This is a genomic window from Kitasatospora sp. YST-16, from assembly GCF_026802215.1.
Taxonomy (GTDB): domain Bacteria; phylum Actinomycetota; class Actinomycetes; order Streptomycetales; family Streptomycetaceae; genus Kitasatospora; species Kitasatospora cineracea.
This window is the reverse complement of sequence record NZ_CP113837.1, coordinates 906,315-963,219: the sequence shown is the minus strand read 5'-3', so window position 1 is coordinate 963,219 and position 56,905 is coordinate 906,315. Positions and strand designations below refer to the sequence as shown.

The window sequence follows — 56,905 nt, the reverse complement described above, 5'->3', positions numbered from 1 at the left end:
AGGCGGTCCAGGCCGGCCTTGAGCGCGTTGGCCTTCTTGTCCAGGTGGTCCTTGGGGACGGCCTTGGGGACGACGGCGGCGACCGGGCTGCCGCCGACCAGGTCCCCCCAGCGGGCGCGCTGCTGCATGACGCTGGCGACCACGGTGCGCTTGGCCAGGTACCAGCCGAGGACCGGGCCGAGCATCACCACCCGGAAGTAGAGGCCGAGCGGGCCGCCGAAGGGCGGGCGGATCAGCAGCAGGAGGGTCAGGCCGAGGGCGAGCAGCAGGGCCAGGGTGCCGATGAAGCCGTCCTTGGCGGCGGACTTCTTGCTGCCGAGCCAGGCGCGGGCCTGGTAGGCGGCCAGCCAGACCAGGGTGCCGGGCAGGAAGAGCAGGCCGAAGAGCAGGCTGAGGCCGGCCAGCTTGCGGTCCCGGGCCTCGCGGAGGTCCTCGGCGGCGAGGCAGTGCTCGACGACCATCCGGACGTCGGTGCCGTGCGAGGGGACCAGCGGTTTGCGGCCGCCGCCGAGGGTGCGGTCGATCAGGGCGCGGCTGAAGGCCTCGCCGGCGCTGGGGCGGAAGAGCGCGAACTTGCCCTTCTTGACCGTGACTCCGGTGAGGACTTCCAGTTCGGTGTAGTCGCCGTTGCGGTAGGCGGCGGAGGAGAACGCCTGGGTGACCGCGGTCTGGTTGCCGACGTCCGTCCGTGGTACCTGCGCGCCCGGCGTCATGTCGAGCTGAGTCACCTGTGCAGCTCCTTCTCCCCTGATCGATCTGCGGCAGGTTACCGTGCGGGGGCCGGGCCGTGCGGATCATCGGCTGATCCTGGGTCACATATCGGCCGCGCGCGGCGTTTCCGGGGTGATGCTGCCCCGTGCGGGCGGGTTCGACGCCCCCGGTTTGTCGGCCGGTGCCGCGGGGGTGGAGGATCTCGGGCATGACGAGTGCGTACGCACCGGGGCCGGTGCTGGTTTTCGACGGTGATTGCGCGTTCTGTTCCAGCTGCGTGCGGTGGGCGGAGCGCTACCCGCGGCAGAGCCTGTCCTCGGCGGGGTGGGACGCGGTGGCGTGGCAGTTCGCGGACATGGCGGCGCTGGCGGAGTTCACCGGCGGGGAGGTGTCGGCGGAGCGGGCCTCGCGGGAGGTGCTGTGGGTGACGCCGGACCGCCGGGTGTACGGCGGGGCGCAGGCGCTGGCGCGGCTGCTGATGCGGTCGGGCGGGCTGTGGGCGTGGGCCGGCGGGGCGCTGGCGCTGGCGCCGGTTCGGCCGGTGGCGGACGTGGTCTACCGCTGGGTGGCGAAGAACCGGGACCGGATGCCGGGCGGTACTCCGGCGTGCGCGCTGCCGCGGCGTTCCTGACGGCGGGTCAGCCGTCGGTGTGCCGGGCGGCGAGGTGGGCGGGCATCGGGGCGTGCCGCAGGTAGCTGCGGGTGAACTGGCCGGTTCCGTGCGACAGCGAGCGCAGGTCGAGCGGGTAGCGGGTGAGTTCGAGCTCGGGGACCTCGGCGCGGACCAGGCTGAGGCCGGGTCCGCCGACCTCGGTGCCCAGGACGTGTCCGCGCCGGGCGGAGAGGTCGGTGAGGACGGCGCCCTGGTACTCGTCGGGGAGCAGCACGCGCACTTCGTCGACGGGTTCCAGGACGGCGACGGCGGTGTGGTCGGCGGCTTCCTTGAGGGCGAGGGCGGCGGCGGTCTGGAAGGCGGCGTCGGAGGAGTCGACGGAGTGCGCCTTGCCGTCGGTGAGGGTGACCCGGACGTCGGTCATCGGGTGGCCGTGCAGGCCTTGGGCGAGCTGGGCGCGGACGCCCTTCTCGACGGAGGGCACGAAGTGGCGGGGGACGGCGCCGCCGACGACGCGGTCGACGAATTCGAAGCCGCCGCCGGGCAGTGGTTCGACGGTGAGGTCGCAGACGGCGTACTGGCCGTGGCCGCCGGACTGCTTGACGTGCCGGCCGTGGCCGTCGGCGGGGGCGGCGAAGGTCTCGCGCAGGGCGACCCGGTAGTCGACGGTGTCGATGTGGACGCCGTGGCGGGTGGTGAGGCGGTCGAAGGTGACGGCGAGGTGGGCCTCGCCGGTGCACCACAGGACGAGCTGGTGGGTGTCGGGGTTCTGTTCGACGCGCAGGGCCGGGTCCTGGGCGGCGAGCTTGCCGAGGGCCTGGGAGAGCCTGTCCTCGTCGGCCTTGGAGTGGGCCCGGACGGCGGTGGGGAGCAGGGCTTCGGGCAGTGGCCAGGGCGGTAGGACGGTGCGGTCGGTGGTGAGGGTGTCGCCGGTGCGGGCGGCGGTGAGCTTGGTGACGGTGGCGAGGTCGCCGGCGACGGCCTGCGGGACGGGGCGCAGCTGGTGGCCGAGGGGGCTGTGCAGGGCGGTGAGGCGTTCCTCGGTGCCGTCGGGGAGGTGGGCGGCGGTGTCGGGGCGCAGGGTGCCGGTGAAGACCTTGAGCAGGCTGAGGCGGCCGAGGTAGGGGTCCTCGCCGGTGTGCACGACCTGGGCGGTGAGCGGGGCGTCCGGGTCCGGTGCGGGGAGGGCGTCGGTGCGGTCGGCGGGGGAGGGGAAGGCGTCGGCGAGCAGGTCGAGCAGGGCGTCGCAGCCGGTGCCGTCGGGGGCGGTGGCCAGGACGGGGTGCAGGGTGCCGGCCAGCAGTTCGCGGCGCAGGCCGGCGGTGAGGGCGGCGGTCTCCAGGGGCTCGCCGTCGAGGTAGCGGGCCATCAGGGTGTCGTCCTCGCCGGCCAGGGCCTCGACCAGGCGGGCGCGTTCGGCGGCCAGGTCGGGGGTGTCGCCGGGGGCGCCGTAGGTGCGGCCGGTGAGCAGGTCGGTGCTGCCGTACAGGTGGCCGTCGCGCAGGTCGGCGTGGTGCAGGGGGCGGACGGTGTCGGGGGTGCCGAGGGTGTCCTGGAGCATCCGCAGGACGTCGTCGAGGCGGACCCGGGCGGTGTTCAGGTGGGTGAGGACGATCGCGCGGGGGAGGCGGGCGTCCTCGCACTGCTGCCACAGGGCGCGGACCGGGCGCGGGACCTCGGGGTCGGCGGCGGAGTGGACGAACAGGGCGGCTTCGGCGGCGCGCAGGGCGGCCTGGAGTTCGCCGGCGAAGTCGGCGTAGCCGGGGGCGTCGATCAGGTTGACCTTGAGGTCGCGCCAGGGGAGCGGGAGGAGGGCGAGCTGGACGGAGCGCTGCTGCTGGTGCTCGATGTCCTCCCAGTCGGCGGTGGTGGTGCCGTCGGGGACGGTGCCGGGTCTGGTCAGGACGCCGGCGGTGTGGGCGAGCGCTTCGGCGAGGGTGGTCTTCCCGGCTCCGCCGGCCCCGACCAGGGCCACGTTGCGGAGCCGGTCGGGTCGGTCGGCGGGCGGTGCGGGGGTGTGGGCCGTCCGGTCCGGCATGGCTGGCCTCCTGCCGCTCGATCAGCGTGGATACCATTGTCCGGCCGGGCGGGTCCATTCGCGCGGCCGCCCGGCGGGCAAGGTCCTGTCCGGTCGATCCTGTCGGACCAGCGCGCGGCGTTGGGCGCCCGGCTGGGCGTGCGCCCGAGCCGCCCTCGTACTGGATGTACTTGGGTGGTTCGGACGTGCGGCCAGGCGGGATGCCCGGCGTCGTGCGCCCGGCAGGATCGACCGGACAGGGCCTGGCTGCTCGCGGGTGCCAATCCGAGGAGCGGAGCGGACCGGAAGGCCATGCTCAACAAGTACGCGCGTGCCTTCTTCACACGTGTCCTCACCCCGTTCGCCGCGATGCTGCTGCGGTGGGGTGTCAGTCCGGACGCGGTCACGCTGATCGGTACGGCCGGGTCGGTGGCTGGCGCGCTGGTGTTCTTCCCGCGCGGGGAGTTCTTCTGGGGCGTGATCACCGTCACGCTGTTCATCTTCTCCGACCTGGTGGACGGCAACATGGCCCGCCAGGCGGGCCGCTCCAGCAAGTGGGGCGCGTTCCTGGACTCGACGCTGGACCGGGTCGCCGACGCGGCGATCTTCGGCGGTCTGGCGATGTGGTACGCCGGGGGCGGGAACAACGACCTGCTGTGCGCGGTGTCGATCTTCTGCCTGGCCAGCGGCCAGGTGGTGTCGTACACCAAGGCGCGCGGCGAGTCGCTGGGCTTCCCGGTGAACGTCTCGGGCCTGGTGGAACGGGCCGAGCGGCTGGTGATCAGCCTGACCGCGGCCGGGTTCGCGGGCCTGCACAAGTTCGGGGTGCCGTATATCGAGTGGCTGCTGCCGGTCGCCCTGTGGGCGGTCGCGGCGGGCAGCCTGGTGACGGTGGCGCAGCGGATGCTGACGGTGCGCCGGGAGTCGGCGGAGCTGGAGGCGGCGGCCGCCGCCGAGGGGGTCAAGTGAGGGAACGGTTGGTCGACGCCGCGTACGCGGCCGGGTGGGCGGGGCTCAAGCACCTGCCCGAGCCGGTGGCCCGCGGCCTGTTCGACACCATCGCCGACGTGGCGTGGCGGCGGCAGGGCAAGGGGGTGCGGCAGCTGGAGGCCAACCTGTCGCGGGTCCACCCGGACGCGGACGCGGTGCGGCTGCGGGAGCTGTCCCGGGCCGGGATGCGCTCGTACCTGCGGTACTGGCGGGAGTCGTTCCGGCTGCCGACCTGGAGCCGGGAGCGGATCGCCGGTGCCATAACGGTGAAGAACCTGGAGCAGCTGAACGAGGCGATGGCGGCCGGGCGGGGCGCGGTGCTGGCGCTGCCGCACATGGCGAACTGGGACCTGGCGGGGGCGTGGATCGCCTCGGCGGGCGGGTTCCCGTTCACCACGGTCGCGGAGCGGCTGAAGCCGGAGTCGCTGTTCGACCGGTTCGTGGCCTACCGGGAGAGCCTGGGGATGGAGGTGCTGGCGCTGACCGGCTCCCAGGTCTCGGTGGTGGGGACGCTGGCGCGGCGGCTGCGCGAGGGCAAGCTGGTGTGCCTGGTGGGCGACCGGGACCTCTCGGAGGCCGGGATCCAGGTGGACTTCTTCGGCGAGCCGACCCGGATGCCGGCCGGTCCGGCGGCGCTGGCCCAGCGGACGGGGGCGGCGCTGTTCCCGGTGTCGCTCTGGTACGACGGGGCGATGCTGCGGGCCGAGGTGCACCCCGAGGTGGTGCCGTCCGGCGAGGGCACCCGGCAGGAGCAGGCCGCGGCGATGACCCAGGCGATGGCCGACGTGTGGGCGGAGGCGATCCGCGAGCACTCGGTGGACTGGCACATGCTGCAGAAGCTGTGGCTGGCCGACCTGACGCCCCGTCGGGAGGCGTCGTGAGGATCGGCGTGGTGTGCCCGTACGACTGGGACGTGCCCGGCGGGGTGCAGTTCCACATCCGGGACCTGGCGGAGCACCTGATCCGGCTGGGGCACGAGGTGTCGGTGCTGGCCCCGGCGGAGGACGAGGAGGCGCTGCCGCCGTACGTGGTCTCGGCGGGGCGGGCGGTGGCGGTGCCGTACAACGGGTCGGTGGCGCGGCTGAGCTTCGGCATCCTGTCGGCGGCCCGGGTGCGGCGCTGGCTGCGCGAGGGCCGGTTCGACGTGCTGCACGTGCACGAGCCGAACTCGCCGTCGCTGTCGATGCTGGCGGCCTGGGCGGCGACCGGGCCGATGGTGGGGACGTTCCACACCTCCAACCCGCGCTCGCGGGCGATGATCGCGGCCTCGCCGATCCTGCAGCCGGGCCTGGAGAAGATGTCGGGCCGGATCGCGGTGTCCGAGTACGCCCGGCGCACCCTGGTCGAGCACCTGGGCGGGGACGCGGTGGTGATCCCGAACGGCGTGGACGTGCGGTTCTTCGCGGACGCCGAGCCGGAGCCGAAGTGGCAGGGCGGCGCGGCCGAGGGCGGCCCGGGGACGATCGGCTTCATCGGGCGGATCAACGAGCCGCGCAAGGGCCTGCCGACGCTGCTGGCCGCGCTGCCGCGGATCCTGGCCGAGCGCCCGGGCGTGCGGCTGCTGGTCGCGGGCAAGGGCGACGAGGAGGAGGCGGTGGCGGGCCTGGCGCCCGAGGTGCGGGCCCGGGTCGAGTTCCTCGGCATGGTCTCGGACCGGGACAAGGCCCGGCTGCTGCGCAGCGTGGACCTGTACGTGGCGCCGAACACCGGCGGCGAGTCCTTCGGCATCATCCTGGTCGAGGCGATGTCGGCGGGCGCCCCGGTGCTGGCCAGCGACCTGGACGCGTTCCGCCAGGTGCTGGACGGCGGCGCGGCCGGCGAGCTGTTCCCGGTGGAGGACGCGGACGCGCTGGCCGCCTCGGCGGTCAAGCTGCTGGGCAGCCCGGAGCGGCTGCTGGCGCTGCGCGAGGCGGCCTCCCGGCACGTGCGGCGCTTCGACTGGGAGACGGTCGGCGCCGAGGTGCTGTCGGTGTACGAGACGGTCACCCACGGGCGGCCCCCGGTGGCCGAGCTGGAACCGTCCGACCGGCGTCCGCGCCAGAGCCGATGACCCCGCACCGCCCCGAGAGGTAGCCCCGCATGCCGTTGATCACCGTCGACTACACCGACCGGCTCGCCGGTTCCTTCGACCGGCGCGGCTTCGGCCTGGCCCTGAACCGGCTGGCGGTGAAGCTGCTGGACGCCAAGCCGGAGAAGTGCAAGACCAGGTTCCGGCGCACCGAGGAGAACGTGGTCGGGGCGGACGCCGAGACCTTCGCGCTGGTCGCGGTCCGGGTCGAGGTCTTCCCGGGGCGCAGCGCGGAGGCCAAGGCGGCGCTGGCCGGGGCGGTGGTGGAGGCGCTGCCCGAGTACCTGGGGGCGGACGCCGGAGCGGTGCAGGTCGCCGTCCAGGTCGAGGAGTTGGACCACCTCGCCTACCGCTCGGCGGTCCTCGGGGGCTGAGCCGGTACCGTAGCGCCCCGTGGCTACCTGGATCTGGGCCGTTGCGGCCGTCGTACTGTTCGCCGTCTACCTGAGCTGGACGGCGGGCAGGCTCGACCGGCTGCACGCCCGGATCGACGCCGCCCGGGCCTCGCTGGACGCCCAGCTGCTGCGCCGCTCCTCGGTCGCGGTGGAGCTGGCCACCTCCTCGCTGCTGGACCCGGCCGCGTCGATCCTGCTGCTGGAGGCCGCGCACGCGGCCCGGCAGGCCGAGGACGAGCAGCGCGAGGTCGCGGAGAGCGAGCTGAGCCTGGCGCTGCGGGCGGTGCTGGACGAGCCGGCGCAGGTCGGCGCCCTGCGGGCGGCGCCGGGCGGCGAGGAGGCGGTGCGCGACCTGGTCGAGGCGGTGCGCCGGGTGCCGATGGCGCGGCGCTTCCACAACGACGCGGTGCGGGCGGCCCGGGCGGTGCGCGAGCACCGGCTGGTGCGCTACTTCCGCCTCGCGGGGCGGGCGCCGTTCCCGATGGCCTTCGAGATGGACGACGAGCCCCCGGTGGCCCTCACGCCCGAGGGCGCGCCCGCGTAGGCTGACAGCGTTTCCTGCCGAAACCGGGCCGCTGGCCTGATTGTCGTATGCCGGGGACGGCCCTGGACCATGTGGCGCATGGGTCGTGGGGTCGCCGGGCCTACGATGGATCGATAGCACCGGTTCATCCCTGAGTGAGGTCTTACGTGTCCACCACCCCCACTTCCGCTGAGCAGCCCCAGGTCGGCACCGCCCGGGTCAAGCGCGGCATGGCCGAGCAGCTCAAGGGCGGCGTGATCATGGACGTGGTCAACGCCGAGCAGGCGAAGATCGCCGAGGACGCCGGTGCGGTCGCGGTCATGGCGCTGGAGCGCGTTCCGGCCGACATCCGCAAGGACGGCGGCGTGGCCCGGATGTCCGACCCGAACATGATCGAGGAGATCATCGCCGCGGTCTCCATCCCGGTGATGGCCAAGTCCCGGATCGGCCACTTCGTCGAGGCCCAGGTGCTGCAGTCGCTCGGCGTCGACTACATCGACGAGTCCGAGGTGCTCACCCCGGCCGACGAGGTCAACCACTCCGACAAGTGGGCGTTCACCACCCCCTTCGTCTGCGGCGCCACCAACCTGGGCGAGGCGCTGCGCCGGATCGCCGAGGGCGCGGCCATGATCCGCTCCAAGGGCGAGGCCGGCACCGGCAACGTGGTGGAGGCCGTCCGCCACCTGCGCCAGATCAAGAACGAGATCGCCAAGCTGCGCGGCTTCGACAACAACGAGCTGTACGCGGCCGCCAAGGAGCTGCGCGCCCCGTACGAGCTGGTCCGCGAGGTCGCCGAGCTCGGCAAGCTGCCGGTCGTGCTGTTCTCGGCCGGCGGCGTGGCCACCCCGGCCGACGCCGCGCTGATGCGCCAGCTCGGCGCCGAGGGCGTGTTCGTCGGCTCCGGCATCTTCAAGTCGGGCGACCCGGCCAAGCGCGCCGCCGCCATCGTGAAGGCCACCACCTTCTTCGACGACCCGAAGATCATCGCGGACGCCTCCCGCAACCTGGGCGAGGCCATGGTCGGCATCAACTGCGACACCCTGCCGGAGACCGAGCGCTACGCCAACCGCGGCTGGTAAGTACCCACGCGTCCGGCCCGCCGTGCGAGTTCCCGGTACGGCGGGCCGCTGCGTGGCTCCCGGGCCCTGTAGTTCGAGAACGAAGAGGTAGTGAGACCGTGAGCACCCCCACCATCGGCGTCCTGGCCCTGCAGGGCGACGTCCGCGAGCACCTGGTGGCGCTGGCCGCCGCCGACGCGCTGGCCCGGCCGGTGCGCCGCCCCGAGGAGCTGGCCGAGGTCGACGCGCTGGTGATGCCCGGCGGCGAGTCCACCACCATCTCCAAGCTGGCGGTGCTGTTCGGCCTGATGGACCCGCTGCGCGAGCGGGTCGCGGCCGGCATGCCGGTGTACGGCACCTGCGCGGGCATGATCCTGCTGGCCGACAAGATCCTGGACGGCCGGGACGACCAGGAGGGCGTCGGCGGCATCGACATGACGGTGCGCCGCAACGCCTTCGGCCGGCAGAACGAGTCCTTCGAGACCGCGATCCCGTTCGCCGGCCTGGCCGGTGACCCGGTCACCGGCGTGTTCATCCGCGCCCCCTGGGTCGAGGCGGTCGGTGCGGGCGTCGAGGTGCTGGCCGAGGTGCCGGCCGCGGACGGCCCGGAGGCCCGGATCGTCGCGGTCCGCCAGGGCAACCTGCTGGCCACCTCCTTCCACCCGGAGCTGACCGGCGACCACCGCGTCCACGAGTACTTCGTCCGGATGGTCGAGGCCGCCGGGCGCTGAGCGCCCGGTGCGGCGCAGTGACCGTGTGCCACCTGACGGTGCGGCACCGGTAGGATCTCCCCTGTTCATTTCCCATTGGCGACGAAAAGGAGCTGGCGATGTCCGGCCACTCTAAGTGGGCTACCACCAAGCACAAGAAGGCCGCGATCGACGCCAAGCGCGGCAAGCTCTTCGCCAAGATGATCAAGAACATCGAGGTGGCGGCCCGCACCGGCGGCGGCGACCCCGCGGGCAACCCGACGCTCTACGACGCCATCCAGAAGGCCAAGAAGAGCTCCGTCCCGATCGACAACATCAACCGGGCCGTCAAGCGCGGCTCCGGTGCGGAGGCCGGCGGCGCCGACTACTCGACGATCATGTACGAGGGCTACGGCCCCAACGGCGTGGCCGTCCTGATCGAGTGCCTCACCGACAACCGCAACCGCGCCGCCTCCGACGTGCGCGTGGCGATGACCCGCAACGGCGGCAACATGGCCGACCCGGGCTCGGTGTCCTACCTGTTCAACCGCAAGGGCGTCGTGATCGTCCCCAAGGCCGACGGCGTGGACGAGGACAAGATCCTGGACGTCGTGCTGGACGCCGGCGCCGAGGAGGTCAACGACCTGGGCGAGGCCTTCGAGGTGATGTCCGAGGCCACCGACATGGTCGCGGTCCGCACCGCGCTGGTCGACGCGGGCATCGACTACGACTCCGCCGACGCCAACTTCGTCCCCAGCATGCAGGTCGAGCTGGACGCCGAGGGCGCCCGCAAGATCTTCAAGCTGATCGACGCGCTGGAGGACAGCGACGACGTGCAGAACGTCTTCGCCAACTTCGACGTCTCCGACGAGATCATGGCCGAGCTGGACGCCTGAGTCCGGCCGTTCCCCGCCCGGTGGCCCGCTGGTGGCCGCCGGGCGGAGGCGTGTCCGGGGCCGCCTGTCGGTGGCCGGGAGTAACCTGCGCAGGTCGGAGAGAGGTGGGGCCGTGCGAGTGCTGGGTGTGGACCCTGGGCTGACCAGGTGCGGCGTCGGCGTGGTCGAAGGGCTGCCCGGGCGGCAGTTGACGATGCTCGGCGTCGGCGTGGTGCGGACCCCGCCGGAGGACGAGATCGGCCCCCGGCTGCTGGCCATCGAACAGGGCCTGGAGTCCTGGCTCGACCGGTACCGGCCCGAACTCGTCGCGGTGGAGCGGGTGTTCGCCCAGCACAACGTCCGCACCGTGATGGGCACCGCGCAGGCCTCGGCGGTCGCCGTGCTCTGCGCGACCAGGCGCGGCATCCCCGTCACGCTGCACACCCCCAGCGAGGTCAAGGCCGCCGTCACCGGCTCCGGCCGGGCCGACAAGGCGCAGGTCACCGCCATGGTCACCCGGCTGCTGCGACTCGACGCCCCGCCCAAGCCCGCCGACGCCGCGGACGCCCTCGCCCTGGCCATCTGCCACATCTGGCGCGGCGGCAGCACCAACCGCCTGACCGCGGCGATCAAGGCCCACGGCGCGGGCGGGAGTTCCTGGCACGGCGGCGCACCCGGGCGGAATCAGGGGCGCGGGGAACTGCGCGAAGCGGGAGACGCCCAGCAGCAGGATCCGTCCGAGCAGCAGGCAGCCCCACCCAGGGCGGCGTACGGCAGGGCGCCGGGCCGCTCGCGCAGTTCCCCGCGCCCCTGACGGGGCACCCGGCAGCACCGCAGTTCGACGTCCAACCACCGAAGGGAAAGAACGACGCCATGATCGCCTTTGTGCAGGGGCCGGTTGCGGTGGTGGGGGCCGGGGTGGCCGTGGTGGAGGTCGGGGGGGTGGGGATGGCGGTGCAGTGCACGCCGACCACGCTGGCGACGCTGCGGGTGGGGGAGGTGGCCCGGCTGGCGACCTCGCTGGTGGTCCGGGAGGACTCGCTGACGCTGTTCGGGTTCGTGGACGACGACGAGCGGGCGACGTTCGAGGTGCTGCAGGCGGCGCCGGGGGTGGGGCCGAAGCTGGCCCAGGCGATCCTGGGGGTGCACTCGCCGGAGGCGCTGCGGGCGGCGGTGGCGGGCGGCGACGAGAAGGCGCTGATCGCGGTGCCCGGCATCGGCAAGGCGAAGGCGGCGAAGCTGCTGCTGGAGTACAAGGACAAGCTCGGTGCCCCGCACGGCACCGTCCCGGCGCAGAAGCCGGTGGCGTCCGGCCCGGCGCCCTGGCACGAGCAGCTGCACTCCGCGCTGGTGGGCCTGGGCTACGCTCCGCGGGAGGCGGAGGAGGCGGTGGCCCGGGTGACGCCGGAGGCCGAGGCGCAGCCGGTGCCGGACGTCGGCGCGCTGCTGCGGCTGGCCCTGCGGGGGCTGAACCGGGCCCGCTGAGGCCCGCCGGGATCCCCCGGAAACACGATGAAGCAATGTGACGATCCGTCACCAAGTCGACAAAGGGGAGCAGTCTTCCGATGAGCCCGTACGAGTCCGAGCCCGTTGACCGCCTGGTGACGGCGTCCGCCGACGGCGAGGACCAGGCGGTGGAGGCGGCGCTGCGCCCCAAGCTGCTGGAGGAGTTCATCGGGCAGGAGCGGGTGCGCGAGCAGCTCTCGCTGGTGCTGCAGGCGGCCCGCAAGCGCGGGGCGGCGCCGGACCACGTGCTGCTCAGCGGCCCGCCCGGGCTGGGCAAGACCACCCTGTCGATGATCATCGCGGCGGAGCTGAACGCCCCGATCCGGATCACCTCCGGCCCGGCGATCCAGCACGCGGGCGACCTGGCGGCGATCCTGTCCTCGCTGACCGAGGGCGAGGTGCTGTTCCTCGACGAGATCCACCGGATGTCCCGGCCCGCCGAGGAGATGCTGTACCTGGCGATGGAGGACTTCCGGGTCGACGTGATCGTCGGCAAGGGCCCGGGCGCCACCGCCATCCCGCTGGAGCTGCCGCCGTTCACGCTGGTCGGCGCGACCACCCGGGCGGGCCTGCTGCCGCCGCCGCTGCGCGACCGGTTCGGGTTCACCGGGCACATGGAGTTCTACGCGCCGGCCGAGCTGGAGCGGGTGGTGCACCGTTCGGCGGGCCTGCTGGACGTGGAGATCGACCCGGCGGGCGCGGCCGAGATCGCCGGCCGCTCGCGCGGCACGCCGCGGATCGCCAACCGGCTGTTGCGCCGGGTGAGGGATTTCGCGCAGGTCCGGCACGACGGCCTGGTGACCCGGGAGATCGCCGCGCGGGCGCTGGAGGTCTACGAGGTCGACGCGCGCGGTCTGGACCGGCTGGACCGGGCGGTGCTGGAGGCGCTGCTGAAGCTGTTCGGCGGCGGCCCGGTGGGCCTGTCCACGCTGGCGGTGGCGGTGGGCGAGGAGGCGGAGACGGTCGAGGAGGTGGCTGAACCTTTCCTCGTCCGGGAGGGCCTGCTGGCGCGCACCCCGCGCGGGCGGGTCGCCACCGCGGCGGCCTGGCAGCACCTGGGGCTGACCCCGCCGCAGGCGGCGCGGGCGTCGGGCGGGGCGCGGGGCGGGCAGCAGAACGGGCTGTGGGCCGACGGCCAGGGGCAGGGCCAGGGATAACTCCGCTGCCTTATCGGGAGTTTATGTGCATGCCAAGGCTCGCCACTTTCGGCGGCACACTGGCATGCTTGGCGTTGTCCGTTCAGTGCGGGTCGCCTAGACTCCGCCGGACCGCCCCAGTCACCCGACGGGCCGACGTATACGCACTGGCCGCCGCACCGGCGGCCTACAAAGGACCCTGGCTGTGCAATTCATCATCTTCCTCCTCCCGCTCCTCGCCATCTTCCTGATGATGCGCTCGCAGAAGAAGCGTCAGGCCCAGATGCAGAGCATGCAGACCGCGCTCCAGCCGGGGTCCGGTGTTCGCACCATCGGCGGAATGTACGCGCTGGTCAAGGCGGTCAACGACGAGACGGTCGAGCTGGAGGTCGCCCCCGGTGTGGTGGCCCACTACACCAAGGGCGCGATCGCGGCCGTCCTGGAGCCGCTGGAGTACGACGCGATCATCAACGGCCGCCCCGCCGAGGACGAGTCCGACGAGGCCGTCGAGGCCCTCGACGCGGCTGCCGACGAGAAGCCGCTGAGCCTGTCCAAGGACGAGGCGAAGGACGAGGCGAAGGTCGACGCCGAGGCTCCCGAGAGCAAGTAGTACGGTCGGGGTCACCCTCGACCAGCGGCATCCGCCGCAAGCCCAACAGGACCTCTTGGGCCGTCGTGCGTCCGCCGCCTTCCGCCCCCGCCCGCGCGGGGCCGGGGGCCGGCCGCCGGGCGGCATGGACAGGGAGAAACGAGCAAGGTGGCAACACCCAAGTCGCGGTCGCGCGACGGATACCCGGGACGGGCGCTGGCGCTCATCCTGGTGGTCACCGTCGGCCTTGTGGCCCTCATGTTCGGGACGGGCAACACCAAGCCCCGTCTCGGTATCGACCTCGCCGGTGGCACCAGCGTCACGCTGACCGCAAAGTCGGACGATCCCTCCGCGATCAACAAGACCAATCTGAACACCGCGGTCGGCATCATCCAGAAGCGCGTCAACGGCATGGGTGTCTCCGAGGCGGAGGTGCAGACCCAGGGCAATGCCAACATCATCGTCAACATTCCCGACGGTGGTAACACGCAGCAGTCCATCGACAAGGTCGGTGACACCGCCAAGCTCTACTTCCGCCCGGTGCTGGCCGCCGAGCCGTCCGGTGCGGCCGCCCAGCAGCCCACCCCGTCCGGCTCCCCGGACGCCGCGGCCTCGACCGCCCCGAGCGCGGGCGCCTCCGCCTCCGCGGGCGCCTCCACCTCGGCCTCCGCCCCGGCCTCCGCGTCCGCGTCCGCCAGCAAGGCGGGCCGCGCGCTGTCCGGCGCGCTGCAGGCCGACCCGACGGCCTCCGCGAGCGCCGGCGCCTCGGCCCAGCCGAGCACCGCCGCCTCCGCCCCCGCCACCGCCCCGAGCGCCGCGCCCACCCCGGACGCCGCGACCGCCGCGCTGCAGCAGAAGTACGCCGCCCTGGACTGCACGGTCAAGGAGCAGCGGATCAACTACCAGACCAACGACCCGACCGCGCCGGCCCTGGCCTGCTCGTACGACGCGGAGCAGGGCCTCTGGTACAAGTTCGTGCTCGGCGGCGTCGCGGTGAACGGCTCGGACGTCACCAAGGCCCAGGCCGTGTACGACACCCAGACCGGCAAGGGCTGGATGGTCGACCTGTCGTTCAACGACACCGGCTCCAAGGCCTTCGCCTCCACCACCGGCCAGCTGGCCACCCAGTCCACCCCGGCCAACCAGTTCGCCATCGTGCTGGACGGCCAGGTCGTCTCCCACCCGTACGTGCAGGAGTCGATCACCGGCGGCAGCGCCGTGATCAACGGCACCTTCACCTCGGACGAGGCCAAGTCGCTGGCGAACGTGCTGAGCTACGGCGCGCTCCCGCTGGACTTCGTCAAGAGCGACGTCACCACCGTCTCCCCGCAGCTCGGCTCCGAGCAGCTGAAGGCCGGCCTGATCGCCGGTCTGATCGGCATGGTGCTGGTGGTCGCGTACTCGCTGGTCTACTACCGCGGCCTGGGCCTGATCTCGATCGCCGGCCTGGTCGTCTCGGCGGTCCTGACCTGGTCGATCATGAGCCTGCTGGGCGCGGGCATCGGCTTCGCGCTGAACCTGCCCGCGGTCTGCGGCGCGATCGTGGCGATCGGCATCACCGCGGACTCCTTCATCGTGTACTTCGAACGGATCCGGGACGAGGTCCGCGAGGGCGCCCAGCTGCGGGCCGCCGTGCAGCGGGCCTGGCCGCGGGCCCGGCGCACCATCCTGGTGTCGGACTTCGTCTCCTTCCTGTGTGCCGCGGTGCTGTACCTGGTGTCGGTCGGCAAGGTCCAGGGCTTCGCCTTCACGCTGGGCCTGACCACCCTGCTCGACGTCGTGGTGATCTTCCTGTTCACCAAGCCGCTGATCAGCCTGCTCGCCCGCACGAAGTTCTTCGCCGGCGGCCACCCGATGTCCGGCCTGGACCCGAAGCGGCTCGGCGCCCGTCCGCCGATCCGCGGCTCCCGCCGCCGTTCCACCACCACCCAGGAGGTCTGACCCATGTCGCTCCGCAACATCGGTCACCGCCTCTACCAGGGCGAGGTCTCCTTCGACTTCGTCGGCAAGCGGAAGATCTGGTACTCGATCTCGGCGGTGATCGTCCTGGTGGCCGCCGTCGGCCTGGCCATGGGCCTGCACCTGGGCATCGAGTTCAAGGGCGGCTCGGTCTACACCGTGCACAAGCCCGGCCTCTCGGCCTCCCAGGCGAAGGAGACCGCCGACAAGATCATCGGCTCCAACACCGCGCTGGTGCAGACCACGGACAAGGGTGACGTCCGGGTCCAGGTCAGCGCCCAGGAGTCGATCCCGGCGGCGACCTTCACCAAGGAGTTCTCGCAGGCGGTCGGCGTCCAGGAGCAGGACATCAACGCCCAGGTGATCGGCCCCTCCTGGGGTGCCGACATCTCCAAGAAGGCGCTGACCGGTCTGATCGTCTTCATGGTGCTGGTCACCGTCTACATGGCGATCGCCTTCGAGTGGCGGATGGCGGTGGCCGCCCTGGTCGCCCTGATCCACGACCTCCTGATCACCATCGGCGTCTACGCCCTGGTCGGCTTCGAGGTCACCCCGGGCACCGTGATCGGCTTCCTGACCATCCTCGGCTACTCGCTCTACGACACGGTCGTCGTCTTCGACACCGTGAAGGAGAACACCCGGGGCATCACCAAGCAGTCCCGCCGGACCTACAGCGAGGCCGCCAACCACGGCCTCAACCAGACCCTGGTGCGCTCCATCAACACCACGGTGGTGGCCCTGCTGCCGGTCTCCGCGCTGCTGTTCATCGGCGGCGGCCTGCTCGGCGCCGGCACCCTGAACGACATCTCGCTGGCCCTGTTCATCGGCCTCGCGGCCGGTGCCTACTCCTCCATCTGCGTGGCCACCCCGCTGCTCGCGCAGCTCAAGGAGCAGGCCCCGGACATGAAGGCGCTGGCCAAGCGGGTCGCCCAGCGGCGCGCCTCGGAGGCCAAGGCCGCGGCCGAGGGCCGGGGCCGGGACGCCGAGGGTGAGGAGTTCGACGGCGGGGAGGACGACGGCGACGAGGTCCCGGCCGGTATGGTCGGACAGCGTAACCAGCCGACCAGCCGCTCCCGAGGCAAGGGACGGCCGTCCGGCAAGCGCTGACCCTCCGCGAAGGAACCCCCGTGACCTCCACCACCGACCCCGCCCTGTCCGAGCTGCTCAACAGCCGGATCCGGGACGTGCAGGACTACCCGAAGCCGGGCGTCCTGTTCAAGGACATCGCCCCCCTGCTCGCCGACGCCGAGGCGTTCGGCGCGCTGACCCGGGCGCTGGCCGAGCGGGCGCGGGAGCTCGGCGCCACCAAGGTGGTCGGGCTGGAGGCGCGGGGGTTCGTGCTCGCCGCCCCGGCCGCGTTCGCGGCCGGGCTCGGGTTCGTCCCGATCCGCAAGAAGGGCAAGCTGCCCGGCGAGGTGTTCGCCCGCTCGTACGACCTCGAGTACGGGTCGGCGACGCTGGAGGTGCAGTGCGACGCGTTCGAGCCCGGCGAGAAGGTCCTGGTGGTGGACGACGTGCTGGCCACCGGCGGGACGATCGCCGCCTCGCTGGACCTGGTCCAGGAGGCCGGGGCCCAACTGGTCGGCGTGGTCGTGCTGATGGAGCTCGGCTTCCTGACGGGGCGCGCGAAGCTCGCCGCGCACCTGCACGGCGCACCGCTGGAGACGCTCGTCGTGGTGTGACGCCGCGCTGTTCGAGAGCCGCCCGGGAACACGACCGTTCCCGGGCGGCTTCCTGTTCGAGGCGGGCGCGCCACCGCACGGGGGTGCGCTGTCGGTACGATGAAGGTTGATCCGACGTAGGAGTGTCCTTGCCCGACGAGGTTGTGCCCACGGCCGCTGCCGCCAGTTCCCGTTCCTCGCAGGGCGGGATGCGGGCTCGGCTTGCGCGGCTGGGCGGACAGCGCAGTTCGATGGTCAACCCGGTGCTGGAACCGCTGTTCCGGACGATCCGGGCCAACGACCCCAAGGCCGACCCGGGGCTGCTGAAGGACATCGAGCGGGCGTACGCCGTCGCGGAGAAGTGGCACCGCGGGCAGAAGCGCAAGAGCGGCGACCCGTACATCACCCACCCGCTGGCGGTGGCCACCATCCTGGCCGAGCTGGGGATGGACGCGCCGACCCTGATGGCCGGGCTGCTGCACGACACCGTCGAGGACACCGACTACGGGCTGGAGACGCTCCGGCAGGACTTCGGCGACTCGGTGGCGCTGCTGGTCGACGGCGTGACCAAGCTGGACCGGGTCAAGTTCGGCGAGGCCGCGCAGGCGGAGACCGTCCGCAAGATGGTCGTGGCGATGGCCAAGGACCCGCGGGTGCTGGTGATCAAGCTCGCCGACCGGCTGCACAACATGCGCACCATGCGCTACCTGAAGCGGGAGAAGCAGGAGAAGAAGGCCCGCGAGACGCTGGAGATCTACGCCCCGCTGGCGCACCGGCTGGGCATGAACACCATCAAGTGGGAGCTGGAGGACCTGGCCTTCGCCATCCTCTACCCCAAGATGTACGACGAGATCGTCCGGCTGGTGGCCGAGCGCGCCCCCAAGCGCGACGAGTACCTGGCCACCGTGATCGACCAGGTGCAGGGCGACCTGCGCGGGGCCCGGATCACCGCGCAGGTGACCGGCCGGCCCAAGCACTACTACTCGGTCTACCAGAAGATGATCGTCCGGGGCCGGGACTTCGCCGAGATCTACGACCTGGTGGGCATCCGGGTCCTGGTCGACACCGTCCGCGACTGCTACGCGGCGCTGGGCACCATCCACGCGCGGTGGAACCCGGTGCCGGGGCGGTTCAAGGACTACATCGCGATGCCCAAGTTCAACATGTACCAGTCGCTGCACACCACGGTGATCGGCCCCGGGGGCAAGCCGGTCGAGCTGCAGATCCGCACCTTCGACATGCACCGCCGGGCCGAGTACGGCATCGCCGCGCACTGGAAGTACAAGCAGCGCGCGGTGGCCGGCGCCTCCAAGGTGCGCACCGACACGCCCACCCACGGGCGGCAGCACGACAAGGCCGACGCGGTCAACGAGATGGCCTGGCTGCGGCAGCTGCTGGACTGGCAGAAGGAGACCGAGGACCCGAGCGAGTTCCTGGAGTCGCTGCGCTTCGACCTGTCCACCAACGAGGTGTTCGTCTTCACCCCGAAGGGCGACGTGATAGCGCTGCCCGCGCAGGCCACCCCGGTGGACTTCGCGTTCGCGGTGCACACCGAGGTCGGCTGCCGGTGCATCGGCGCCCGGGTCAACGGCCGGCTGGTGCCGCTGGAGTCGACGCTGGAGAACGGCGACACGGTGGAGGTGTTCACCTCCAAGGCGGAGAACGCCGGCCCGTCCCGGGACTGGCTGAGCTTCGTCAAGTCGCCCCGGGCCCGCAACAAGATCCGCGCCTGGTTCTCCAAGGAGCGCCGCGAGGAGGCGATCGAGCAGGGCAAGGAGTCGATCGCCCGGGCGATGCGCAAGCAGGGCCTGCCGATCCAGCGGATCCTCACCGGGGACTCGCTGGTCACCCTGGCCCACGAGATGCGCTACCCGGACATCTCCTCGCTGTACGCGGCGATCGGCGAGGGCCACGTCGCCGCGCAGGCCATCGTGCAGAAGCTGGTCCAGGCGATGGGCGGCGAGGAGGGCGCGGTCGAGGACCTCGCCGAGACCGCCACCCCCTCGCACCAGCCGCGCGCGATGCGCCGCCGGGCCAAGGGCGACCCGGGCGTCATCGTCAAGGGCGTCGACGACGTGTGGGTGAAGCTGGCGCGCTGCTGCACGCCGGTGCCCGGCGACCCGATCGTCGGCTTCATCACCCGCGGCAACGGCGTCTCGGTGCACCGCGCGGACTGCGTCAACGTGGAGTCCCTGCAGCAGCAGCCCGAGCGGATGATCGACGTCGAGTGGGCGGCCACCCAGTCCTCGGTGTTCCTGGTCGCCATCCAGGTCGAGGCGCTGGACCGCTCCCGGCTGCTCTCCGACGTCACCCGGGTGCTCTCCGACCAGCACGTCAACATCCTGTCGGCGGCCGTCCAGACCTCCCGCGACCGGGTGGCGATGAGCCGGTTCACCTTCGAGATGGGCGACCCCAAGCACCTGGGGCACGTGCTCAAGGCGGTGCGCGGCGTCGAGGGCGTGTACGACGTGTACCGGGTCACCTCGGCCCGCAACAAGTAGGCCCGCGGCCCTCCCGGTCGCCGACCGCCCCCGCCCCGCCGACACTGGCCGGGTGGGGGCGGTCGGCTTTCCGGGAGGCACCGTGCACGGGATACGGATGAGGACGGCAGTGGCCGGCGCGGCGGCGGCCGCGGCGCTGGCGGCCGGCTGCGGCAGCGGCTCGGGCGGTTCCGGGAGCACCGGCAGCCCGGCGGCGAGCGGCACCGGCAGCCCGGTGTCGGCGTCCGCGGCGGCGGCCTCCGCGGCCGCCGACAACGGGGTGGCCGGGCAGTCCGCCGACCAGGTGCTGCAACGGGCCGTGCAGGCGCTCAAGGACGCCGGCGCGGTCCGGGCGGCGGGCACCGTCGGCAGCGAGGGCGGGCAGATCACCATGGACCTGCGGCTGGACACCACCGGCGACTGCACCGGCACGCTCAGCCAGGGCGGCGTCGGCAGCTTCCAGGTGGTGAAGTCCGGGCAGCAGCTGTGGGTCAAACCGGACCAGGAGTTCTGGCAGACCCACGGCGGCCCGGCGATGGCCCAACTGGTCGGCGACCGCTACCTGAAGACCACCAGCGACAACCCGGACTTCGGCGAGATCGGCAGCCTGTGCGACCTGACCGCGCTGGCCGACCAGCTCGGCACCGGCAAGAGCGGCCTGGCCAAGGGCGGCGAGGAGAACGTGCAGGGCCGCCCCGCGCTCACCCTGACCAACACCTCCAGCACCGGCACCGGCACCCTGTACGTGGCCACCACCGGCGAGCCGGTGCCGCTGAAGCTCGCCAAGGACACCGGGGCGGTCGAGTTCAGCGACTTCGGCACCCCGGTGCCCAGCGCCACCCCCGGGCCCGACCAGAGCCTCGACCTGGACCAGCTGCAGCAGCCGTCCTCCTCGACCTCGGTGGTGTGAAGCGGAACGCGCGAAGGGCCCCCACCGTGCGGCGGGGGCCCTTCGCGCGGGCGTTGCCGGAGCTCAGGAGGTGAACTCCTGGAGCGACTTCTGCGCCTGGTCGAGCAGCGCCCGGCGGCCGGCCAGCTCGGTCTCCAGCTTGGCGGCCTTGGCCGTGTTGCCGGCGGCGCGGGCCTTGGCCAGGTCGGCCTCGAGCTTGTCCACGGCGGCCTGCAGCAGCGCGGTCATGCCGGTGGCGCGGGCCCGGGCCTCCGGGTTGGAGCGCTGCCACTCGGCCTCCTCGGCCTCGCGGACCGCGCGCTCCACCGCGCTCAGCCGGCCGTCCAGCTTCGGGCGGGCGTCGCGCGGGACGTGGCCGATCGCCTCCCAGCGCTCGGCGATGTCGCGCAGCGCGGCCTTGGCGGCCTTCAGGTCGGTGATCGGCAGGATCGCCTCGGCCTCGACCAGCAGCGCCTCCTTGGCCTTCTGGTTCTCGCCCTGCTCGGCGTCGCGCTCGGAGAACGCGGAGGACCGGGCCTGGAAGAAGACGTCCTGGGCGCCGCGGAAGCGGGCCCACAGCTCCTCCTCGGCGTCCCGCTGGGCGCGACCGGCGGCCTTCCACTGCGTCATCAGGTCGCGGTAGGCGGCCGCGGTCGGGCCCCACTCGGTGGAGCCGGACAGCGCCTCGGCCTCGGCGACCAGCTTCTCCTTGACCGAACGGGCCGACTCGCGCTCCGAGTCGAGCGCCGCGAAGTGCGACTTGCGGTGCTTGGAGAACACCGAGCGGGCGTGCGAGAAGCGGTGCCACAGCTCGTCGTCGCTCTTGCGGTCCAGGCGCGGCAGCGCCTTCCAGTTGTCGACCAGGGCGCGCAGCCGGTCGCCGGCCTCCCGCCACTGGTTGGACTCGGCGAGCTGCTCGGCCTCGGCGACCAGCGCCTCCTTGGCGGCGCGGGTCTCCTCCTGGGCCTTCGCCCGGGCGGCCTTGCGCTCGCCCTGCCGGGTCTCGATCTCGCCGGCCAGGGTGTCCAGGCGGGCGGCCAGGGCGGCCAGGTCGCCGACCGCGTGCGCCTCGGCGACCTGCGCGCGCAGGTGCTCCAGCGCGGTCTGCGCCTCCTTGGCGGCCAGATCGGTCTTGCGCACCCGGTGCTCCAGGAGGGCGGTCTCCGCCTCCAGGCCCTGGAACTTGCGCTCGAAGTAGGCGAGGGCCTCCTCGGGGGAGCCGGCCTGCCAGGAGCCGACCTGGCGTTCGCCGTCGGCCGTCCTCACGTAGACGTTCCCCTGCTCGTCGACACGGCCCCACGGGTCGCTGCTCACAGCGCCTCCTCCACATGACGCCACGCCCACGGGCGGGAGCGTCGTCCACAGTTGATGTGCGGCGGACCGATGGAGCCCGCCGTCCCGAGCCGTCGTGGTGTTGCGCCGAGGGTGACGGCCGACGGTCAGGGCACCCTATACAACAGCAACATAGGCGACCAGCGCCGGTGCTGTCCGCATCCGGCGCCGGTCGATTTTCGCGGCGGGTCAGCCCTTGGCGGTGGTGATGCTCGTGACGTTGACCGGGAGCTTGGGGGCGCCGTCGCCGCCGGTTCCCTCGGCGCCGCCGGCGGCGATCTTCTGCAGCACGTCGAGGCCGCCGGTGATCTTGCCGAACGGGGTGTAGCTGGGGGGCAGTTGGGTGTCCTTGTAGACCAGGAAGAACTGGCTGCCGTTGGTGTTCGCGCCGGAGTTGGCCATCGCCACGGTGCCCGCGGGGTAGGTCGCGCCCTCCAGGTTCTCGTCGGCGAACTGGTAGCCCGGGCCGCCCCGGCCGGTGCCGGTCGGGTCGCCGCACTGCAGGACGTAGATGCCCTCCGTGGTGAGGCGGTGGCACTTGGTGTTGTCCCAGAACTGCTGACCGGCCAGGAACACGAAGGAGTTGACGGTGTGCGGCGCCTTCGCCGCGTCCAGCGCCAGGGTCACCTCGCCCTGCGAGGTCTCGATCTTCGCGGTGTACTTGGCGGCCGCGTCGATCGACATGGCCGGCTCGGCGGCCCACTGCTTGCCGGAGGCGGACGGGGACGGCGCGGCGGAGGCCGTCTTGGTGTCCTTCTTCTTGTCCGAGTCGAACACGCCGGAGGCCACGGTGGCGACACCGCCGACCACCACGACGGCCAGGATCCCCGCGACGATCGCGTTGCGCTGCTTGCGCTTGGCCGCCGCCTCGGCGCGCGCCTGCATCTGGCGCTCGTACTTCTCACGGGCGAGCTGCCGCCGCCGCTGTTCGCTGCTGACCACCGGGGGTGTCTCCTGGACTGTGTCGACGTGGGGGGAGTTGAGCTGGCGTGCACGGATCATCGCATCCGTCGGCGGCCAGTGTAAGGACCCCGCGCGTCAGGACGGGATCAGCGCGAGATGAGAAAGGTCTGAACGCACCGGACAACCGGTTCGCCCGCGGCCCGGTGCCGCCGGTAGGCTGCGGGGGAAAAGCAGACCGCCGCCGCATGAAACGAAGGACTCGCGTGTTCGTCGCCGGATTCCCCGCCGGGGCCTGGGGCACCAATTGCTACCTGGTCGCACCCGCCGCCGGTGAGGAGTGCGTGATCGTCGACCCCGGGCACGAAGCGGCCGCCGGCGTCGAGGAGTTGATCCGCGAGCACCGGCTCAAGCCGGTCGCGGTGCTGCTCACCCACGGGCACATCGACCACGTCGCCTCGGTCGTCCCGGTCTGCGGCGCGCAGGGCGTCCCGGCCTGGATCCACCCCGCGGACCGCTACATGCTGGCCGACCCGGAGAAGGCGCTCGGGCGCTCGCTCGGGCAGCAGCTGATGGGCTCGATCACCGTCGGCGAGCCGGACGACGTCCGGGAGTTGGCCGACGGCAGCGTGCTGGAGCTCGCCGGGATGCACCTCACCGTCGACCACGCCCCCGGCCATACCGAGGGGTCGGTGACGTTCAGGACGCCCGCATCGGCAGAGGTCCCGCCGGTGCTGTTCTCGGGCGACCTGCTGTTCGCCGGCTCCATCGGGCGTACCGACCTCCCGGGCGGAGACAGCGGAGCGATCATGCGCTCGCTGGCCCGGGTGTGCCTGCCCCTCGACGACGCGACCGTGGTGCTCTCCGGCCACGGCTCGCAGACCACCATCGGCCGAGAGCGCGCCACCAACCCCTACCTCCGGCAGGCGGGCGGTGCGCCGGACGCACCGGCCTTCCCGCGACGAGGAATGTGACGGAAGAGAAGTTGAGCACCTTCACCGCCCCCAAGGGCACCTTCGACCTGCTGCCGACGGTCAACTCCGCGGCCTACCTGGCGATCCGCGACCGGCTCTCCGGGCCGCTGCGCCGCGCCGGGTACGGCTACGTCGAGACCCCCGTGTTCGAGGACGTCAAGCTGTTCTCCCGCGGCGTCGGCGAGTCCACCGACATCGTCACCAAGGAGATGTTCACCCTCGCCCAGCGCCCGGAGAGCAGCGAATCGCTGGCGCTGCGCCCCGAGGGCACCGCCTCGGTGGTCCGGGCCGCGCTGGAGGCCAACCTCCACAAGCTCGGCAACCTGCCGGTCAAGCTCTGGTACTCCGGCAACTTCTACCGCTACGAGCGCCCGCAGAAGGGCCGCTACCGGCAGTTCTCGCAGGTCGGCGCGGAGGCCATCGGCGCCGAGGACCCGGCGCTGGACGCCGAGCTGATCATCCTGGCCGACGACGCCTTCCGCTCGCTCGGCCTGCGCGACTACCGCCTGCTGCTCAACTCGCTCGGCGACCAGCAGTGCCGCCCGGTCTACCGCGCCGCCCTGGTCGAGTTCCTGGCCGGACTCGACCTGGACGAGGACACCCGCCGCCGCGCCGAGATCAACCCGCTGCGCGTGCTCGACGACAAGCGCGAGGCCGTCCAGGCCCAGCTGGTGGACGCGCCCAAGCTGCGCGACTACCTGTGCGAGGACTGCAAGGCGTACGACGAGAAGGTCCGCGAGCTGCTCACCGCCGCGGGCGTCGCGTTCGTCGACGACCCGAAGCTGGTGCGCGGCCTGGACTACTACACCCGCACCACCTTCGAGTTCGTGCACGGCGGCCTGGGCGCGCAGTCCGCGATCGGCGGCGGCGGCCGCTACGACGGCCTGTCCGAGATGCTCGGCGGCCCGGCGCTGCCCTCGGTCGGCTGGGGCCTGGGCGTGGACCGCACCTTCCTCGCGCTGGAGGCCGAGGGCGTCGTCCTCGACCTGCCCGCCACCACCGAGGTGTACGCGGTGGCGCTCGGCGAGGAGGCCAAGAGCGTGCTGTTCGCCAAGACCGTCGAGCTGCGCCGGGCCGGCGTCGCCACCGACCTGGCCTTCGGCGTCAAGAGCATCAAGAACGCCATGAAGTCCGCCAACCGGTCGGGTGCGCGCTACGCCCTGATCGCGGGCGACCGGGACCTCGCCGAGGGCGTGGTCCAGCTCAAGGACATGGAGTCCGGCGAGCAGACCCCCGTCGCCCTTGAGGCGCTCGTCACCACCCTGAAGGAGAAGCAGCTGTGATCCGCACGCACGACGCGGGCACGCTCCGCGCGGAGCACGCCGGCACCACCGTCACCCTGGCCGGCTGGGTGGCCCGCCGCCGTGACCACGGCGGCGTGGCCTTCATCGACCTGCGGGACGCCTCCGGCACCGTGCAGGTCGTGGTCCGCGACCTGGAGTCGGTGCACGGGCTGCGCTCCGAGTACTGCGTGAAGGTGGTCGGCGAGGTCCGGGTCCGCCCGGAGGGCAACGAGAACCCGGAGATCCCGACCGGCGCCGTCGAGGTCGTCGTCGAGTCGATCGAGGTGCTGTCCGAGGCCGCGCCGCTGCCGTTCCAGGTCGCCGAGTACGAGCCCGGCTCGGTCAACGAGGAGGTGCGGCTGCGCTACCGCTACCTCGACCTGCGCCGCGAGGGCCCGGCCCGCGCGCTGCGGCTGCGCTCGAAGGTCAACCACATCATCCGCACGGTGATGGAGGAGAACGACTACCTCGACATCGAGACCCCGTACCTGACCCGCTCCACCCCCGAGGGCGCCCGCGACTTCCTGGTCCCGGTCCGCCTCCAGCCGGGCCACTGGTACGCCCTGCCGCAGTCCCCGCAGCTGTTCAAGCAGCTGCTGATGGTGGCCGGCATGGAGCGCTACTACCAGATCGCCCGCTGCTTCCGCGACGAGGACTTCCGCGCCGACCGGCAGCCCGAGTTCACCCAGCTCGACATCGAGGCGTCCTTCGTCGACCAGGAGGACATCCTGGCGCTCGGCGAGAAGATCATCGCCGCGATCTGGAAGCAGGTCCACGGCTACGAGATCCCGAACCCGCTGCCCCGGATGACCTACGCCGACGCCATGTCGCGCTACGGCTCCGACAAGCCGGACGTCCGCTTCGGGCAGGAACTCACCGACCTCACCGAGTACTTCAAGGGCACCGGGTTCCGGGTCTTCCAGGCCCCGTACGTCGGCGCGGTCGTGATGCCCGGCGGCGCCTCGCAGCCCCGCAAGCAGCTCGACGCCTGGCAGGACTGGGCCAAGGCCCGCGGCGCCCGCGGCCTCGCCTACGTGCTGGTGGACGCCGAGACCGGCGAGCTGCGCGGCCCGGTCGCCAAGAACCTGTCCGAGGAGCACCTGGCCGGCCTGGCCGCCGCCGCCGGCGCCAAGCCCGGCGACGCGGTGTTCTTCGCCGCGGGCAAGAAGACCGCCTCGCAGGAGCTGCTCGGCGCCGCCCGCCTGGAGATCGGCCGCCGCTGCAACCTGATCGACGAGTCCCAGTGGGCCTTCCTCTGGGTCGTGGACTTCCCGATGTTCGAGCCGATCGAGGACGACAAGGGCGAGTTCCAGGGCTGGCACGCGGTGCACCACCCGTTCACCGCGCCGACCGCCGAGTCGCTGGCCACCTTCGACACCGACCCGGGCAGCGCGCTCTCCAACGCGTACGACCTGGTGCTCAACGGCTCGGAGCTGGGCGGCGGTTCGATCCGTATCCACCAGCGGGACGTGCAGAAGCGGGCGTTCGACGCGATCGGCCTGTCCGAGGAGGAGGCGGCCTCGCAGTTCGGCTTCCTGCTGGACGCCTTCAACTACGGCCCGCCGCCGCACGGCGGCATCGCGCTCGGCCTGGACCGCGTGGTCACCCTGCTGGGCGGCTACGACACCATCCGGGACGTCATCGCCTTCCCGAAGACCTCCACCGGCGGCGACCCGCTGACCGGCGCCCCCACCCCGATCACCCCGGCCCAGCGCCGCGAGGCCGGCGTGGACGCCCAGCCCAAGGCCAAGGAGAACAAGGACGGCGCCAAGGCCGAGGCCGAGCCCGCCGTCTGACGGACCGTCAGGATCCCGGTCGGATTCTGACGGGACATCACAAAGATCACGATTCGTTCCGGCCCCGGCCGGTGCGCGGCCACCAGGAGTAGGCTGCCACCGCCCGGGGCCGGAATGCTGCACCACCCGGAACGCTGCACAACGGGGTGCAGAGCGCAAGAAGGGTCAAGGATGACCGTACGAACCAGAGTTGAACTCCCCACCGACACCGCCGAGACCCGGCGGGTGCACATGGCGGCCTTCCCAGGCCCCGAAGAGGCGGACCTGGTGGACGCGCTGCGCCGCGACGCCGCCTGGCTGCCCGCACTGTCCCTGGTCGCGGTGGACGAGCGCGAAGTGGTCATCGGCCACGCGCTGCTCACCCGGCTGAAGGTCGGCAACGGCAAGGGCCTGGCCCTCGCCCCCGTCGCGGTCGCCCCCGAGTGGCAGCGCAAGGGCGTCGGCACCGCCGTGGTGCGGGCCGCGCTGGACGCCGCCGCCGAGGCCGGCGAACGCGTCGTGGTGGTGCTCGGCGACCCGGGCTACTACGGCCGGTTCGGCTTCGCCCCCGCCTCCGGGCACCGCATCACCGGGCCGTTCGACGTCCCCGACGGGTACTTCCAGGCCCTGCGGCTGCCCGGCGCCGACGGCGCCCCGCACGGCATGTGCCGCTACCCCGCGCCGTTCGCCGAGGTCTGAGCGGCCGCCGCTTCGGGGGACCGGCCGCCACCGGTCGCCCGGAACTGCACCTCCAGGTGCAGCCGGCAGGACTCCGCGAACGCCGCCATGGCGGGCGTCTGCGCCCGCCCGTGCGGCCGGAACAGCCCCACCAGGCTCGGCCCCAGCCCGCGCACCGGCAGGCAGCGCACGTCCGGACGGCTGCTCCAGCGGCCCACCGCGCGCGGCGCGAACCCCACCCCCTGCCCGCAGGCCACCGCGGCCATCCACTCGTCCGCGTTGTGCGCCACCGCCCCGATCCGCACCGGCCGGCCGGCCCGCTCCGGCGCGCCCAGCCAGTAGTCCCGCCACACCCCGGCCTGCTCCGGTATCGCCACGAACGGCTCGTCCCACAGGTCCGCCACCGACACCTCGGTGCGGGCCGCCAGCCGGTGGTCGGCCGCCAGCACCACCCAGCGCTCCTCGGTGCCCAGCGGCACGTGCGCGTACCGCTCGGCCATCGAGGCCGGGGCGTGCCACAGCGCCAGGTCCAGCCGGCCCGAGGCCAGGCCGGAGGACTCGTCGAACCAGTCGTTCTGCCGCAACCGCAGCCGCCATCCCGGCATCCGGCGGGCGAAGTCCTCCGCCACCGCGCGGCCCAGCAGGCTCATCGTCGACCCCTCGAAGCCGACCCGCAGCTCCCCGCCGGCCTCCGCCGCCGCCAGCCGGGTCGCCCGCACCGCCTCCTCCCAGCCCGCCAGCAGCGTCCCGGCCCGGGCCAGCAGTTCGGCGCCCGCCGCCGTCGGCGCCATCCCGGCCCGCGAGCGGCGGAACAGCTCCACCCCCAGCTGCCGCTCCAGCGCCCGGACCTGCTTGGTCAGCGTCGGCTGGCTGACCCCCAGCCGGGCCGCCGCCGCGGTCAGCTGGCCCTCCTCGCCGACCACGGTCAGGCAGCGCAGCATCCGGGTGTCCACATCCATGCCCCCAGGCTATGGACCAATGCATTGGACCTCGGACCCGGGGGTGCCGCAGAGTGGTCCGGCCTTCCCCGGCGCGATCGGCACCGGCGGCACGGGGGACCGCCGGTGCCCGCCGGGGAAGGACGCCCGCACCCCGCCCGCGTCCTCCCCGCACCCCGTCCGAACTGCGGCGCCGCCCGGCGGACCGTAGCCTGAGGGATCGTCAGCATCGGCGACCCGGCGAGCGGAGGGCACACCCAGTGGCGGCACCCAGCACAGGCAGGACGGGCAGGGGCGACAAGGGCGGGAAGGGCGACGGGGGCGGGAAGAAGTCCCGCGGCGCCAAGCGGATGCCGAAGAAGCTCTACGAGGACGAACTGCTCCGCCTCCAGCGCGAACTGGTCAAGCTCCAGGAATGGGTCCGCACCGAGGGCGTCCGGATGGTGATCGTCTTCGAGGGCCGGGACGCCGCCGGCAAGGGCGGCGCCATCAAGCGCGTCACCGAGTACCTCAACCCCCGGATCGCCCGGATCGCCGCCCTGCCCGCCCCCACCGAGCGCCAGCGCGGCCAGTGGTACTTCCAGCGCTACGTCGAGCAGCTCCCGGCGGCCGGCGAGATGGTCCTGTTCGACCGCTCCTGGTACAACCGGGCCGGCGTCGAGAAGGTGATGGGCTTCTGCACCGACGAGGAGTACTGGCAGTTCCTGCACCAGTGCCCCACCTTCGAACGGATGCTGGTCGAGGCCGGCATCCTGCTGCGCAAGTACTGGTTCTCGGTCAGCGACGTCGAACAGGAACGCCGCTTCCGCGACCGGCTCGACGACCCGATGCGGCAGTGGAAGCTCTCCCCGATGGACGTCGAGTCCATCACCCGCTGGGAGGACTACTCGCGGGCCAAGGACGAGATGTTCGTCTACACCGACATCCCCGAATCACCCTGGAACGTCGTCGACAGCGACGACAAGCGCCGCGCCCGACTCAACATGATCGCCCACCTGCTCTCCACCGTCCCGTACCACGAGGTGGTCAAGCCCGCCGTCACCCTGCCGCCCCGCCCCGCCCCGCGCGGCTACCAGCGGCCGCCGCGCGACCTCCAGAAGTACGTCTTCGACCACGCCGCGACGGTGCTGGCCCAGGCCGGGAAGTAGGGTCGAGCAATGGCGAAGTACTTCGACGTGCACCCCGAGACGCCCCAGCCGCGCACCATCTCCACCGTGGTGGCGAGCATCCGGGACGGCGCCCTCATCGCGTACCCCACCGACTCCTGTTTCGCGCTCGGCTGCCGGCTGGACAACCGGGACGCACTGGACCGGATCCGCACCATCCGGCGGCTCGACGACCGGCACCACTTCACCCTGATGTGCCAGGACTTCGCCCAGCTGGGCAAGTTCGCGCAACTCGACAACAACGTCTTCCGCGCCGTCAAGGCCGCGACGCCCGGCAGCTACACCTTCATCCTCCCCGCCACCAAGGAGGTGCCGCGCCGGCTGCTGCACCCCAAGAAGAAGACCGTCGGCGTCCGCATCCCCGACCACGCCGTCACCCAGGCCCTGCTCGCCGAACTCGGCGAACCCCTGGTCTCCAGCACCCTGCTGCTGCCCGGCGAGGAGGAACCGATGACGCAGGGCTGGGAGATCAAGGAGAGCCTCGACCACGTCCTGGACGCGGTGGTCGACTCCGGCGACTGCGGGACGGTGCCGACCACGGTGGTCGACTTCTCGGACGGGGTGCCGGAGATCGTCCGTTACGGGGCGGGGGACCCGGAGCGCTTCGAGCAGTAGGGCGCTCCCCGGCCCCCCGCGTTGTCGGAGCCGTCGCATAGGCTCGGAGCGTGGACGAGCCCGACCTTTTCACGCACGCCGCCGAGGAACGCCAGAGCTCCGAGCCCGGGCGCGCCCCGCTCGCGGTGCGGATGCGGCCGCGGACGTTGGACGAGGTGGCGGGGCAGCAGCAGTTGCTCAAGGACGGGTCGCCGCTGCGGCGGCTGGTCGCGGGGGCGAAGGGCCCGGCGGCGACGAGTTCGGTGATCCTGTGGGGGCCGCCGGGGACGGGCAAGACCACGCTGGCGCACGTGATCAGCCAGGCGGTGGAGGGCCGGTTCGTCGAGCTCTCGGCGATCACGCACGGGGTCAAGGAAGTCCGGGCGGTGATCGACGGGGCCCGGCGGGCGGTCGGGATGAGCGGCCGGGAGACGGTGCTGTTCCTGGACGAGATCCACCGCTTCTCCAAGGCCCAGCAGGACTCGCTGCTGCCCGCGGTGGAGAACCGCTGGGTCACCCTGATCGCGGCGACCACCGAGAACCCGTACTTCTCGGTGATCTCCCCGCTGCTGTCGCGCAGCCTGCTGCTGACCCTGGAGTCGCTCACCGACGAGGACGTCCGGACCCTGCTGCGCCGGGCCGCCGCCGACGAGCGCGGGCTGGGCGGCAGCGTGGAGTTGAGCCCGGAGGCCGAGGACCACCTGGTGCGGCTGGCGGGGGGCGACGCGCGGCGGGCGCTGACCACGCTGGAGGCGGCGGCGGGGGCGGCGCTGGAGCAGGGCGAGAAGGTGCTGACCCTGGCGGCGACCGAGACGGCGGTCAACCAGGCCGCGGTGCGCTACGACCGGGACGGCGACCAGCACTACGACGTGGCGAGCGCGCTGATCAAGTCGATCCGGGGCAGCGACGTGGACGCCACCCTGCACTACCTGGCCCGGATGATCGAGGCGGGGGAGGACCCGCGCTTCATCGCCCGGCGCCTGATGATCTCCGCCAGCGAGGACGTCGGCCTGGCCGACCCGACGGCGCTGTCCACCGCGGTGGCCGCCGCGCAGGCGGTCGCGCTGATCGGCTTCCCGGAGGCGCGGATCATCCTGTCCCAGGCGGCGATCGCGCTGGCCCTGGCGCCCAAGTCGAACGCGGCGTACCTGGCGATCGACGCCGCGCTGGCGGACGTCCGGCAGGGCCTGGCCGGGGCGGTGCCCGCGCACCTGCGGGACGCGCACTACGGCGGGGCGAAGAAGCTCGGGCACGGCAAGGGCTACCAGTACCCGCACGACCTGCCGGAGGGCATCGCCGCGCAGCAGTACGCGCCGGACGAGGTGCACGGCAAGGAGTACTACCGGCCGACCCGGCGGGGCGGCGAGGCCCGGTACGCGGAGATCGCGGAGTGGACCAGGGCCCGGCTCAAGGGGCAGTGAATCCGGCCCGTCCGGAGCCTGTAGACTGGCTCGCAGTGTGTCCCGGGCCCGGGGTTCCGCGAGGAGCGACCGGCCGCACCAGCGGGGCACTGAACGGGGGCCTCCCGCGAGGGAGTTCCCCAGGAGCGGCGCGCACCGGCCTTCGGTGTCGCGGGTCGTCCACCACCCTTCCCGGTCGTGGGTGTCCCGTGTGCAAGCACATAGTGCCCGGTCGCGGAGAGCGGCTGACCGTCCGGCAACGGGCGGTTTTTCTCCGGGCCGCGAGAAGCGTCCTCCGTCAACACCTGGTGACAGCCGTATCTGAACAGGAAAAGGAAACATGGCGAACCAGAAGCGCCCCAAGGTCAAGATCGCCCGTGCTCTCGGCGTTCCGCTGACCCCGAAGTCCGTCAAGTACTTCGAGGCCCGTCCGTACCCGCCCGGCCAGCACGGCCGCGGCCGCAAGCAGAACTCTGACTACAAGGTCCGTCTGACCGAGAAGCAGCGTCTGCGCGCGCAGTACGACCTCAGCGAGAAGCAGATGGCGCGTGCCTTCGAGGCCGCCAAGAAGATCGAGGGCAAGACGGGCGAGGCCCTGGTCGGCCTGCTCGAGGTCCGCCTCGACTCCCTGGTCCTGCGTTCGGGCATCGCCCGCACCATCTACCAGGCCCGCCAGATGGTCGTGCACGGCCACATCCAGGTCAACGGTGCGAAGGTCAACAAGCCCTCGTTCCAGCTGAAGCCGGGCTACGTCGTCACGGTGAAGGAAAAGTCCAAGGAGAAGGTCCCCTTCCAGGTGGCTCGCGAGGGCGGCAACGCCGGCGAGGGCCAGACCCCGAAGTACCTCGAGGTCAACCTGAAGGCCCTGGCCTTCCGCCTGGACCGCGCGCCGCAGCGCCGCGAGGTTCCGGTCGTCTGCGACGAGCAGCTCGTCGTCGAGTACTACTCGCGCTGACCCGCGAGCGGAACGCCCCCTCGGTCCTCGGACCGCGGGGGCGTTTCCCGTTCCCGGACCGCCCGCGGGCCGGCGGGCGGGGTCAGGCGCCGACGGGGGAGTACGGGCGGGCCGGGTCGAGCGGCGGGCCGGGGCGGTCGGTGCCGCCGCCGTCCGCGGGCGGTTCGGGGGAGCCGCCGTCGAGGGCGCGGCGGACGGCGGCGTCCAGGTCGAGCCGGGAGCCGAGCCGGAAGGCCGCCGCGTAGGCGTCGCCGCTGAGGCCGCCGCGGGCGCGCCGCTCGCACTCCAGGTGCGGGCCGTTGAAGGAGCGGGAGCCGAAGAACGGGGTGCCGACGGCCCGCCAGAGCCGGTGCGCGGCGCCCTGCAGGACGCGGGCCTCGTGCAGGTCGGCGTCCGGGCCCTCGGTGGCCAGCAGGGCCAGCAGGTCCATCGCCAGCACGATGCCCAGCAGGTCGCGGAACAGGTGGTTCAGCCGCATCGACTCGCGGGCGAAGGACCGGGCCAGCCGCAGGTCGCCGGCCTGCCGCCGGGCGAAGGCCATCGCGTACAGGCAGTAGCCGTACGCCCACTGCTCGCCGTGCTCCTCGCAGGTCTCCCGGAGGCGTTCGATGCCGGCCCGGCCGCGTTCCTCGTCGCCCTGGAAGAGCCGGGCCAGGGCGAGTTCGAACATCGCCATCAGGACGTTGGAGTTGAGTTCGCCGAGGGTGTCGTAGTGCCACAGCGCCTCCTCGAACAGCTCGGCGGCGCGGGCCGGGTCGTCGCCGATCAGGGCCGCGCAGCCCTGGCGGTGGACGGCGTAGGCCAGGGCCCGGTCGTCGCCGGTCTCCAGGGCCTGGCGGCGGCACTCCTCGAGGGCGGGGCGGGCCCGGTCCAGGTCGCCCTGGAGGGTGGCGAGGTAGCCGGTGACCCAGAGCGCCTTGGCCCGGGCGTCGGTGGGTTCGGGGGCGAGCGCGAGGGCCCGGTCGAGCCAGTGCCGGCCCTCGCCGAGGTGGCCGGTGCCGACCCAGAAGTACCAGAGGGTGCCGGCCAGGACGAGGGCGAGCTGCTCCTCGCCGGGCTCGGCGAGCGAGAACTCCAGCGCGGAGCGGAGGTTGGGGTGGGCGAGCCGGGTGCGTTCGGCGGTCTCGGCCTGCCGGGGGCCGAACCACTCGACCTCGCCCCAGGTGGCGACGCCGAGGTACCAGTCGCGGTGGCGGCGCAGCAGCCGCCGGTCGTCGCCGCCCGCCCGCAGCCAGTGGGCGCCGTACTCGCGCAGGGTGTCGAGCATCCGGAAGCGGACGGTGCCCTCGCCGTCGAGGCGTTCCAGCACGGACTTGTCGACCAGCGAGTCGACGAGTTCGCACAGGTCGTCCTGGTCCAGGCCGCGGCCGGCGCAGACGTACTCGGCGGCGTCCAGGTCGAAGCCGCCGGCGAAGACCGAGAGGCGGGCCCAGAGTAAACGTTCCTGCATCGTGCAGAGCTCGTGGCTCCAGCCGATCGCGGTGCGCAGCGTCCGGTGCCGGGCCGGGGCCGTCCGCTCGCCGCCGGTGAGCAGCCGGAAGCGGTCGTCCAGCCGGGCCGCCAGCTGCTCGACGGACAGCGCGCGCAGCCGCCCGGCGGCCAGCTCCAGGGCCAGCGGGATGCCGTCCAGCCGGCGGCAGAGCAGGGCCACCCCGGCCCGGTTGCGCGGCTCCAGCCGGAAGCCCGGCCGGACGGCCGCGGCCCGGTCGGCGAACAGCAGCATCGCCTCCGGGTCCGCCCCGTCGCCGTCGGCCGCCAGGTACGGCAGCGGGGCCAGCGGCAGCAGGTGCTCGCCCGCGGCGCGCAGCGACTGCCGGGAGGTGGCGAGCACCCGCAGGCCCGGTGCGGCGCGCAGCAGCGCGTCCGCCAGCTCGGCGCAGGCGTCCACCAGGTGCTCGCAGCCGTCCAGCACCAACAGGGCCTCGCGGTCGGCGAGTTGCTCGACCAGGACGTCCAGCGGCGGGCGGGCGGTGTGGTCGGTCAGCTGCAGCGCCTCCAGCACGGCGTGGCCGAGTAGCAGCGGGTCCTGGACGGGGGCGAGCTCGGCCAGGTGCGCGCCGTCCGGGAACCCGGGGGCCAGCCGGGCGGCGGCGCGCAGCGCCAGGCGGGACTTGCCGACGCCGCCCGGGCCGGTCACCGTGACCAGCCGGGCCCGGGCCACCAGGGCGGACAGCCCGTCGAGTTCGGCGGCCCGGCCGACGAAGCTGGTGACCTCGGCGGGCAGCCGGCCCGGGCTCCTCGACGCTGCCGACGTGCTGTTCATGGGACGCCCCCGTCCGTACCGGTGCACCACCGGGGACCGGCAGGAGACCGGAACCGGCGGGCCCGCGTTCCGCGAGCCACACCCCCAACGAGGTGACCTGACGGTAGGTTACGCGCCGGGTTCGCACACCCGACCGGGCCGGGGGCCGGGCCACCGGCGGATATACCGGTCGGGGAGCGAGCCGTGGTCACGGTAGGGTTCAACCCTGGGATCGCAAGAGTTTCGCAAGCACAGCCGAGGGAGCGCGCGAAGGTGTCCGTGGGAGAGCTGGCCGGGCTGCTGGTGGCCGTCTTCTGGGCGGTCCTGGTCACCCTGCTCGCCGTGGTGCTGGTGCGGCTGTCCAAGGTGCTGCGGGAGGCGACCGCGCTGGTCTCCGCCGTCACCGAGCAGGCCGTGCCGCTGCTGCAGGACGCGAACAGCGCCGTCCGCAGCGCGCACGAGCAGCTGGAGCGGGTCGACGAGATCACCGCCAACGTGCAGGACGCGGCGGCCGACGCCAAGGCGCTGTCCTCGACCGTGGCGGCGACGCTGGGCGGGCCGCTGGTGAAGCTGGCGGCGTTCAGCTACGGCGTCCGCAAGGCCGCCGCCCGGCAGCAGGCCGGGCCGGTCGGGGTGCCGCAACAGGCCGGTGAGCGCGAGGAGTTGGCCCGGATGATCCGGGCCGAGGTGCGGGCCCAGGCGGCCCCGCGCGGCGGGCTGCTGGCCAAGGTCCGCCGGGCCGTGAGGGGCTGACCGCGATGGTGCGCAGGATCTTCTGGATGGCCGTCGGCGCGGGTGCCGCGGTCTGGGCCGCGAACAAGGCCAACGAGGCGGTGCACCGCCTCACCCCGGACTCGCTGTCCGGCACCGCCGCCCGCGGCGCGCTCCAGCTCGGCGACGCCGCCAGGCGCTTCGCCCGGGACGTCCGCTCCGGCATGGACGAGCGCGAGCGCCAGCTGCGCGCCGACCTCGGCCTGGACGGCACCGCCGTGGTCGAGCCGCCGCGCCGCCGGGCGCTGGGCGGACCGGCGGCCGCCGACGACGGGGTCCGAGCTATCTCGGCGGCCCCGGGCTCCCCGGCCGCCGCCCTGCCCCCGTCCTCGCGCACCGAGCGCCGCACCACCCCCCAGACCATCGTTGCCAAGCCCCGACAGCGCGAGCTGCCGGGCCGCACGACCGACCGGAAGGACCCCCACTGATGGAGTCGGCAGAGATCCGCCGCCGCTGGCTGCGCTTCTTCGAGGAGCGCGGCCACACCGTCGTACCGTCGGCCTCGCTGGTCGCCGACGACCCCACCCTGCTGCTGGTCAACGCCGGCATGGTGCCCTTCAAGCCGTACTTCCTGGGCGAGGTCAAGCCGCAGTTCTCGCGCGCGACCAGCGTGCAGAAGTGCGTCCGCACGCTGGACATCGAGGAGGTCGGGAAGACCACCCGGCACGGCTCGTTCTTCCAGATGTGCGGCAACTTCTCGTTCGGCGACTACTTCAAGGAAGGCGCCATCACGTTCGCCTGGGAGCTGCTCACCAGCTCCGTGGCGGACGGCGGCTACGGCCTCGACCCGGAGAAGCTCTGGATCACCGTCTACCAGGACGACGACGAGGCCGAGCAGATCTGGCGCGACGTGATCGGCGTCCCGTCCGAGCGGATCCAGCGCCTGGGCATGAAGGACAACTTCTGGTCGATGGGCGTCCCCGGCCCGTGCGGCCCGTGCTCGGAGATCAACTACGACCGCGGCCCCGCGTACGGCGAGGAGGGCGGCCCGGCGGTCAACGGCGAGCGCTACCTGGAGATCTGGAACCTGGTCTTCATGCAGTACGAGCGCGGCCACGGCGACGGCAAGGACGGGTTCGAGATCCTCGGCGACCTGCCGAGCAAGAACATCGACACCGGCCTCGGCCTGGAGCGCCTCGCCGCCGTCCTGCAGGGCGTCGACAACCTCTTCGAGATCGACACCTCGCGGATGATCCTCGACCGCGCCGCCGAGCTCACCGGCCACACCTACGGCGCCGACCACAAGTCGGACGTCTCGCTGCGCGTGGTCACCGACCACTTCCGCACCGCGCTGATGCTGGTCGGCGACGGCGTCACCCCCGGCAACGAGGGCCGCGGCTACGTGCTGCGCCGCATCCTGCGCCGGGCGATCCGCAACATGCGGCTGCTGGGCGCCACCGAGCCGGTCGCCAAGGACCTGATCGACATCTCGATCAAGGCGATGGCCCCGCAGTACCCGGAGCTGGAGACCGACCGCAAGCGGATCGAGACGGTCGTGGTCGCCGAGGAGAACGCCTTCCTCCAGACCCTGCGCTCCGGCACCAACCTGCTGGACGCCGCCGTCACCGAGACCCGCCAGTCCGGCGGCGCGGTGCTCTCCGGCGAGCAGGCGTTCAAGCTGCACGACACCTACGGCTTCCCGATCGACCTCACCCTGGAGATGGCCGAGGAGCAGGGCCTCCAGGTCGACGAGGCCGGCTTCCGCCGCCTGATGCAGGAGCAGCGCGACCGCGCCAAGGCCGACGCCAGGGCGAAGAAGATGGGCCACGCCGACGTCGCCGCGTACCGCGAGGTCGCCGACAAGGCCGGCGCCTCCGTCTTCACCGGCTACGCCAACACCGAGGGCGAGGCCACCGTGGTCGGCCTGCTGGTGGACGGCGTCCCCTCGCCGGCCGCCACCGAGGGCGACGAGGTCGAGATCGTCCTCGACCGCACCCCGTTCTACGCCGAGGGCGGCGGCCAGCTCGCCGACCACGGCCGGATCCGGCTGGACTCCGGCGCGGTGGTCGAGATCCGCGACGTCCAGCAGCCGGTGCCCGGCGTGATCGTGCACTCCGGCGGGGTGCTGTTCGGTGAGGTGGTGCTCGGCGCGTCCGCGTACGCCACCATCGACACCGACCGCCGCCGGGCCGTCTCGCGCGCCCACTCGGCCACCCACCTGACCCACCAGGCGCTGCGCGACGCGCTCGGCCCGACCGCGGCCCAGGCCGGTTCGGAGAACGCGCCGGGCCGCTTCCGGTTCGACTTCGGCTCGCCCGCGGCCGTCCCCGGCTCGGTGCTGACCGACGTCGAGCAGAAGATCAACGAGGTGCTGGTCCGCGAACTCGACGTCACCGCCGAGGTGATGACGATGGACGAGGCCCGCAAGCAGGGCGCCATCGCCATGTTCGGCGAGAAGTACGGCGACTCGGTGCGCGTGGTCACCATCGGCGACTTCTCCAAGGAGCTGTGCGGCGGCACGCACGTCGGCAACACCGCCCAGCTGGGCCTGGTGAAGCTGCTCGGCGAGTCCTCGATCGGCTCCGGCGTGCGCCGGGTCGAGGCGCTGGTCGGCGTCGACGCGTACAAGTTCCTGGCCCGCGAGCACACCGTGGTCTCCCAGCTGACCGAGCTGGTCAAGGGCCGCCCGGAGGAGCTGCCGGAGAAGATCTCCGGGATGCTCGCCAAGCTCAAGGACGCCGAGAAGGAGATCGAGAAGTTCCGCGCGGAGAAGGTCCTCGCGGCCGCGGCCGGCCTGGCCGCGGGCGCCGAGGACGTCCGGGGCGTGGCCCTGGTCGCCGCCCGGGTCGGTGACGGCACCGGCGCGGACGAGCTGCGCAAGCTGGTGCTGGACATCCGGGCCCGGCTCGGCAACCGCCCGGCCGTGGTCGCCGCGTTCACCGTGGCGAACGACCGCCCGCTGACCGTCATCGCCACCAGCGAGGACGCCCGCGCGCGCGGCATCAAGGCCGGCGAGCTGGTCCGCGCCGCGGCCAAGACCCTCGGCGGCGGCGGTGGCGGCAAGGACGACGTCGCGCAGGGCGGCGGCACGAACCCGGCCGCGGTCGGCGAGGCGATCGCCGCCGTCCGGGCGCTGGTCGCGGAGCGGGCTTCCTGATGGAGCCCGAGCAGCCCGAGGAGAAGGTCTTCCGGCGCGGCCGGCGGATCGCCGTCGACGTGGGTGACGCCCGGATCGGGGTCGCGGTCTGCGACCCCGACGGGCTGATCGCCACGCCGGTGGAGACCGTCCCCGCCGGGGGCCGCTCGCAGGCCCGGCTGAAGGCGATCGTCGAGGAGTACGACGCCGTCGAGGTGGTGGTCGGCCTGCCGCGCTCGCTGAACGGCAAGGAGGGCCCGGCCGCCGCCAAGGTCCGCGAGTACGCGGGCCGGCTGGCCGGCCTGCTGCACCCGGTCGGGGTGCGGCTGGTGGACGAGCGGATGACCACCGTCACCGCCGCCGCCGGGCTGCGGGCCTCCGGGCGGTCGTCCAAGAAGGGCCGCTCGGTGATCGACCAGGCCGCCGCCGTGGTCATCCTGCAGTCGGCCCTGGAGACCGAACGGGTGAGCGGTCGGGCGCCCGGTGAGAGTGTCGAGCCGGTCAACTGACCGGTACGGGTTAGCTTCCCGGTAGAGGGGCCCGTGCGGGCGCGCGTCCGCACGGGCCCCTCTCTCCTTGCCCGCCGCCGGAAGGGCCCCCGTGACCGACCCGTACACCGCGCCCGGACTCACCCCCGGCCACCTCGGTGCCCCCGTCGTCGAGCCCGAGGGCGCCCCGCCCGGCCTGCCGTACGGCGTCGAGCCGCCGGACCCGCGGCAGGTCCGCACCGGCGCCGCGTGCTGCCTCAGCGTCGCCGGGCTGATCGGGGTGGCGATGGCCGCGGCGCTCGCGCTGTTCGTGCTCTGGCCCGAGGGCAAGCAGCCCGCCCCCGACTACCCGGGCGGCGGCACCGGCCAGGTCCAGGTGTCGGTGGCGCAGGGCGCCAGCCTCACCCAGATCGGCAAGGTCCTGACGGCCAAACACGTGGTGGCCTCCGCCCGGGCGTTCACCGACGCCGCGGCCAGGAGCCCGGCCGGCAGCAACGTCCACCCCGGCACGTACACCCTCAAGGAGAAGATGTCGGCGGTCTCGGCGCTCAACGTGCTGCTCGACCCGTCCAACGCCAACGCCCTGACCGTTCCCGAGGGTTGGCGCTCCACCCAGGTCTTCGCCGCGATCGACACCCGGCTCGGCCTGAAGCCCGGCACCGCCAAGGCCACCGCCGAGCAGCACCTCGCCGATCTGGGCCTGCCCGCCGACGCCGCCGGGCACATCGAGGGCTACCTCTACCCCGCCACCTACCCCGTGACCGGCGACAGCACCCCCCTGACGCTCCTTCAAGACATGGTAAAGGAGGCCGACGGCAACCTGGAGGGCCCCTCCGTCACCGACGCCGCCACCGCCAACGGCGTGACCCCCTACGGGCTGTTGGCCGTCGCGAGCCTCGCCCAGGCCGAGGCCGACAACCCCGAGGACATGGCCAAGGTCGCCCGGGTCGTCTACAACCGCCTCGCAAAGAAGATGCCGCTCCAACTCGACTCCACCATCAACTACGCACTCGGCCGCTCCACCCTCACCACCACCCAGGACGACACCAAACTCGACTCGCCCTTCAACACCTACGCCCACCCCGGCCTCCCGCCGACCCCCATCGGCAACCCCGGCCGGGACGCGCTGCGCGCCGCCCTCCACCCCGCCGACGGTGACTGGCTGTACTTCGTCACCGTCCAGCCCGGGGACACCCGCTTCACCGACAGCGAGGAGCAGCAGCGCAAGAACGTCGACGAGTTCAACGCCTACCGCGCCCAGCACGCCTCGCCCCCGGCCTCGGCGTCCGCCTCCCCGTGAACGACAGCGGTCAGTGACGGTCCTTGGCTACGCTGCGGTACGGTAGCGTCTCCGACCACGTGCCGCGCGGACAGCACGCGGGTTCGATGGACACCCTGGACGCTGTAAGGGGATCGATGACTGATCAGAGCGGGCGCTACGGCTCCCAGGGCGACCAGCCGTGGTACCCCGGCGAACAGCCCCAGCCCCAGGGCCCGTACGGGCAGCAGGACTACCCCCAGCAGTACCCCCAGGGGTACCCGCAGCAGCAGGGCGGCGTGCCGCAGGACGGCTCCTACGGCGGGCAGCAGCAGTTCGTGCAGCAGCAGCCGGGCATGCAGCAACCGGGCATGCAACAACCGGGCATGCAGCAGGGCGGGATACCGCAGGGCTACCCGCAGCAGGGCGTGCCGCAGGGCGGTTCGTACGGCGGCCAGCAGCAGTTCGTCCAGCAGCAGGGGTACCCGCAGCAGCAGGGCGGCGTGCCGCAGGACGGCTCCTACGGCGGGCAGCAGCAGTTCGTGCGGCAGCAGCCGGGGATGCAGCAGCCGGGCTACCCGCAGGGGCAGCCGGTGCCGCAGCAGATGCCGATGGGGCAGGGCCACCAGGGCCACCCGCAGCAGCAGGGCGGCGTGCCGCAGGGCGGTTCGTACGGCGGGCAGCAGCAGTTCGTCCCGCAGCAGCCCGGCGCCCGCCAGGGCATGCCGGGGCCGCAGGGCATGGTCCAGCAGGGCACCCCGCCGCACGGCTTCCCGGTCGGGCAGTTGCAGGGGCAGCAGCTCCAGCAGCCGGGCATGCCGCAGCCGGGCATGCAGCAGCGCCCCGTGCCGGGCCGGCCCGGGCCGGGAGGCCCGCAGCAGCAGCGCCCCGCCGCCGCGGGCGGGCCCGAGCCGGCCGGGGGCCCCGGGCCGGACGGGATCGACTGGGAGGCGGAGGCCGCCGCCCTCGACGCCCCGCCGGCCGGACGCCGCGGCGCCGCCGCCGCGGTCGACGAGCGGGCCGACCAGGAGCACGAGGACTGGGCCGAGGACGAGTACCTGGACGAGGAGGCGGCCGAGGACGACTCGTTCTTCTCCGAGCAGGACAACTCCCGCGAGGCCGAGCGCAAGCGCAAGGAGAAGGGCAAGAAGTCGGGCCGCCGCAACAGCGGCGCCTGCCTGGTGGTCGCCCTGGTGCTGCTCGGCGGCCTGGGCGGCGCCGGCTGGTGGGGCTACGGCTTCTACCAGCAGCACTTCGGCCCGCCGCCGGACTTCAAGGGCGACGGCACCGGCTCGGTGAACATCACCGTCAAGGACGGCGCCGGCGGCGACGCGATCGGCAAGGCCCTGGTCGAAGCGGGCGTGGTCAAGAGCATCAAGGCGTTCAGCGCCGCGTACGAGAAGGACCCGCGGGGCCGCGGCATCCAGCCCGGCGTCTACACCATGAAGCACCAGATGTCCGCCGCCGCGGCGTTCAAGGAGCTGGTGGACTCCAACGGCGGCAACGCGCTGATCATCCCCGAGGGGCTGCGGGCCTCCGCGATCTACGCCAAGATCGACGCCAAGCTGAAGCTCCAGGCGGGCACCACGGCGAACGTCGCCAAGGACCAGGCCGGCAGCCTGGGCCTGCCCGCGTACGCCAACAACAACCCCGAGGGCTTCCTCTGGCCGACCCGCTACTCGGTCGCCGACGGCATGAAGCCCGAGGACCTGCTCAAGCAGATGGTGGCCAACGCCGTCCAGAAGTACGGCGACCTCAAGCTGGACGAGGCGGCGCAGAAGCTCGGCCTGAAGAACGCGTACGAGGTGGTGACCGAGGCCAGCATCCTGCAGGCCGAGGGCAACAACTCGGAGGACTTCGGCAAGATGGCCCGCGCCATGTCCAACCGCCTGACCACCAACGTCACCCAGCACAAGCTGGGCGTGGACACCACCCTGCAGTACTCGCTGGGCCGCACCAAGCTCACCGAGCAGGAGATCAACGACGGGTCGAACAAGTACAACTCGTACATCAACCCGGGCCTGCCGCCGACCCCGATCGGCAACCCCGGCGAGGAGGCGCTCGACGCCGTGCTCAACCCGACGCCGGGCGACTGGGTGTTCTGGCTGGCCGTCTCGCCGCAGGAGACCAAGTTCGCGGCGACCGACGCGGAGCACGCCAAGAACACCGAGGCGTGGTGCCTCGGCAAGGGCATGAAGTACGACTCCAAGCACGTCGCCTGCACGTCCTGACCGGCCGCGGGCCGGGGCGTCCGGTGGTCGATACGGCTTTGCGGGGCGGCCGGGTGGTGCGGGTAGCGTGATCCGGATGGAGACACCGGAGAGCACGCCGCACCTGTCCGAGCCGGCCCTGTTGGAGGCTGCCCGTGTCGACGTGGTGCGGGGCGGGCAGTACCTGCTGCGGGACGTTTCGCTGACCGTCCGGGCCGGGGAGCACTGGGCGGTGCTCGGGGCGAACGGGGCCGGGAAGAGCACCCTGCTGTCACTGCTGGGGGCGGTCGAGCACCCCACCGCGGGCACCGTGAAGGTGCTCGGGCGGCAGCTCGGCAAGGTCGACGTCCGGGAGCTGCGCGGGCACCTCGGGCACGTCAACCCGCGGCACCCGCTGCGCTCCCCGCTGACGGTCCGTCAGGTGGTGCTGACCGGTACCACACAGACCATCGAGCCCGACCTGTGGCACAAGCCCACGGCCGAACAGCTCGACCACGCCGAGGAGTTGATCCGCACCCTGGGCGTCGGGCACCGCGCCGAGAGCCCCTGGACCACGCTCTCCCAGGGCGAGCGCGGCCGGGTCCTGATCGCCCGCGCGCTGATGCCCGAGCCCCGGCTGCTGCTGCTCGACGAACCCGCCACCGGCCTCGACCTGACCGCCCGCGAACAGCTCCTGGAGAGCCTGGACGAACTGCGCGCCCGCTACCCCGAGGTGGCCTCCGTGCTGGTCACCCACCACCTGGAGGAGCTCCCCGAGACCACCAGCCACGCCCTGCTGCTGCGCGACGGCCTGACCACCGCGGCCGGCCCCGCAACCGAGGTACTGACCACCGAACTGGTCTCCGAGTGCTTCCGCCACCCGATCCGGATCGCCCGCAGCGAGGGCCGCTGGTCCGCCCGCACCCGCCGGGGCACCGAGTGACGGCCACGGCGGTGTGGACGCTGCGCCCCGCCACCGCCGCCGACCTGGAACCGCTGGCCGAACTGCGGGCCGCGGCGATGCGCCCCGATCTGGAACGGCTCGGCCGCTACGACGAGCACCGGGTCCGGCAGCGGCTGCGCGACGCGTACCGGCCCGAGCACACCTCGATCATCGACGCCCCCGGGCTGGTCGGCTGCCTGGCGCTCGGCCCCGACGAGCGGCCCGGCACCCTGCTGCTGGAGCACTTCTACCTCGACCCGGCGCTGCACGGCCGCGGCCTGGGCACCGCGGTGCTGCGCGCGGCGCTGGAGCGGGCCGACGCCGCGGGCCTGGCCGTCCGGCTGAACGTGCTGCAGGGCAGCCCCGCCCGGCGGCTGTACGAGCGGCACGGCTTCGCGCTGGAGTCCGAGGATCCGGTCGACGTGTACCTGCACCGCCCCGCCCCTCTCGAAAGGCCCACCACGTGAGCACCCCGCACCGGGCCGCCGTGCTCGGCTCGCCGATCGCCCACTCGCTCTCCCCGGCGCTGCACAACGCCGGGTACGCCGCGCTCGGGCTGGACGGCTGGCAGTACGGCCGGCACGAGGTCGACGAATCGACCCTGGCGGCGTTCGTCACCGCGCTCGACCCCGCCGAGTGGGCCGGCCTGTCGCTGACCATGCCGCTCAAGCGGGCGATCCGGCCGCTGCTGGACACCGTCAGCGACACCGCCCGCGCGGTGGACGCCGTCAACACCGTGGTCCTCGACCGCGACGGGCGGCGGCACGGCGACAACACCGACGTCCCCGGCCTGGTCAACGCGCTGCGCGAACGCGGCGTCGAACGGGTGGAATCGGCCGCGGTGCTGGGCGCCGGGGCCACCGCCTCGTCCGCGCTGGCCGCGCTGGCCCAGGTCTGCGACGGCGAGGTGACCGCGTACGTGCGCAGCGCCGGGCGGGCCGCCGAGATGCGGGCGCTGGGGGAGCGCCTGGGCGTGCCGGTGCGCACCGCCGACTGGGCGGACGGCGCGCGGGCGCTGGACGGGCCGCTGACCGTCTCCACCACGCCGGTCGGGGCCACCGACGGCTTCGCGGCGCAGCTGACGGCCGCGCCGGGCGTGCTGTTCGACGTGCTGTACCACCCGTGGCCGACCGCGTTGGCCGCGGCCTGCCTGGAGCGCGGCGGCACCGTGCTGGGCGGGCTGGACCTGCTGGTGCACCAGGCGGTGCTGCAGTTCGAGCGGTTCACCGGCGTGGAGCGCGGCCCGCTGGCGGCGATGAGGGCGGCGGGGGAGGCGGCGCTCGCGGGCTGAGGCACCCGGCGGCTTCCGGACGTTCGCTGTCCGCCACCCGGACCGTGGCCCCGGTGGCCTGCGGGACGTGAAAGGATCGGAGTTCGCCCGCCGTGTTCCCGCGGCCGGGCAGGACGAGACGCCGGGCCGGCCGCCGTTCACGGCGCGGGCCGCTGACGAAGGAGCTTTCGGTGGGTAGCTTGCGCTGGCTCACGGCGGGGGAGTCGCACGGCCCCGCTCTGGTCGCGACGCTGGAGGGCCTGCCGGCCGGGGTGCCGGTCACCACCGCGATGGTGGCCGACGCGCTGGCCCGCCGCCGGCTCGGGTACGGGCGCGGCGCGCGGATGAAGTTCGAGCAGGACGAGGTGACCTTCCTCGGCGGCGTCCGGCACGGCGAGACCATGGGCTCCCCGGTCGCGGTCATGGTAGGCAACACCGAGTGGCCGAAGTGGGAGCAGGTCATGTCGGCCGACCCGGTCGACCCCGAGGTGCTGGCCGGCCTGGCCCGCAACGAGGCGCTGACCCGCCCGCGCCCCGGCCACGCCGACCTGGCCGGCATGCAGAAGTACTCGCTCGACGAGGCCCGGCCGATCCTGGAGCGCGCCAGCGCCCGGGAGACCGCGGCCCGGGTCGCGCTCGGCGCGGTCGCCCGCTCCTACCTCAAGGAGACCTGCGGCATCGAGATCGTCAGCCACGTGGTGGAGCTGGCCGCCGCCAAGGCCCCGGCCGGCGTGCTGCCGCTGCCCGCCGACGAGGCCCGGCTGGACGAGGACCCGGTGCGCTGCCTGGACGCCGACGCGTCGAAGGCGATGGTCGCCGAGATCGACCAGGCCCACAAGGACGGCGACACCCTGGGCGGCGTGGTCGAGGTGCTGGCGTACGGCGTGCCGGTCGGCCTCGGCTCGCACGTGCACTGGGACCGCCGGCTGGACGCCCGGCTCGCGGCCGCGCTGATGGGCATCCAGGCGATCAAGGGCGTCGAGGTCGGCGACGGCTTCGACCTGGCCCGGATCCCCGGCTCCAAGGCGCACGACGAGATCCTGCCGACCGCCGACGGCATCAAGCGCGCCTCCGGCCGCTCCGGCGGCACCGAGGGCGGCCTGTCCACCGGCGAGCTGCTGCGGGTGCGGGCCGCGATGAAGCCGATCGCCACCGTCCCGCGCGCCCTGCAGACCGTGGACGTGCGCACCGGCGAGCCCGCCAAGGCGCACCACCAGCGCTCCGACGTGTGCGCCGTCCCGGCGGCCGGCATCGTCGCCGAGGCGATGGTGGCGCTGGTGCTGGCGGACGCGGTGGCGGAGAAGTTCGGCGGCGACAACGTCTCCGAGACCCGCCGCAACGTGCAGTCCTACCTCGACAACCTGATCGTCCGATGAGCACGCTGGCCACGCCCGCGGTGGTGCTGGTCGGCCCGCCCGGCAGTGGCAAGTCCACGGTCGGGCGGGTTCTCGCCGAACGCCTCGGCCTGCCGTTCCGCGACACCGACGCCGACATCGAGCGGACCGCGGGCAAGCCCATCCCGGAGATCTTCGTCGACGAGGGCGAGCCGCACTTCCGGCAGCTGGAGCGGGAGGCCGTCCGGGCCGCCGTCACCGGCTTCCCGGGCGTGCTGGCGCTCGGCGGCGGCGCCGTGATGGCGGAGGAGACCCGGGCGCTGCTCGCCCCGCTGCCAGTGGTGTTCCTGGAGGTGGCGCTCGGCGACGCGGTCAAGCGGGTCGGCCTGGACGCCCCCCGCCCGCTGCTCGCGGTCAACCCCCGGGCCCGCTGGCGCGAACTGATGGAGGCCCGCCGCCCGCTCTACCTGGAGGTCGCCACCGCCGTGGCCGACACCGAGGGCCGCACGCCCGAGCAGGTCGCCGACGCCGTACTCGAAGCACTGGAGTTGAAGAACCCCCATGTCTGACGCCGACGTTGTCAGGATCCAGGTGGCCGGCAGTGACGGCCACGCCCCGTACGAGGTGCTGATCGGTCACCAGCTGCTGGGCGAACTCGCCCCGCTGATCGGCCCGAAGGCCAAGCGGGTCGCGGTCATCCACCCGGAGGCGCTGGAGGCCACCGGCGAGGCGATCCGCGAGGACCTCGCCGCGCAGGGCTACGAGGCGATCGCCCTCCAGGTGCCGAACGCCGAGGACGCCAAGAGCGCCGAGGTCGCCGCGTACTGCTGGTCGGTGCTCGGCCAGACCGGCTTCACCCGCAGCGACGTGGTGGTCGGCCTCGGCGGCGGCTCCACCACCGACCTGGCGGGCTTCGTCGCGGCCACCTGGCTGCGCGGGGTGCGCTGGATCTCGGTGCCCACCACGCTGCTCGGCATGGTCGACGCGGCCGTCGGCGGCAAGACCGGCATCAACATCGCCGAGGGCAAGAACATGGTCGGCGCCTTCCACCCGCCCGCGGGCGTGCTGGCCGACCTCGGCACCCTGGAGACCCTCGGCAAGCACGACTACGTCTCCGGCCTGGCCGAGGTGATCAAGGCCGGCTTCATCGCCGACCCGGTCATCCTCGACCTGATCGAGGCCGACCCGGAGGCCGCCACCGGCCCGGCCGGCCCGCACACCCTGGAGCTGATCCGCCGCGCCATCCAGGTCAAGGCCGACGTGGTCTCCGGCGACCTGAAGGAGTCCGGCCGCCGCGAGATCCTCAACTACGGCCACACCCTGGGACACGCCATCGAGCGCAACGAGCGCTACAAGTGGCGGCACGGCGCGGCGATCTCCATCGGCATGGTCTTCGCCGCCGAACTCGGCCGCCTGGCCGGGCGGTTGGACGACGCCACGGCCGACCGGCACCGGGCCGTGCTGGCCTCCGTCGGCCTGCCGCTCACCTACCGCGCCGACGCCTGGCCGAAGCTGCTCGACGCCATGAAGATCGACAAGAAGTCGCGCGGCGACCTGCTGCGCTTCGTCGTCCTGGACGGCCTGGCCAAGACCTCCATCCTGGAGGGCCCCGACCCGTCCGTGCTGGTCGCCGCCTACGGGGAGGTCTCCGGATGAGCACCACCCGCGTCCTGGTCCTGAACGGCCCCAACCTGGGCCGGCTCGGCTCCCGCGAGCCCGACGTGTACGGCTCCACCTCGTACGCCGGGCTGGTCGAGCGGTGCACGAAGCTCGGCGCCGAACTGGGCCTGGCGGTGGAGGTCCGGGAGACCAACTCCGAGGCGGAGATGGTCGGCTGGCTGCACGAGGCGGCGGACGCCGAGACCCCCGTGGTGATCAACCCCGGCGCGTTCACGCACTACTCGTACGCGATGCGCGACGCGGCCGCGCAGCGCACCGCGCCGCTGGTCGAGGTGCACATCTCCAACCCGTACACCCGCGAGACCTTCCGCCACACCTCGGTCATCGCGGCCGTCGCCTCCGGCACCATCGCGGGCTTCGGCCTCGGCTCGTACGAACTCGCCCTGCGCGCCCTCGCGGAGCAGCTCACCACCCGCTGAACGCCCTTTCGGCCCGGCGGCGGACTTGTGCCCGCCACCGGGCCGACGTGTACATTCGGCGCAGGGAGGTGACGGTGAGCCAGTACGCGCAGAACCAGCACGCGGGGGGCCAGGTGCCGCCACGACCTGCGGCGTCCCCGCAGCCGACGGGCCCTCAGCCGCCGTACCCCGGCGCCACCCAGGCGATCCCGACGATCCCGGCGCTGGGACCGACGGGGCCCCGCCCCGACCGCCCGACCGTCCCGCTCAAGGCCGTCGGGCCGATCGCCCCCGGCGGCACCGGGCACTTCCTGCTCCCGACCGGAGGCACGGTCCAACTGCCCGCCCCGCCACCGCAGCAGCCCGCGTTCCCGGCCCCGCCGCCCACCGGCCCGCTCGCCGTCCTGCTGATCGGACCGGCCGGCGCGGGCAAGACCACCGTGGCCCGCCACTGGGCCGAACGCCGGCCCACCCCCACCGCGCACATCAGCCTCGACGACGTCCGCGAATGGGTCCAGTCCGGCTTCGCCAACCCGCAGTCCGGCTGGAACACCGCCTCCGAGGCCCAGTACCGGCTCGCCCGCCGCACCTGCGGCTTCGCCTGCCGCAACTACCTCGCCAACGGCATCTCCTGCATCATCGACGACGCCGTCTTCCCCGACCGCCCCGCGATCGGCCTCGGCGGCTGGAAGCGCCACATCGGCCCCGGCATGATCCCCGTCGTGCTGCTCCCCGGCCTCGACCGGGTCCTCACCCGCAACGCGGAGCGCTCCGGCAACCGCCGCCTCTCCGACGACGAAGTCGCCCGCATCCACGGCCGGATGGCCGGCTGGCGCACCTCCGGCCTCCCGATCATCGACAACTCGAACCTGAGCGTCCCGGAGACCGCCGCCGCCCTCGACCGCGCCGTCCTCAGCCGCCTGCACACCCGCTGAGGGCCCGCGGCGCGGGGCGGGACGCGAGGGAGAGGTTCCGCTGCGCGGCGAGGGCGGGGGCGCACACCGGAGACTGCCCGCTGCGCGGCGAAGCTGCCGCTGCGCGGGACGCGGGGAGGGCCGCTGCCGCGTGCCCGCCCCCGTCAGGGTTCCTGTGCGCGGGGCCGGTGGCGGTCAGTCCTCGGTGAAGTAGTGGTCCTCGTCCAGGTCGTCGAGCAGGCCCGGGTGGGTGGGCCGCCAGTCGAGCAGGGCGCGGGTGGCTTCGGCGGAGGCGGGCAGGTCGAGGGGGACGAGGCGGGCGAGGAAGCCGAAGTGCTCGGCGGCGCGGGCCTCTTCGACGGGGGCGGTGGGGAGGCCGAGGCGGCGGCCGATGCGTTCGGCGATCTCGCGGAAGGGGACGGCCTGGTCGCCGACGCCGTGCAGGCGGGTGCCGGCGGGGGCGTGTTCGAGGGCGAGGCGGTAGAGGCGGGCCGCGTCCAGGGTGTGGACGGCGGGCCAGCGGTTGGCGCCCTCGCCGAGGTAGCCGGAGACGCCGGTGGCGCGGGCGGTGCGGATCAGGACGGGGACGAAGCCGTGCCGGTCCAGCGGGCTGTGCACGACCGGGGGCAGCCGGACGACGGAGGAGCGCACGCCGTCCGCGGCGGCGTCGACGATCGCCCGTTCGGCCTCGGTGCGCGGGGCGCCGGGTGCGACCACGCTCTCCAGCGAGGGCCGGCCGGGGGTGTTGCCGGCGCCCGTGCCGCCGGTGCCGACCAGCGGCTTCCCGGTGCCCGCGAGCGCCTCGACCAGGGCCCGGACGGCCTTCAGGTCGTCGGCCATCGCGCCGGCGTAGTCGCCGCCGAGCATCGCCTCGTGCTTGAAGGCGAGGTGCACCACGCCGTCGGCGGCCGCGGCGGCGTCCCGCAGGCCGTCGAGGTCGTCGAGGTCGCCGCGCCGGACGTCCGCGCCGAGGGCGGTGAGGGCGGCGGCGGAGGCGTCGGAGCGGGCCAGGCCGGTGACCCGGTGGCCGGCGGCGAGCAGGTCGGGGACGAGGGCGGAGCCGAGGTGGCCGCTGGCTCCGGTGACGAAGACGTGCATGGGTGGACCTCCGGAGATCCGAAGTGATGAGACCTTGTCCCATCACCATAGCCCGCAGAGCCCGATGATGCGACCAAGTCCCGTCACGTAGAATCCGGGCATGGCCAGATGGGACCCGAACGCGCGCGAACGGCTGGAGCGCGCGGCGCTCGAACTCTTCGTCCAGCAGGGCTACGACCGCACCACCGTCGCCGAGATCGCCGAGCGCGCCGGCCTGGCCAAGAGCACCTTCTTCCGGCACTTCGCCGACAAGCGCGAGGTGCTCTCCGGCGGCGACGCCTTGGTCCGCCTGCTCACCGACGCGGTCGCCGCCACCCCGCCCGGGGCGGGCCCGCGGCAGGCCGTCGAGGCCGCGCTGGCCGCCGCCGGGGAGCGCGCCTTCACCGCCGAGCGCCACGGGGCCGTCCGCGAGCGCCAGCAGGTGGTCGCCGCCAACCCCGAGCTGACCGAGCGCGAGCTGCTCAAGCGCGAGGCCCTCGCCACCGCCCTCACCGCCGCCCTGCGCGAGCGCGGCACCCCCGACCCGGCCGCCGGCCTCACCGCCGAGCTCGCCCTGCTCGCCCTGCGCACCGCCCTCGCCGCCTGGACCGCCCGCCCCGGCCAGGACTTCACCGCCCTGGCGCTGGCCGAGCTGGCCGCCCTGTGCGAAGCCGCCACCGCCCTCTGAGGCGGCGGCCCGGGCTGTCCGAGCGGCCTGGGAGAATGGACTCCTCGCCACCACCACGACCGAGGAGTTGACCGCCGGTGCCCGAGGGGCATGTGATCCACCGCCTGGCCAGGGAGAACGACGAGCTGTTCGGAGGGCGCCCGGTGCGGGTGTCCAGCCCGCAGGGGCGCTTCGCGGAGGGGGCCGCGCTGATCGACGGGCGGGTGCTGGACGAGGCGGAGGCGCACGGCAAGCACCTGTTCCTGGGCTTCGGCGAGCACTGGCTGCACGTGCACCTGGGGCTGTACGGGAAGTACGACTTCGGGGCGGGCGAGGCCCCGGCGCCGGTCGGCCAGGTCCGGCTGCGGATGGTGAACGACAGCGGCTACGCCGACCTGCGCGGCCCGACCGCCTGCGAGCTGCTCACCCCCGCCGAGAAGGCGGCCGTCCACCGCCGCCTGGGCCCCGACCCGCTGCGCCCCGGCGAGGCGGGCGACGCGGCCTGGCAGCGGATCTCCCGCAGCGGCAGCACGGTCGCCGCGCTGCTGATGGACCAGAAGGTGCTGGCCGGCGTCGGCAACGTGTACCGCGCCGAGGTGCTGTTCCGGCTCGGCATCAGCCCGCACCGCCCCGGCCGCGAGCTGTCCCGCGCCGAGTGGGACGCGATCTGGACGGACCTGGTGGCCCTGATGCGCGACGGCGTGGCCGCCGGCCGGATCGACACCGTCCGCCCCGAGCACACCCCGGAGGCGATGGGCCGCCCGCCGCGGGTGGACGACCACGGCGGCGAGGTGTACGTCTACCGGCGGCACGACCAGCCCTGCCTGGTCTGCGAAACCCCGGTCCGCACCGAGGAGTTGGCGGCCCGGAACCTGTTCTGGTGCCCGCGCTGCCAGCAGTCCTGACGCCCCGTCACCACGGCAAGCCTTGACGCAAGGTTGACCCGGTCTTGGGCGAGGCCCCGGAACGGCGCTCCTATTGTCGGGGCCATGCCCGCTCTCCCGTTCCAGGGGCCGCGTCCCACCCCGGCGCTCCCGGTCCTGCCGTACCGCAAGCCCACCCGGGGCCGTGACTACTGGGTGCTGGACGACGTCCTCCCGGACCCGGACGCGGTGCGCGCCCGGCACCTGGCGCGCACCGACTGGGACGAGGGCTACCCGCACCGGCCGGAGTCCTGGCCGGGCCTGCGGGCGATGCCCGGGCTGGAGCCGGAGGAGCTGGCGCAGGTCGAGAAGCTGGTCCGGGAGGCCACCGGCGCGGAGCGGATCTGGGCGCTGGGCGAGGCCGAGGGCGGCACCTTCAACCACAACTGCGTGCAGGTGGTGGGCGCGGGGGAGTGCGAGCCGCGCCCGCACACCGACTCGCGCTCGCTGTGCCGCTACGCCGCCGTGCTCTACCTCAACCCGACCGTCCCCAAGCGCTGCGGCACCAGCTTCTACCGGCAGAGCCTGCCCGGCGGCCGGCTCGGCGGCAACAGCGTGGTCGCCCCGCACAACAACCTGGTGGACGCCCTCGGCACCCGCTTCGTCCCGCCGGACTCCTTCACCGAGGACCTGGCCGTCCCGCACCGCTACAACCGGCTGCTGCTCTACACCGCCAACCTGATCCACACCGCGACCGAGTACCACGGGGCGACGCTGGCGGAGAAGCGGATGACCTGCGTCTTCTTCTGGATGGCCTGACCCTCCGTCAGCGCGGCCCTGACCAGGCGTGATCTACGCCACCGGACCGGACGCGCCCTTGCCGCCGCACCCGCGCCGGGCCTACGGTGGGCGGGCCGTGGTGTTCGGGAAGCCGGTGCACTGCGACCGTCACGAGAGTGTTCGGTCGCAGGAGTCCGGAGCGGCCCTCGCCACTGTGATCGGGGAGTCGTCGGCTCCCACCCCGTGCCACTGGCCGCTCGCGGCCGGGAAGGCCGGGAGCCGGCGCGCAACACCCCGTCAGCCAGGAGACCGGCCACGGCATCTCACGAAGTGATCCACGAGGTGCTGGAGCGTGAACGCGGATGACCGCGCCCGAATCGACCCTGCCCGGGAACAATCCCGGCTCCCCCCTTCCCTCCTTCCGCTGGCGGCGCGAGGACACCCTGCGCACGGCCGGGTTGATGGCGGTGATCCTGGCCATGCACGCGGTGGCGTTCGGGACGCTGCTGTTCCTGGTCGCGCCGCACCACTACGCCGTCGGCACCCAGGTGTTCGGCGTCGGCCTGGGCCTCACCGCGTACACCCTGGGCATGCGGCACGCCTTCGACGCCGACCACATCGCGGTGATCGACAACACCACCCGCAAGCTGATGGCGGACGGCCGCCGCCCGGTCTCGGTCGGGTTCTGGTTCGCCCTCGGCCACTCCTCGATGGTGGTGCTGATGGCCGCCCTGGTGGCCGGCGGCGCGGCGCTGGCGGGCACCCTGATGGACGAGGACTCCACCACCCACCGGGTGCTGGGCACCGTCGGCACCACCGCGTCCGGCGCCTTCCTCTACCTGATCGCGGCGCTCAACCTGGTCGCCCTGCTGGGCATCTGGCGGGTGTTCCGGGCGATGCGGGAGGGCCAGTACGACGAGGCCGAGCTGGAGAAGCACCTGGCGGCCCGGGGCTTCCTGGCCCGGCTGCTGAACCGGGCCACCCGCTCGATCAGCCGTCCCGGCCAGATGTTCCCGGTCGGCATGGTGCTCGGCCTGGGCTTCGACACCGCCACCGAGGTCACCCTGATGGTGATGGCGGGCTCCGGCGCGGCCTCCGGGCTGCCCTGGTACGCGGTGGTCTGCCTGCCACTGCTGTTCGCCGCCGGGATGAGCCTGTTCGACACGCTGGACGGCACGTTCATGAACTTCGCCTACCAGTGGGCGTTCTCCAACCCGGTCCGCAAGGTGTACTACAACCTGACCATCACGGGGCTGTCGATCGCGGTGGCCTTCGTGATCGGCACCATCGAGCTGGTCGCCGTGCTGCACGACAAGTTCGACCTGGCCGACCCGGTCACCGGCTGGATCGCCGGCCTCAGCCTGGACAACGTCGGCTTCGTGATCGTCGGCCTGTTCGTGGTGGTCTGGGCCGCCGCGATCGGCTACTGGCGGATCGCCAAGCGCTCCCGGACGTTCGCGCGGGCGTCCTGACGGTGCGTCAACCGGTGGCCAGGATCAGCGTCCCGGCCACCGCGAGGCCCGCGCCGAGCACCTGCACCCGCAGCAGCCGCTCCTTCAGCAGGCCGCGCGCCATCAGCGCGGTGACCACCGGGTAGAGCGAGGCCAGCACGGCCGCCACCGCCACCGACCCCAGGTAGGAGGCGGCCGCGTACAGGCCGTTCGCGGCCACGTCGGCGACCCCGACGGCGGTCAGCGCGGGCAACTCGCGCAGGCCCGCCCGCAGTTCGAGCGACTGCCGGCGGGCCTGCGCGGCCAGCATCCCGGCGCCGACCACCGCGTTGGTCAGCCGCTGCGCGCACAGCGTCAGCAGCAGCGCGCCGCCCGCCCCCGCGTGCGCGACCAGCGCCAGCACCGCGCCGAAGGCGAACGCGGCGCCCAGCGTCAGCACCAGCACCCGCCGCCCCACCGCGGGCCCGCCGCGCTGCGGGCCGCCCGCCAGCGCGACCCCGGCGACCGCCACCGCGATCCCCGACCCCTGGACGGCGCCCGGCCGTTCGCCGAGGAACAGGCCCACCCCGATCGGCACCAGCACGCCGACGGTGGCCAGCGGCGACACCACGCCCATCGGCCCGAGCGCCAGTGCCCGGTAGAACGCCAGCAGCGCGAACGGCCCGATCACGCCCGCCGGCACCGCGTACCAGAGGCCCGGCCCCGCCCCACCCGCCGGTGGCGGTCACCGCCACCGCGAGCACCGCGGCGGCGGCCGTCTGCGAGAGCACCACCACCGTCAGCGCGGGCAGCCGCCGGGTGATCGCCCCGCCCCCGTAGTCGGCGACGCCCCACAGCAGGCTGGCGAGCAGCGCGAAGGCGGCGCTCACGGGGCGGCGGAGCAGGAGGCGGACAGCATGGTGGACCTCGCAGTACAGTCGGTGGATCTGTCGATGCCGCCGCAGCATAGTTCAACCCACTGCACTGCCCCAACCAGAATATTGGACTGCCCGTGCCGGACGCCGATCTCGTCACCCAGGCCCTCGCCCGCAACCTCAAACGGCTGCGCCTCGAACGCGGCCACACCCTGGACGCCCTGGCCGCCCGCTCCGGGGTCAGCCGCGGCATGGTCGTCCAGATCGAACAGGCCCGCACCAACCCCAGCATCGGCACCGTGGTCCGGCTCGCCGACGCGCTGGGCGTCTCGATCGCCCGGCTGCTCGACTACGACGCCTCCGCCGCCGTCCGGATCGTCCCCGTCGAGGACGCCGTCCGGCTGTGGACCGGCCCCGGCGGCGGCAGCGGCACCCTGCTCGGCGGCACCGAGGCCCCCGGCCCGCTGGAGCTGTGGTCCTGGCACCTGCAGCCCGGCGAGAGGCACGACTCCGACCCGCACCCGCCCGGCACCGTCGAGATCGCCCGGGTCGACGAGGGCGTCCTCACCCTCACCCTGGACGGCCGCGACCACCTCGTCCCGGCCGGCTCCACCGCCTCCTACGAGGCCGGCACCGCCCACGGCTACCGCAACGACGGCGACGCGCCGTGCCTGGTCACCATGGTGGTCTCGGTCCCCCCGCCCGGCGCATAGCGAAAGGGCCCCGGGCGAACCCGGGGCCCTCCAGCGGCCGTTCAGTGGCCGTTCAGCCGCCGTACCGGCGCCGGTACAGCTCGACCCGGCCCTCGGTGTCCATCAGGCGGGCCCTGCCGGTGTAGAACGGGTGGCTCGCCGAGGACGTCTCCACGTCCACCACCGGGTACGTCCGCCCGTCCGCCCACGCGACCGTCCGGTCGCTCCAGGCGGTGAAGGGGGCACCCCCGGCCGAAGGCTGGGGGAGGGTCAGGAACGACAGGCCCCCGGTCTTGTCGCGGAACACCACCGGACGGTACTCGGGGTGAATTCCCTGCTGCATGGCTGCTCCTCCTCGTCGTGCGTGTGCCGGTCGGACGGGCCCCGCGGTCAGCGGGCCTCGCGGAACTCCACGTGGCGCCCCGCCACCGGGTCGAACTTCTTCAGGACCATCCGGTCCGGGTCGTTGCGGCGGTTCTTCCGCGTCACGTACGTGAACCCGGTGCCCGCCGTGGACCGGAGCGTGACCACCGGTCGCAGCTCGCTGCGTGCCATCGCCTCTGCCTCCCTCTCCCGGCAACGATTGCCGTTTTCACTACGCCACAACGCGAGGCCCCCCGCCCGCATTCCCGCCCCCGTCCGCCGGTCCCGACAGGCGCCCTGGGGCCCCCGTTCGTAGGCTCGGACCATGTCCGACGCGCACGCCGCCCGACGCGAACGCCTCCGCGAGTACTGCAGCGCCTCCGGGGCCGACGCCGCGCTCATCACGCGCGCCGCCAACGTCCGCTACCTGACCGGCTGCCCGCCGCTGGGCGCCGCGCTGCTGCTCACCCGCGAGCGCGCGGTGCTCGCGGTGCCCGAGGACGCGGAGCCCGCCGAGGGCGGCGAGGACGGCGAGCGCAGGCTCGACGCGGAGGTCACCCGGCTGCCGGTGCCCGCCGAGGCCGACGCCGCGTCCTCCGCCGCCGAGGCCGCCGCCCGGCTCGGGGTGCGCGACCTCGCGGTCGAGGAGCACGACCTCACGGTGGCCCGGCACCGCACCGTCGCCCGGGCCGTCGGCCCGGCCCGGCTGCTGGACCTGGACCGGGCCGTGGAGCGGCTGCGGGTGGTCAAGGACGAGTACGAGATCGCCGACCTGCGGATCGCCGCCGAGATCGCCGACCAGGCCCTCGGCGAGCTGCTCGAGTCGATCCTGGTCGGCCGCACCGAGCGGCACCTGGCGATGGAGCTGGAGCGCCGGATGATCGACCACGGCGCCGACCGGGCCGCCTTCCCGGTCTCCGTCGGCACCGGCAGCCACTCCGGCCTCGAACACCACCGGCCCACCGACCGCCGGGTCGAGGAGGGCGACTTCCTCACCGTCGCGCTCGGCGCCCGCTACCGCGGCTACGGCATCTCCACCGCCCGCACCTTCGTGATCGGCGCCGCCCCCGCCGCCTGGCAGGTCGAGCTGCACCGGCTGGTCTTCCGCGCCCAGCGGGCCGGCCGGGAGGCCCTCGGTCCCGGCGTCGAGCAGCACGTCCCGGACGACGCGGCCCGCTCGATCCTCCAGGCCGCGGGCCACGCCGAACGCTCCGTCCACGCCCTGGGGCACGGCATCGGCCTGGAGATCCGGGAGGCTCCGCGCCTGGGGCCCGCCGACATGGGTAAACTGGACAACCGCGTGCCGGTCACCGTCGGCCCCGGGGTGCATCTCCCGGGTCGTGGCGGGGTCCGGATCGAGGACACGCTCGTGGTGCGGCCTCCCGAGGAGGGCGGGCCCGAGCTGCTCACCATCACCACCAAGGAGCTCCTCGCGCTGTGA

Annotated in this window: 54 protein-coding genes, 2 pseudogenes and 1 riboswitch (1 of these 57 running past the window's edge); of the genes and pseudogenes, 46 read left to right on the top strand and 10 right to left on the bottom strand. The window is 73.4% G+C overall.

Annotated elements, in window-relative coordinates; genetic code table 11:
• Nucleotides 1-728, bottom strand: the start of a protein-coding gene (locus tag OU787_RS04430; protein ID WP_030459111.1) for a hypothetical protein. It extends 916 nt beyond the left edge of the window; only the first 728 of its 1,644 coding nucleotides appear in the window; its start codon is at nt 726-728; its stop codon lies off the left edge, out of view.
• 191 nt (nt 729-919) lie between these two features.
• Here OU787_RS04430 and OU787_RS04425 point away from each other — a divergent pair, with 191 nt between their 5' ends.
• Nucleotides 920-1,342, top strand: coding sequence for a thiol-disulfide oxidoreductase DCC family protein (locus OU787_RS04425; protein ID WP_030459112.1), 423 nt, complete (start codon nt 920-922; stop codon nt 1,340-1,342).
• Between the two features lie 7 nt (nt 1,343-1,349).
• On the opposite strand, the gene OU787_RS04420 is transcribed toward OU787_RS04425, so the two are convergent.
• A complete protein-coding gene (locus OU787_RS04420; RefSeq protein WP_268658602.1) occupies nt 1,350-3,362 on the bottom strand; it encodes an elongation factor G in 2,013 nt (670 codons plus the stop codon).
• 291 nt (nt 3,363-3,653) lie between these two features.
• On the opposite strand from OU787_RS04420, the gene pgsA reads away from it, so the two are divergent.
• The 17 genes and pseudogenes from pgsA (at nt 3,654) to OU787_RS04335 (ending at nt 20,180) form a co-directional block, all read left to right on the top strand.
• Nucleotides 3,654-4,310, top strand: a complete 657-nt coding sequence (gene pgsA, locus OU787_RS04415) for a phosphatidylinositol phosphate synthase (protein WP_123557439.1) — start codon at nt 3,654-3,656, stop codon at nt 4,308-4,310.
• Nucleotides 4,307-5,212: a phosphatidylinositol mannoside acyltransferase gene (locus OU787_RS04410; protein WP_030459115.1), complete on the top strand. Its 906-nt coding sequence runs from the start codon at nt 4,307-4,309 to the stop codon at nt 5,210-5,212. The genes pgsA and OU787_RS04410 overlap by 4 nt, the downstream gene beginning before the upstream one ends.
• Nucleotides 5,209-6,381: a glycosyltransferase family 4 protein gene (locus tag OU787_RS04405; RefSeq protein WP_030459116.1), complete on the top strand. Its 1,173-nt coding sequence runs from the start codon at nt 5,209-5,211 to the stop codon at nt 6,379-6,381. Before OU787_RS04410 ends, OU787_RS04405 begins: the two co-directional genes overlap by 4 nt.
• Nucleotides 6,382-6,410: 29 nt before the next feature.
• A complete protein-coding gene (locus OU787_RS04400) occupies nt 6,411-6,773 on the top strand; it encodes a tautomerase family protein (protein ID WP_030459117.1) in 363 nt (120 codons plus the stop codon).
• Between the two features lie 19 nt (nt 6,774-6,792).
• Nucleotides 6,793-7,338: a hypothetical protein gene (locus OU787_RS04395; RefSeq protein WP_030459118.1), complete on the top strand. Its 546-nt coding sequence runs from the start codon at nt 6,793-6,795 to the stop codon at nt 7,336-7,338.
• Between the two features lie 146 nt (nt 7,339-7,484).
• Nucleotides 7,485-8,396 (top strand): pyridoxal 5'-phosphate synthase lyase subunit PdxS, encoded by a 912-nt coding sequence (gene pdxS / locus OU787_RS04390; protein ID WP_030459119.1) that lies wholly within the window; start codon nt 7,485-7,487, stop codon nt 8,394-8,396.
• Between the two features lie 98 nt (nt 8,397-8,494).
• Nucleotides 8,495-9,106 (top strand): pyridoxal 5'-phosphate synthase glutaminase subunit PdxT, encoded by a 612-nt coding sequence (gene pdxT, locus OU787_RS04385; protein WP_030459120.1) that lies wholly within the window; start codon nt 8,495-8,497, stop codon nt 9,104-9,106.
• A gap of 98 nt (nt 9,107-9,204) precedes the next feature.
• Nucleotides 9,205-9,960: a YebC/PmpR family DNA-binding transcriptional regulator gene (locus OU787_RS04380; protein ID WP_030459121.1), complete on the top strand. Its 756-nt coding sequence runs from the start codon at nt 9,205-9,207 to the stop codon at nt 9,958-9,960.
• 112 nt (nt 9,961-10,072) lie between these two features.
• Nucleotides 10,073-10,591 (top strand): annotated as a pseudogene (gene ruvC, locus OU787_RS04375) (crossover junction endodeoxyribonuclease RuvC); the annotation flags it as partial.
• 221 nt (nt 10,592-10,812) lie between these two features.
• A complete protein-coding gene (gene ruvA / locus OU787_RS04370; RefSeq protein WP_030459123.1) occupies nt 10,813-11,424 on the top strand; it encodes a Holliday junction branch migration protein RuvA in 612 nt (203 codons plus the stop codon).
• A gap of 80 nt (nt 11,425-11,504) precedes the next feature.
• Nucleotides 11,505-12,602, top strand: a complete 1,098-nt coding sequence (gene ruvB / locus OU787_RS04365; RefSeq protein WP_268658601.1) for a Holliday junction branch migration DNA helicase RuvB — start codon at nt 11,505-11,507, stop codon at nt 12,600-12,602.
• 184 nt (nt 12,603-12,786) lie between these two features.
• On the top strand, nt 12,787-13,191 hold the full coding sequence (gene yajC / locus OU787_RS04360) for a preprotein translocase subunit YajC (RefSeq protein WP_107066505.1): 405 nt from the start codon (nt 12,787-12,789) through the stop codon (nt 13,189-13,191).
• A 147-nt stretch (nt 13,192-13,338) separates the two neighbouring features.
• Nucleotides 13,339-15,111: a protein translocase subunit SecD gene (secD, locus tag OU787_RS04355; protein WP_030459126.1), complete on the top strand. Its 1,773-nt coding sequence runs from the start codon at nt 13,339-13,341 to the stop codon at nt 15,109-15,111.
• Nucleotides 15,112-15,114: 3 nt separating this feature from the next.
• The gene (gene secF, locus OU787_RS04350) at nt 15,115-16,236 is read left to right on the top strand and encodes a protein translocase subunit SecF (RefSeq protein ID WP_030459127.1); all 1,122 of its coding nucleotides are present in this window, start codon (nt 15,115-15,117) and stop codon (nt 16,234-16,236) included.
• A gap of 20 nt (nt 16,237-16,256) precedes the next feature.
• A complete protein-coding gene (locus OU787_RS04345; RefSeq protein WP_030459128.1) occupies nt 16,257-16,811 on the top strand; it encodes an adenine phosphoribosyltransferase in 555 nt (184 codons plus the stop codon).
• A gap of 188 nt (nt 16,812-16,999) precedes the next feature.
• Nucleotides 17,000-19,291 carry a RelA/SpoT family protein gene (locus OU787_RS04340; RefSeq protein ID WP_030459129.1) on the top strand — a complete coding sequence of 764 codons (2,292 nt, stop codon included), beginning with the start codon at nt 17,000-17,002 and terminating at the stop codon, nt 19,289-19,291.
• Between the two features lie 97 nt (nt 19,292-19,388).
• Nucleotides 19,389-20,180: a hypothetical protein gene (locus OU787_RS04335; RefSeq protein ID WP_157852250.1), complete on the top strand. Its 792-nt coding sequence runs from the start codon at nt 19,389-19,391 to the stop codon at nt 20,178-20,180.
• Nucleotides 20,181-20,243: 63 nt separating this feature from the next.
• On the opposite strand, the gene OU787_RS04330 is transcribed toward OU787_RS04335, so the two are convergent.
• Both OU787_RS04330 and OU787_RS04325 read right to left on the bottom strand, forming a co-directional pair.
• A complete protein-coding gene (locus tag OU787_RS04330; RefSeq protein WP_268658600.1) occupies nt 20,244-21,473 on the bottom strand; it encodes a DUF349 domain-containing protein in 1,230 nt (409 codons plus the stop codon).
• A gap of 207 nt (nt 21,474-21,680) precedes the next feature.
• Nucleotides 21,681-22,433: a peptidylprolyl isomerase gene (locus tag OU787_RS04325; RefSeq protein WP_268658599.1), complete on the bottom strand. Its 753-nt coding sequence runs from the start codon at nt 22,431-22,433 to the stop codon at nt 21,681-21,683.
• Nucleotides 22,434-22,657: 224 nt separating this feature from the next.
• On the opposite strand from OU787_RS04325, the gene OU787_RS04320 reads away from it, so the two are divergent.
• From OU787_RS04320 to OU787_RS04305, 4 genes are all read left to right on the top strand, one after another.
• On the top strand, nt 22,658-23,365 hold the full coding sequence (locus OU787_RS04320) for an MBL fold metallo-hydrolase (RefSeq protein WP_030459133.1): 708 nt from the start codon (nt 22,658-22,660) through the stop codon (nt 23,363-23,365).
• Between the two features lie 11 nt (nt 23,366-23,376).
• Nucleotides 23,377-24,648 (top strand): histidine--tRNA ligase, encoded by a 1,272-nt coding sequence (hisS, locus tag OU787_RS04315; RefSeq protein ID WP_030459134.1) that lies wholly within the window; start codon nt 23,377-23,379, stop codon nt 24,646-24,648.
• Nucleotides 24,645-26,444 carry an aspartate--tRNA ligase gene (gene aspS, locus OU787_RS04310; protein ID WP_268658598.1) on the top strand — a complete coding sequence of 600 codons (1,800 nt, stop codon included), beginning with the start codon at nt 24,645-24,647 and terminating at the stop codon, nt 26,442-26,444. The genes hisS and aspS overlap by 4 nt, the downstream gene beginning before the upstream one ends.
• Nucleotides 26,445-26,615: 171 nt before the next feature.
• A complete protein-coding gene (locus tag OU787_RS04305) occupies nt 26,616-27,122 on the top strand; it encodes a GNAT family N-acetyltransferase (RefSeq protein ID WP_030459136.1) in 507 nt (168 codons plus the stop codon).
• On the opposite strand, the gene OU787_RS04300 is transcribed toward OU787_RS04305, so the two are convergent.
• On the bottom strand, nt 27,095-28,060 hold the full coding sequence (locus OU787_RS04300) for a LysR family transcriptional regulator (protein ID WP_081966816.1): 966 nt from the start codon (nt 28,058-28,060) through the stop codon (nt 27,095-27,097). The genes OU787_RS04305 and OU787_RS04300 overlap by 28 nt on opposite strands.
• Nucleotides 28,061-28,389: 329 nt before the next feature.
• Between OU787_RS04300 and ppk2 the strand changes: the two genes are divergently transcribed.
• The 4 genes from ppk2 (at nt 28,390) to rpsD (ending at nt 32,154) form a co-directional block, all read left to right on the top strand.
• Entirely contained in the window at nt 28,390-29,187 is a 798-nt protein-coding gene (gene ppk2, locus OU787_RS04295) for a polyphosphate kinase 2 (protein ID WP_030459138.1), read from the top strand.
• 9 nt (nt 29,188-29,196) lie between these two features.
• A complete protein-coding gene (locus tag OU787_RS04290) occupies nt 29,197-29,820 on the top strand; it encodes an L-threonylcarbamoyladenylate synthase (RefSeq protein WP_030459139.1) in 624 nt (207 codons plus the stop codon).
• A 50-nt stretch (nt 29,821-29,870) separates the two neighbouring features.
• Nucleotides 29,871-31,220, top strand: a complete 1,350-nt coding sequence (locus OU787_RS04285; RefSeq protein WP_030459140.1) for a replication-associated recombination protein A — start codon at nt 29,871-29,873, stop codon at nt 31,218-31,220.
• Nucleotides 31,221-31,539: 319 nt separating this feature from the next.
• Nucleotides 31,540-32,154, top strand: a complete 615-nt coding sequence (rpsD, locus tag OU787_RS04280) for a 30S ribosomal protein S4 (RefSeq protein WP_030459141.1) — start codon at nt 31,540-31,542, stop codon at nt 32,152-32,154.
• A gap of 82 nt (nt 32,155-32,236) precedes the next feature.
• Here the strand turns inward: rpsD and OU787_RS04275 are convergent, their stop codons facing one another.
• A complete protein-coding gene (locus tag OU787_RS04275; protein WP_030459142.1) occupies nt 32,237-34,417 on the bottom strand; it encodes an ATP-binding protein in 2,181 nt (726 codons plus the stop codon).
• A 252-nt stretch (nt 34,418-34,669) separates the two neighbouring features.
• On the opposite strand from OU787_RS04275, the gene OU787_RS04270 reads away from it, so the two are divergent.
• The 14 genes from OU787_RS04270 to OU787_RS04205 all read left to right on the top strand — a co-directional run bounded on the left by OU787_RS04270 (nt 34,670) and on the right by OU787_RS04205 (nt 48,738).
• Nucleotides 34,670-35,149 carry a DUF948 domain-containing protein gene (locus tag OU787_RS04270; RefSeq protein ID WP_035954619.1) on the top strand — a complete coding sequence of 160 codons (480 nt, stop codon included), beginning with the start codon at nt 34,670-34,672 and terminating at the stop codon, nt 35,147-35,149.
• Nucleotides 35,150-35,154: 5 nt separating this feature from the next.
• Nucleotides 35,155-35,595 (top strand): DUF6167 family protein, encoded by a 441-nt coding sequence (locus OU787_RS04265; RefSeq protein ID WP_268658597.1) that lies wholly within the window; start codon nt 35,155-35,157, stop codon nt 35,593-35,595.
• Entirely contained in the window at nt 35,595-38,264 is a 2,670-nt protein-coding gene (gene alaS, locus OU787_RS04260; RefSeq protein WP_030459145.1) for an alanine--tRNA ligase, read from the top strand. Before OU787_RS04265 ends, alaS begins: the two co-directional genes overlap by 1 nt.
• On the top strand, nt 38,264-38,752 hold the full coding sequence (ruvX, locus tag OU787_RS04255; RefSeq protein WP_030459146.1) for a Holliday junction resolvase RuvX: 489 nt from the start codon (nt 38,264-38,266) through the stop codon (nt 38,750-38,752). The genes alaS and ruvX overlap by 1 nt, the downstream gene beginning before the upstream one ends.
• A gap of 91 nt (nt 38,753-38,843) precedes the next feature.
• The gene (gene mltG, locus OU787_RS04250) at nt 38,844-40,031 is read left to right on the top strand and encodes an endolytic transglycosylase MltG (RefSeq protein ID WP_268658596.1); all 1,188 of its coding nucleotides are present in this window, start codon (nt 38,844-38,846) and stop codon (nt 40,029-40,031) included.
• 116 nt (nt 40,032-40,147) lie between these two features.
• The gene (gene mltG, locus OU787_RS04245; protein ID WP_268658595.1) at nt 40,148-42,220 is read left to right on the top strand and encodes an endolytic transglycosylase MltG; all 2,073 of its coding nucleotides are present in this window, start codon (nt 40,148-40,150) and stop codon (nt 42,218-42,220) included.
• Nucleotides 42,221-42,296: 76 nt separating this feature from the next.
• Nucleotides 42,297-43,121, top strand: coding sequence for an ABC transporter ATP-binding protein (locus OU787_RS04240; protein ID WP_268658594.1), 825 nt, complete (start codon nt 42,297-42,299; stop codon nt 43,119-43,121).
• Nucleotides 43,118-43,588 carry a GNAT family N-acetyltransferase gene (locus OU787_RS04235; RefSeq protein WP_268658593.1) on the top strand — a complete coding sequence of 157 codons (471 nt, stop codon included), beginning with the start codon at nt 43,118-43,120 and terminating at the stop codon, nt 43,586-43,588. The genes OU787_RS04240 and OU787_RS04235 overlap by 4 nt, the downstream gene beginning before the upstream one ends.
• The gene (locus OU787_RS04230) at nt 43,585-44,412 is read left to right on the top strand and encodes a shikimate dehydrogenase (RefSeq protein WP_030459151.1); all 828 of its coding nucleotides are present in this window, start codon (nt 43,585-43,587) and stop codon (nt 44,410-44,412) included. The genes OU787_RS04235 and OU787_RS04230 overlap by 4 nt, the downstream gene beginning before the upstream one ends.
• Nucleotides 44,413-44,582: 170 nt before the next feature.
• Entirely contained in the window at nt 44,583-45,767 is a 1,185-nt protein-coding gene (gene aroC / locus OU787_RS04225; protein WP_268658592.1) for a chorismate synthase, read from the top strand.
• Entirely contained in the window at nt 45,764-46,294 is a 531-nt protein-coding gene (locus OU787_RS04220) for a shikimate kinase (RefSeq protein WP_268658591.1), read from the top strand. The genes aroC and OU787_RS04220 overlap by 4 nt, the downstream gene beginning before the upstream one ends.
• Nucleotides 46,287-47,381 (top strand): 3-dehydroquinate synthase, encoded by a 1,095-nt coding sequence (aroB, locus tag OU787_RS04215; RefSeq protein ID WP_268658590.1) that lies wholly within the window; start codon nt 46,287-46,289, stop codon nt 47,379-47,381. The genes OU787_RS04220 and aroB overlap by 8 nt, the downstream gene beginning before the upstream one ends.
• Nucleotides 47,378-47,824 (top strand): type II 3-dehydroquinate dehydratase, encoded by a 447-nt coding sequence (gene aroQ, locus OU787_RS04210; RefSeq protein ID WP_030459155.1) that lies wholly within the window; start codon nt 47,378-47,380, stop codon nt 47,822-47,824. Before aroB ends, aroQ begins: the two co-directional genes overlap by 4 nt.
• 74 nt (nt 47,825-47,898) lie before the next feature.
• Entirely contained in the window at nt 47,899-48,738 is an 840-nt protein-coding gene (locus OU787_RS04205; RefSeq protein WP_268658589.1) for an AAA family ATPase, read from the top strand.
• Nucleotides 48,739-48,912: 174 nt separating this feature from the next.
• Here the strand turns inward: OU787_RS04205 and OU787_RS04200 are convergent, their stop codons facing one another.
• A complete protein-coding gene (locus tag OU787_RS04200) occupies nt 48,913-49,815 on the bottom strand; it encodes an SDR family oxidoreductase (RefSeq protein ID WP_268658588.1) in 903 nt (300 codons plus the stop codon).
• A 100-nt stretch (nt 49,816-49,915) separates the two neighbouring features.
• Between OU787_RS04200 and OU787_RS04195 the strand changes: the two genes are divergently transcribed.
• The 4 genes from OU787_RS04195 to OU787_RS04180 all read left to right on the top strand — a co-directional run bounded on the left by OU787_RS04195 (nt 49,916) and on the right by OU787_RS04180 (nt 53,576).
• Entirely contained in the window at nt 49,916-50,482 is a 567-nt protein-coding gene (locus OU787_RS04195; RefSeq protein ID WP_268658587.1) for a helix-turn-helix domain-containing protein, read from the top strand.
• A gap of 77 nt (nt 50,483-50,559) precedes the next feature.
• A complete protein-coding gene (locus OU787_RS04190; RefSeq protein WP_268658586.1) occupies nt 50,560-51,366 on the top strand; it encodes an Fpg/Nei family DNA glycosylase in 807 nt (268 codons plus the stop codon).
• A gap of 84 nt (nt 51,367-51,450) precedes the next feature.
• Nucleotides 51,451-52,143 (top strand): DUF6445 family protein, encoded by a 693-nt coding sequence (locus tag OU787_RS04185; protein WP_268658585.1) that lies wholly within the window; start codon nt 51,451-51,453, stop codon nt 52,141-52,143.
• A gap of 81 nt (nt 52,144-52,224) precedes the next feature.
• A riboswitch (cobalamin riboswitch) is annotated at nt 52,225-52,436 on the top strand.
• A 30-nt stretch (nt 52,437-52,466) separates the two neighbouring features.
• Entirely contained in the window at nt 52,467-53,576 is a 1,110-nt protein-coding gene (locus OU787_RS04180; RefSeq protein ID WP_268658584.1) for a HoxN/HupN/NixA family nickel/cobalt transporter, read from the top strand.
• Nucleotides 53,577-53,583: 7 nt separating this feature from the next.
• Here the strand turns inward: OU787_RS04180 and OU787_RS04175 are convergent.
• Nucleotides 53,584-54,424, bottom strand: a pseudogene (locus OU787_RS04175) (EamA family transporter).
• Between the two features lie 122 nt (nt 54,425-54,546).
• Here OU787_RS04175 and OU787_RS04170 point away from each other — a divergent pair.
• Entirely contained in the window at nt 54,547-55,122 is a 576-nt protein-coding gene (locus OU787_RS04170; protein ID WP_268658583.1) for a helix-turn-helix domain-containing protein, read from the top strand.
• 52 nt (nt 55,123-55,174) lie between these two features.
• Here the strand turns inward: OU787_RS04170 and OU787_RS04165 are convergent, their stop codons facing one another.
• Nucleotides 55,175-55,444, bottom strand: coding sequence for a type B 50S ribosomal protein L31 (locus tag OU787_RS04165; protein ID WP_268658582.1), 270 nt, complete (start codon nt 55,442-55,444; stop codon nt 55,175-55,177).
• Nucleotides 55,445-55,491: 47 nt separating this feature from the next.
• On the bottom strand, nt 55,492-55,656 hold the full coding sequence (gene rpmG, locus OU787_RS04160; protein WP_030459165.1) for a 50S ribosomal protein L33: 165 nt from the start codon (nt 55,654-55,656) through the stop codon (nt 55,492-55,494).
• Between the two features lie 133 nt (nt 55,657-55,789).
• Here rpmG and OU787_RS04155 point away from each other — a divergent pair, with 133 nt between their 5' ends.
• Nucleotides 55,790-56,905: an aminopeptidase P family protein gene (locus OU787_RS04155; RefSeq protein WP_268658581.1), complete on the top strand. Its 1,116-nt coding sequence runs from the start codon at nt 55,790-55,792 to the stop codon at nt 56,903-56,905.

Coding starts and splice junctions, on each gene's coding strand:
- aroQ (WP_030459155.1), top strand. CDS start 47,378: ATGAGCACCACCCGCGTCCTGGTCCTGAACGGCCCCAACCTGGGCCGG.
- OU787_RS04200 (WP_268658588.1), bottom strand. CDS start 49,815: ATGCACGTCTTCGTCACCGGAGCCAGCGGCCACCTCGGCTCCGCCCTC.
- OU787_RS04240 (WP_268658594.1), top strand. CDS start 42,297: ATGGAGACACCGGAGAGCACGCCGCACCTGTCCGAGCCGGCCCTGTTG.
- OU787_RS04300 (WP_081966816.1), bottom strand. CDS start 28,060: ATGGATGTGGACACCCGGATGCTGCGCTGCCTGACCGTGGTCGGCGAG.
- OU787_RS04195 (WP_268658587.1), top strand. CDS start 49,916: ATGGCCAGATGGGACCCGAACGCGCGCGAACGGCTGGAGCGCGCGGCG.
- OU787_RS04180 (WP_268658584.1), top strand. CDS start 52,467: ATGACCGCGCCCGAATCGACCCTGCCCGGGAACAATCCCGGCTCCCCC.
- pgsA (WP_123557439.1), top strand. CDS start 3,654: ATGCTCAACAAGTACGCGCGTGCCTTCTTCACACGTGTCCTCACCCCG.
- alaS (WP_030459145.1), top strand. CDS start 35,595: ATGGAGTCGGCAGAGATCCGCCGCCGCTGGCTGCGCTTCTTCGAGGAG.
- OU787_RS04380 (WP_030459121.1), top strand. CDS start 9,205: ATGTCCGGCCACTCTAAGTGGGCTACCACCAAGCACAAGAAGGCCGCG.
- ruvX (WP_030459146.1), top strand. CDS start 38,264: ATGGAGCCCGAGCAGCCCGAGGAGAAGGTCTTCCGGCGCGGCCGGCGG.
- OU787_RS04305 (WP_030459136.1), top strand. CDS start 26,616: ATGACCGTACGAACCAGAGTTGAACTCCCCACCGACACCGCCGAGACC.
- ruvA (WP_030459123.1), top strand. CDS start 10,813: ATGATCGCCTTTGTGCAGGGGCCGGTTGCGGTGGTGGGGGCCGGGGTG.
- rpsD (WP_030459141.1), top strand. CDS start 31,540: ATGGCGAACCAGAAGCGCCCCAAGGTCAAGATCGCCCGTGCTCTCGGC.
- OU787_RS04220 (WP_268658591.1), top strand. CDS start 45,764: ATGAGCACGCTGGCCACGCCCGCGGTGGTGCTGGTCGGCCCGCCCGGC.
- secF (WP_030459127.1), top strand. CDS start 15,115: ATGTCGCTCCGCAACATCGGTCACCGCCTCTACCAGGGCGAGGTCTCC.
- rpmG (WP_030459165.1), bottom strand. CDS start 55,656: ATGGCACGCAGCGAGCTGCGACCGGTGGTCACGCTCCGGTCCACGGCG.
- mltG (WP_268658595.1), top strand. CDS start 40,148: ATGACTGATCAGAGCGGGCGCTACGGCTCCCAGGGCGACCAGCCGTGG.
- OU787_RS04275 (WP_030459142.1), bottom strand. CDS start 34,417: ATGAACAGCACGTCGGCAGCGTCGAGGAGCCCGGGCCGGCTGCCCGCC.
- OU787_RS04400 (WP_030459117.1), top strand. CDS start 6,411: ATGCCGTTGATCACCGTCGACTACACCGACCGGCTCGCCGGTTCCTTC.
- aroB (WP_268658590.1), top strand. CDS start 46,287: ATGTCTGACGCCGACGTTGTCAGGATCCAGGTGGCCGGCAGTGACGGC.
- ruvB (WP_268658601.1), top strand. CDS start 11,505: ATGAGCCCGTACGAGTCCGAGCCCGTTGACCGCCTGGTGACGGCGTCC.
- OU787_RS04265 (WP_268658597.1), top strand. CDS start 35,155: ATGGTGCGCAGGATCTTCTGGATGGCCGTCGGCGCGGGTGCCGCGGTC.
- OU787_RS04425 (WP_030459112.1), top strand. CDS start 920: ATGACGAGTGCGTACGCACCGGGGCCGGTGCTGGTTTTCGACGGTGAT.
- ppk2 (WP_030459138.1), top strand. CDS start 28,390: ATGCCGAAGAAGCTCTACGAGGACGAACTGCTCCGCCTCCAGCGCGAA.
- OU787_RS04165 (WP_268658582.1), bottom strand. CDS start 55,444: ATGCAGCAGGGAATTCACCCCGAGTACCGTCCGGTGGTGTTCCGCGAC.
- OU787_RS04290 (WP_030459139.1), top strand. CDS start 29,197: ATGGCGAAGTACTTCGACGTGCACCCCGAGACGCCCCAGCCGCGCACC.
- OU787_RS04340 (WP_030459129.1), top strand. CDS start 17,000: ATGCGGGCTCGGCTTGCGCGGCTGGGCGGACAGCGCAGTTCGATGGTC.
- OU787_RS04155 (WP_268658581.1), top strand. CDS start 55,790: ATGTCCGACGCGCACGCCGCCCGACGCGAACGCCTCCGCGAGTACTGC.
- OU787_RS04420 (WP_268658602.1), bottom strand. CDS start 3,362: ATGCCGGACCGGACGGCCCACACCCCCGCACCGCCCGCCGACCGACCC.
- OU787_RS04335 (WP_157852250.1), top strand. CDS start 19,389: ATGAGGACGGCAGTGGCCGGCGCGGCGGCGGCCGCGGCGCTGGCGGCC.
- OU787_RS04185 (WP_268658585.1), top strand. CDS start 51,451: ATGCCCGCTCTCCCGTTCCAGGGGCCGCGTCCCACCCCGGCGCTCCCG.